General features: G+C 62.0%; 55 protein-coding genes (2 of these 55 only partly in view). 30 read left to right on the forward strand and 25 right to left on the reverse strand.

Features of this window, described 5'->3' with window-relative positions; all coding sequences use genetic code 11:
* Together AC4PTT_RS08150 and AC4PTT_RS08155 are read left to right on the forward strand one after the other, a co-directional pair.
* Positions 1–108 carry the 3' portion of a nitroreductase gene (locus AC4PTT_RS08150; RefSeq protein ID WP_206543844.1) on the forward strand. The gene continues 600 nt to the left of window position 1, outside the view, so only the last 108 of its 708 coding nucleotides appear in the window; the start codon falls outside the window, past its left edge; the stop codon is at positions 106–108.
* A gap of 150 nt (positions 109–258) precedes the next feature.
* Complete coding sequence (locus AC4PTT_RS08155; protein ID WP_492162463.1) at positions 259–864, forward strand: EF-hand domain-containing protein; 606 nt, start codon at positions 259–261, stop codon at positions 862–864.
* Between the two features lie 122 nt (positions 865–986).
* On the opposite strand, the gene AC4PTT_RS08160 is transcribed toward AC4PTT_RS08155, so the two are convergent.
* Genes AC4PTT_RS08160 through AC4PTT_RS08175 form a run of 4 tightly spaced genes read right to left on the reverse strand, consistent with a single transcriptional unit; the run spans position 987 to position 6,108 of the window.
* Positions 987–1,577 (reverse strand): sarcosine oxidase subunit gamma, encoded by a 591-nt coding sequence (locus AC4PTT_RS08160; protein WP_492162464.1) that lies wholly within the window; start codon positions 1,575–1,577, stop codon positions 987–989.
* Entirely contained in the window at positions 1,570–4,563 is a 2,994-nt protein-coding gene (locus AC4PTT_RS08165; RefSeq protein ID WP_492162465.1) for a sarcosine oxidase subunit alpha family protein, read from the reverse strand. Before AC4PTT_RS08165 ends, AC4PTT_RS08160 begins: the two co-directional genes overlap by 8 nt.
* The gene (locus tag AC4PTT_RS08170) at positions 4,560–4,838 is read right to left on the reverse strand and encodes a sarcosine oxidase subunit delta (RefSeq protein WP_206543840.1); all 279 of its coding nucleotides are present in this window, start codon (positions 4,836–4,838) and stop codon (positions 4,560–4,562) included. Before AC4PTT_RS08170 ends, AC4PTT_RS08165 begins: the two co-directional genes overlap by 4 nt.
* 10 nt (positions 4,839–4,848) lie before the next feature.
* Positions 4,849–6,108: a sarcosine oxidase subunit beta family protein gene (locus AC4PTT_RS08175; protein ID WP_113155574.1), complete on the reverse strand. Its 1,260-nt coding sequence runs from the start codon at positions 6,106–6,108 to the stop codon at positions 4,849–4,851.
* A 220-nt stretch (positions 6,109–6,328) separates the two neighbouring features.
* Between AC4PTT_RS08175 and AC4PTT_RS08180 the strand changes: the two genes are divergently transcribed.
* The 7 genes from AC4PTT_RS08180 (at position 6,329) to AC4PTT_RS08210 (ending at position 15,226) form a co-directional block, all read left to right on the forward strand.
* Positions 6,329–8,800 carry a mechanosensitive ion channel domain-containing protein gene (locus tag AC4PTT_RS08180; RefSeq protein ID WP_206548821.1) on the forward strand — a complete coding sequence of 824 codons (2,472 nt, stop codon included), beginning with the start codon at positions 6,329–6,331 and terminating at the stop codon, positions 8,798–8,800.
* A gap of 117 nt (positions 8,801–8,917) precedes the next feature.
* Positions 8,918–9,181: a hypothetical protein gene (locus tag AC4PTT_RS08185; RefSeq protein ID WP_162742385.1), complete on the forward strand. Its 264-nt coding sequence runs from the start codon at positions 8,918–8,920 to the stop codon at positions 9,179–9,181.
* Positions 9,182–9,402: 221 nt separating this feature from the next.
* Positions 9,403–10,836 (forward strand): UbiA family prenyltransferase, encoded by a 1,434-nt coding sequence (locus tag AC4PTT_RS08190; protein ID WP_113155571.1) that lies wholly within the window; start codon positions 9,403–9,405, stop codon positions 10,834–10,836.
* Between the two features lie 3 nt (positions 10,837–10,839).
* The gene (locus AC4PTT_RS08195; RefSeq protein ID WP_475084685.1) at positions 10,840–12,189 is read left to right on the forward strand and encodes an FAD-binding oxidoreductase; all 1,350 of its coding nucleotides are present in this window, start codon (positions 10,840–10,842) and stop codon (positions 12,187–12,189) included.
* A gap of 111 nt (positions 12,190–12,300) precedes the next feature.
* A complete protein-coding gene (locus AC4PTT_RS08200) occupies positions 12,301–12,738 on the forward strand; it encodes an EamA family transporter (RefSeq protein WP_090326855.1) in 438 nt (145 codons plus the stop codon).
* The gene (locus tag AC4PTT_RS08205) at positions 12,735–13,742 is read left to right on the forward strand and encodes an NAD-dependent epimerase/dehydratase family protein (RefSeq protein WP_206548824.1); all 1,008 of its coding nucleotides are present in this window, start codon (positions 12,735–12,737) and stop codon (positions 13,740–13,742) included. The genes AC4PTT_RS08200 and AC4PTT_RS08205 overlap by 4 nt, the downstream gene beginning before the upstream one ends.
* Before the next feature lie 56 nt (positions 13,743–13,798).
* The gene (locus AC4PTT_RS08210; protein WP_224924648.1) at positions 13,799–15,226 is read left to right on the forward strand and encodes an aspartate aminotransferase family protein; all 1,428 of its coding nucleotides are present in this window, start codon (positions 13,799–13,801) and stop codon (positions 15,224–15,226) included.
* A 771-nt stretch (positions 15,227–15,997) separates the two neighbouring features.
* Here AC4PTT_RS08210 and AC4PTT_RS08215 read toward each other — a convergent pair.
* Positions 15,998–17,725, reverse strand: a complete 1,728-nt coding sequence (locus tag AC4PTT_RS08215; RefSeq protein WP_492162466.1) for a hypothetical protein — start codon at positions 17,723–17,725, stop codon at positions 15,998–16,000.
* A 237-nt stretch (positions 17,726–17,962) separates the two neighbouring features.
* On the opposite strand from AC4PTT_RS08215, the gene AC4PTT_RS08220 reads away from it, so the two are divergent.
* Both AC4PTT_RS08220 and AC4PTT_RS08225 read left to right on the forward strand, forming a co-directional pair.
* Positions 17,963–20,482 (forward strand): GcvT family protein, encoded by a 2,520-nt coding sequence (locus tag AC4PTT_RS08220; RefSeq protein ID WP_492162467.1) that lies wholly within the window; start codon positions 17,963–17,965, stop codon positions 20,480–20,482.
* A gap of 225 nt (positions 20,483–20,707) precedes the next feature.
* Positions 20,708–21,550, forward strand: coding sequence for a DUF1194 domain-containing protein (locus AC4PTT_RS08225; RefSeq protein WP_492162468.1), 843 nt, complete (start codon positions 20,708–20,710; stop codon positions 21,548–21,550).
* A 6-nt stretch (positions 21,551–21,556) separates the two neighbouring features.
* On the opposite strand, the gene AC4PTT_RS08230 is transcribed toward AC4PTT_RS08225, so the two are convergent.
* From AC4PTT_RS08230 to AC4PTT_RS08245, 4 genes are all read right to left on the reverse strand, one after another.
* Complete coding sequence (locus AC4PTT_RS08230; protein WP_113155564.1) at positions 21,557–22,042, reverse strand: SRPBCC family protein; 486 nt, start codon at positions 22,040–22,042, stop codon at positions 21,557–21,559.
* A gap of 77 nt (positions 22,043–22,119) precedes the next feature.
* On the reverse strand, positions 22,120–23,118 hold the full coding sequence (locus AC4PTT_RS08235; protein WP_113155563.1) for a GlxA family transcriptional regulator: 999 nt from the start codon (positions 23,116–23,118) through the stop codon (positions 22,120–22,122).
* Between the two features lie 227 nt (positions 23,119–23,345).
* Entirely contained in the window at positions 23,346–23,486 is a 141-nt protein-coding gene (locus AC4PTT_RS08240) for a hypothetical protein (RefSeq protein ID WP_206543832.1), read from the reverse strand.
* A gap of 455 nt (positions 23,487–23,941) precedes the next feature.
* Positions 23,942–24,124, reverse strand: a complete 183-nt coding sequence (locus tag AC4PTT_RS08245) for a hypothetical protein (protein WP_206543831.1) — start codon at positions 24,122–24,124, stop codon at positions 23,942–23,944.
* 128 nt (positions 24,125–24,252) lie between these two features.
* On the opposite strand from AC4PTT_RS08245, the gene AC4PTT_RS08250 reads away from it, so the two are divergent.
* The gene (locus AC4PTT_RS08250) at positions 24,253–25,152 is read left to right on the forward strand and encodes a LysR substrate-binding domain-containing protein (RefSeq protein WP_206543830.1); all 900 of its coding nucleotides are present in this window, start codon (positions 24,253–24,255) and stop codon (positions 25,150–25,152) included.
* A gap of 20 nt (positions 25,153–25,172) precedes the next feature.
* Entirely contained in the window at positions 25,173–26,078 is a 906-nt protein-coding gene (gene ligD, locus AC4PTT_RS08255; RefSeq protein WP_492162469.1) for a non-homologous end-joining DNA ligase, read from the forward strand.
* Positions 26,079–26,081: 3 nt separating this feature from the next.
* Here the strand turns inward: ligD and AC4PTT_RS08260 are convergent, their stop codons facing one another.
* From AC4PTT_RS08260 to AC4PTT_RS08295, 8 genes are all read right to left on the reverse strand, one after another.
* On the reverse strand, positions 26,082–28,136 hold the full coding sequence (locus tag AC4PTT_RS08260) for an ASKHA domain-containing protein (protein WP_492162470.1): 2,055 nt from the start codon (positions 28,134–28,136) through the stop codon (positions 26,082–26,084).
* A gap of 72 nt (positions 28,137–28,208) precedes the next feature.
* Positions 28,209–29,162, reverse strand: coding sequence for a methyltetrahydrofolate cobalamin methyltransferase (locus AC4PTT_RS08265; RefSeq protein ID WP_492162471.1), 954 nt, complete (start codon positions 29,160–29,162; stop codon positions 28,209–28,211).
* A 53-nt stretch (positions 29,163–29,215) separates the two neighbouring features.
* The gene (locus AC4PTT_RS08270) at positions 29,216–30,334 is read right to left on the reverse strand and encodes a methylenetetrahydrofolate reductase (protein ID WP_206548833.1); all 1,119 of its coding nucleotides are present in this window, start codon (positions 30,332–30,334) and stop codon (positions 29,216–29,218) included.
* Positions 30,331–30,930: a methylenetetrahydrofolate reductase C-terminal domain-containing protein gene (locus tag AC4PTT_RS08275; protein ID WP_206548834.1), complete on the reverse strand. Its 600-nt coding sequence runs from the start codon at positions 30,928–30,930 to the stop codon at positions 30,331–30,333. The genes AC4PTT_RS08270 and AC4PTT_RS08275 overlap by 4 nt, the downstream gene beginning before the upstream one ends.
* Positions 30,917–31,219, reverse strand: a complete 303-nt coding sequence (locus tag AC4PTT_RS08280) for a virulence factor (RefSeq protein ID WP_206543824.1) — start codon at positions 31,217–31,219, stop codon at positions 30,917–30,919. The genes AC4PTT_RS08275 and AC4PTT_RS08280 overlap by 14 nt, the downstream gene beginning before the upstream one ends.
* Before the next feature lie 159 nt (positions 31,220–31,378).
* Positions 31,379–31,996: an exopolysaccharide biosynthesis protein gene (locus AC4PTT_RS08285; protein WP_224873593.1), complete on the reverse strand. Its 618-nt coding sequence runs from the start codon at positions 31,994–31,996 to the stop codon at positions 31,379–31,381.
* A 142-nt stretch (positions 31,997–32,138) separates the two neighbouring features.
* Entirely contained in the window at positions 32,139–32,768 is a 630-nt protein-coding gene (locus AC4PTT_RS08290) for a DUF4893 domain-containing protein (RefSeq protein WP_206994234.1), read from the reverse strand.
* A 68-nt stretch (positions 32,769–32,836) separates the two neighbouring features.
* Positions 32,837–33,487, reverse strand: a complete 651-nt coding sequence (locus tag AC4PTT_RS08295) for a DUF1638 domain-containing protein (RefSeq protein ID WP_492162472.1) — start codon at positions 33,485–33,487, stop codon at positions 32,837–32,839.
* 49 nt (positions 33,488–33,536) lie between these two features.
* Here AC4PTT_RS08295 and AC4PTT_RS08300 point away from each other — a divergent pair, with 49 nt between their 5' ends.
* Positions 33,537–33,695: an entericidin domain-containing protein gene (locus AC4PTT_RS08300; protein ID WP_113155552.1), complete on the forward strand. Its 159-nt coding sequence runs from the start codon at positions 33,537–33,539 to the stop codon at positions 33,693–33,695.
* A 58-nt stretch (positions 33,696–33,753) separates the two neighbouring features.
* Here the strand turns inward: AC4PTT_RS08300 and AC4PTT_RS08305 are convergent, their stop codons facing one another.
* On the reverse strand, positions 33,754–34,452 hold the full coding sequence (locus AC4PTT_RS08305) for a corrinoid protein (protein WP_113155551.1): 699 nt from the start codon (positions 34,450–34,452) through the stop codon (positions 33,754–33,756).
* Positions 34,453–34,787: 335 nt separating this feature from the next.
* On the opposite strand from AC4PTT_RS08305, the gene AC4PTT_RS08310 reads away from it, so the two are divergent.
* From AC4PTT_RS08310 to AC4PTT_RS08340, 7 genes are all read left to right on the forward strand, one after another.
* Entirely contained in the window at positions 34,788–35,261 is a 474-nt protein-coding gene (locus AC4PTT_RS08310; RefSeq protein ID WP_224873591.1) for a hypothetical protein, read from the forward strand.
* A gap of 9 nt (positions 35,262–35,270) precedes the next feature.
* Entirely contained in the window at positions 35,271–35,657 is a 387-nt protein-coding gene (locus tag AC4PTT_RS08315; protein ID WP_206543821.1) for a hypothetical protein, read from the forward strand.
* A gap of 20 nt (positions 35,658–35,677) precedes the next feature.
* Positions 35,678–36,076 (forward strand): hypothetical protein, encoded by a 399-nt coding sequence (locus AC4PTT_RS08320; RefSeq protein ID WP_492162473.1) that lies wholly within the window; start codon positions 35,678–35,680, stop codon positions 36,074–36,076.
* Positions 36,077–36,181: 105 nt separating this feature from the next.
* Positions 36,182–36,562 carry a hypothetical protein gene (locus AC4PTT_RS08325; protein ID WP_492162474.1) on the forward strand — a complete coding sequence of 127 codons (381 nt, stop codon included), beginning with the start codon at positions 36,182–36,184 and terminating at the stop codon, positions 36,560–36,562.
* Positions 36,563–36,647: 85 nt separating this feature from the next.
* Entirely contained in the window at positions 36,648–37,034 is a 387-nt protein-coding gene (locus AC4PTT_RS08330) for a hypothetical protein (RefSeq protein WP_113155548.1), read from the forward strand.
* A 17-nt stretch (positions 37,035–37,051) separates the two neighbouring features.
* Positions 37,052–37,477 (forward strand): hypothetical protein, encoded by a 426-nt coding sequence (locus AC4PTT_RS08335; protein ID WP_113156357.1) that lies wholly within the window; start codon positions 37,052–37,054, stop codon positions 37,475–37,477.
* A gap of 155 nt (positions 37,478–37,632) precedes the next feature.
* The gene (locus AC4PTT_RS08340; RefSeq protein ID WP_206554566.1) at positions 37,633–39,207 is read left to right on the forward strand and encodes a trimethylamine methyltransferase family protein; all 1,575 of its coding nucleotides are present in this window, start codon (positions 37,633–37,635) and stop codon (positions 39,205–39,207) included.
* Between the two features lie 19 nt (positions 39,208–39,226).
* On the opposite strand, the gene AC4PTT_RS08345 is transcribed toward AC4PTT_RS08340, so the two are convergent.
* Positions 39,227–40,006, reverse strand: coding sequence for an META domain-containing protein (locus AC4PTT_RS08345; protein WP_206548839.1), 780 nt, complete (start codon positions 40,004–40,006; stop codon positions 39,227–39,229).
* 210 nt (positions 40,007–40,216) lie between these two features.
* Here AC4PTT_RS08345 and AC4PTT_RS08350 point away from each other — a divergent pair, with 210 nt between their 5' ends.
* Complete coding sequence (locus AC4PTT_RS08350) at positions 40,217–41,266, forward strand: aldo/keto reductase (protein WP_113155546.1); 1,050 nt, start codon at positions 40,217–40,219, stop codon at positions 41,264–41,266.
* Between the two features lie 206 nt (positions 41,267–41,472).
* Here AC4PTT_RS08350 and AC4PTT_RS08355 read toward each other — a convergent pair whose 3' ends face one another.
* Entirely contained in the window at positions 41,473–42,186 is a 714-nt protein-coding gene (locus AC4PTT_RS08355) for a L,D-transpeptidase (protein ID WP_236042258.1), read from the reverse strand.
* 490 nt (positions 42,187–42,676) lie between these two features.
* Here AC4PTT_RS08355 and AC4PTT_RS08360 point away from each other — a divergent pair, with 490 nt between their 5' ends.
* A complete protein-coding gene (locus tag AC4PTT_RS08360; protein ID WP_113155545.1) occupies positions 42,677–43,141 on the forward strand; it encodes an aminoacyl-tRNA deacylase in 465 nt (154 codons plus the stop codon).
* A 483-nt stretch (positions 43,142–43,624) separates the two neighbouring features.
* On the opposite strand, the gene AC4PTT_RS08365 is transcribed toward AC4PTT_RS08360, so the two are convergent.
* Positions 43,625–44,851, reverse strand: a complete 1,227-nt coding sequence (locus tag AC4PTT_RS08365; RefSeq protein WP_492162475.1) for a GGDEF domain-containing protein — start codon at positions 44,849–44,851, stop codon at positions 43,625–43,627.
* 158 nt (positions 44,852–45,009) lie between these two features.
* On the opposite strand from AC4PTT_RS08365, the gene AC4PTT_RS08370 reads away from it, so the two are divergent.
* Positions 45,010–46,011, forward strand: coding sequence for a glycoside hydrolase family 25 protein (locus AC4PTT_RS08370; RefSeq protein ID WP_113155543.1), 1,002 nt, complete (start codon positions 45,010–45,012; stop codon positions 46,009–46,011).
* Between the two features lie 118 nt (positions 46,012–46,129).
* Here AC4PTT_RS08370 and AC4PTT_RS08375 read toward each other — a convergent pair whose 3' ends face one another.
* The 3 genes from AC4PTT_RS08375 to dsbD are packed head-to-tail and all read right to left on the reverse strand — an operon-like array spanning position 46,130 to position 49,373.
* Entirely contained in the window at positions 46,130–46,726 is a 597-nt protein-coding gene (locus tag AC4PTT_RS08375) for a DsbA family protein (RefSeq protein ID WP_113155542.1), read from the reverse strand.
* On the reverse strand, positions 46,723–47,550 hold the full coding sequence (locus AC4PTT_RS08380) for a prolipoprotein diacylglyceryl transferase family protein (RefSeq protein ID WP_492162476.1): 828 nt from the start codon (positions 47,548–47,550) through the stop codon (positions 46,723–46,725). The genes AC4PTT_RS08375 and AC4PTT_RS08380 overlap by 4 nt, the downstream gene beginning before the upstream one ends.
* Positions 47,551–47,552: 2 nt before the next feature.
* On the reverse strand, positions 47,553–49,373 hold the full coding sequence (gene dsbD / locus AC4PTT_RS08385; protein WP_492162477.1) for a protein-disulfide reductase DsbD: 1,821 nt from the start codon (positions 49,371–49,373) through the stop codon (positions 47,553–47,555).
* Between the two features lie 150 nt (positions 49,374–49,523).
* On the opposite strand from dsbD, the gene AC4PTT_RS08390 reads away from it, so the two are divergent.
* The 5 genes from AC4PTT_RS08390 (at position 49,524) to AC4PTT_RS08410 (ending at position 53,940) form a co-directional block, all read left to right on the forward strand.
* A complete protein-coding gene (locus AC4PTT_RS08390; protein ID WP_492162478.1) occupies positions 49,524–50,312 on the forward strand; it encodes a L,D-transpeptidase in 789 nt (262 codons plus the stop codon).
* Positions 50,313–50,357: 45 nt separating this feature from the next.
* Positions 50,358–51,023, forward strand: coding sequence for a response regulator (locus AC4PTT_RS08395; protein WP_492162479.1), 666 nt, complete (start codon positions 50,358–50,360; stop codon positions 51,021–51,023).
* Positions 51,020–52,387: an ATP-binding protein gene (locus tag AC4PTT_RS08400; RefSeq protein WP_492162480.1), complete on the forward strand. Its 1,368-nt coding sequence runs from the start codon at positions 51,020–51,022 to the stop codon at positions 52,385–52,387. Before AC4PTT_RS08395 ends, AC4PTT_RS08400 begins: the two co-directional genes overlap by 4 nt.
* A complete protein-coding gene (locus AC4PTT_RS08405; RefSeq protein WP_492162481.1) occupies positions 52,384–52,986 on the forward strand; it encodes a thioredoxin domain-containing protein in 603 nt (200 codons plus the stop codon). The genes AC4PTT_RS08400 and AC4PTT_RS08405 overlap by 4 nt, the downstream gene beginning before the upstream one ends.
* A gap of 225 nt (positions 52,987–53,211) precedes the next feature.
* The gene (locus AC4PTT_RS08410) at positions 53,212–53,940 is read left to right on the forward strand and encodes a class I SAM-dependent methyltransferase (protein ID WP_492162482.1); all 729 of its coding nucleotides are present in this window, start codon (positions 53,212–53,214) and stop codon (positions 53,938–53,940) included.
* Positions 53,941–54,168: 228 nt separating this feature from the next.
* Here the strand turns inward: AC4PTT_RS08410 and AC4PTT_RS08415 are convergent, their stop codons facing one another.
* Positions 54,169–55,293: an FAD-dependent monooxygenase gene (locus tag AC4PTT_RS08415; protein WP_492162483.1), complete on the reverse strand. Its 1,125-nt coding sequence runs from the start codon at positions 55,291–55,293 to the stop codon at positions 54,169–54,171.
* Positions 55,294–55,397: 104 nt separating this feature from the next.
* Here AC4PTT_RS08415 and AC4PTT_RS08420 point away from each other — a divergent pair, with 104 nt between their 5' ends.
* Positions 55,398–55,674: the 5' end (the start) of a LysR family transcriptional regulator gene (locus tag AC4PTT_RS08420; RefSeq protein ID WP_492162484.1), read on the forward strand. The gene runs 626 nt beyond the window's last position; 277 of the gene's 903 nt are visible here — the first part of the coding sequence; its start codon is at positions 55,398–55,400; the stop codon falls past the right edge of the window.

Raw genomic sequence — 55,674 nt, forward strand, 5'->3', positions numbered from 1 at the left:
ATCGTGGTTTGCGGCATGGCGCTTGGCTATGAAGACGCTTCTGCACCGGAAAACGGCCTGCGCAGCGAGCGCGAGCCGCTTGAGGAATTCGTTTCCTTCGTGCGCTAGGGGCCTGACTCTAGATCATGTTTTTCCACCTACGGCCCTTGCTTACGAATTTGTAATTCCCCGGCAAGGTTGCCGTAATGTGGGATCGGTCAATTTCACCTCGTTCCCTGCCGCGCCTCCCAAGCGGCGCCCCTTTACGAGGATGAAGACATGAAAAACAAGATCCTGTTGTCGGCTCTGGCTCTCAGCCTGGTTGCCGGTTCCGCCGCCATCGCCCAGGAAGCTGCGCAGAATGGTCAGGGCAACCCCCAGGCTGCCGGGCAGCAGATGAAGGGCGGCAAGCAGATGCGCGGTTTCGCCCGCTTTGATGCCGATGGCGATGGTGTCATCACCGCTGAAGAGTTCACCAGCATTCAGCTTGATCGCCTCAAGGCTGCCGATGCCAATGGCGACGGCACGCTCTCCGATGCCGAACTGCAGGATCTCGCAACCCAGCGCATGGCAGAGCGCCGCGCCAAGCGCGCCGCACAGCATCTCGATGCGGATGGCGACGGCAAGGTGACCATCGCCGAGATCGAAAGCCAGCACGCCAAGCGTTTTGCGCTGATGGACGCCAACAATGACGGTCAGCTCGACCAGCGCGAGATGCGCCGTGGCGGTCGTCAGATGGCGGCGGAGCATGGCAAGCGCGGTGGTGGTGAACGCGGCGAAGGTCGCGGGAAGATGGAGCGCAAGCACGACCACAGGGGTGGTGAGCACAAAGGCGGTGGCAAGGGCGAAATGCGCCGCGGCGCAGCTCCCTCTGACAATGGCTGACAATATGTAAGTAGCTACAAAGGCATCGGTGGGGAAGTGCTGGGTCACTTCCCCGGCGGTGGGGCCGGTTCGCTTCGCGTTTCTGCGAACCGGTGAATAGGTCCGGTGTCGCCGCGCCGGACCTATTTGATTGTGTAACCCACATCTTCTGCGGCCCGGCGCAGCGTGTTTGCGAAGGACCGTGCAAAAGAGCGCAAGACGTAGAGTTCGAAGCGTTTTTCGCCCCGGCGCTGGATCTGAACGGCGATCTCATGATGCGCCGTCGCGCATCCCGAATGGACGGGGAAGGCCGCACTTGCGAAATCGAGCGCGAACAGCTTGGCCAGTACCCATTCCGCTTTCGGCCCTTCAAGGCCAAGCACCGTTCTCCCATGCGAAAGGTCGGTCACCGTGCCGATCGTGTCCGGCACCGCGCTTTCCAGCTGTCCCGCAAGCGTCTCGCGCGGGCCGCTCACCAGAAACCGGCCGGGGCCGATGTTGAAGGCGCAAACGCCTTCGCGATTGGCCGCACCATTGCCCGAACCTGCCGATAGCCTGAGATTGCAGGCGCTTGCCAGCGCTTCGCAAAGCGCCTTCTCCTGGCCCGGCCAGGCTGTCGCCTCGACAATGCCCGCCCTGTCGATTTCAAGGATCGTGACTTCCGCCCCATTGGCGAAATCACCATAGGAGCCGGGGCGAAAATCGCTGCCCAGCGGTGATGCGCGCTCAACCATGCATGCGCTCCCCATCCGGATCGAAGAAATGGTGGCTGACGATTTCCACCTGTCCGAAGCGCTTGCGCAGCGGATCGGACAGGAAGGCCCGTGTGCCGTGTCGTGTCTTGCCGCCCTTGACCAGCGCCAGGCCGATGTATTTTTCGAGCGCCGGCGAATAGCAGTATCCGGTCACATGGCCGATGCTTTCGCCCGGTTCGTCGCGGTTCCCGCTTTCCACCAGATGCGCGCCGCCGCCAAGCGGCTGACCGTCGAGCGAGACGACGCCCACAAGCCGCAGCCTGTTCCTGTCGATCAGGGCAGGGCGGTCCATCAGGCCCGAACCGATGAAGGGCTTCTTCTTCGACAGCATCCCGTCGAGATAGAGATCGCGCGCCGTGGTGCGGCCGTCGATTTCCGCGCCCGTCACATGGCCCTTCTCGATGCGCAGCGCGCCGAGCGCTTCCATGCCATAGGGCGTGATGCCGAAGGGTTCGCCGGCTTCCAGCAGCGCTTCCCAGACATGAACGCCATGGCCGGCCCCGCAATAGACCTCATAGGCAAGCTCGCCGGAAAAGGAGAGGCGGCAGATCATGACGGGCGCGCCGTCGATCTCGCCATGCACGATGCCCATGAAGGGGAGCGTTTCATTGTCGACAGCCGTTCCCGTCACGCAGCGTTCGAGAACCGCGCGGGCCTTCGGACCGGCAATCGCAGCCCCCGCCCACTGGTCGGTGACGGAGGTGAGATGCACCTTCAGGTCCGGCCACAGAATGTCGAGGCAATATTCCAGATGCTGCATCACCGGGCCTGCATTGGCGGTGGTGGTGGTCATCAGGAAATCGGTTTCGCCAAGCCGCCAGGTGGTGCCGTCATCGAAGACCAGCCCGTCTTCGCGCAGCATCAGCCCATAGCGCGCTTTGCCCACTTTCAGCGTGGAGAAGGTGTTGGTGTAGACCCGGTCGAGGAATGTGGCGGCATCCGGTCCCTTCACGGCAATCTTGCCGAGCGTCGACACATCGACAAGGCCGACCGAACGGCGCACCGCCGACGCCTCGCGGATATAGGCCTGCTCCACCGTCTCGCCCGCACCGGCATAGGCGAGGGGGCGATGCCAAAGGCCCGCCTGCGTCATCTCTGCGCCATGCTCTTCATGCCAGTCGTGCAGGGGCGTTAGCCGCTCCGGCTTCAGATCGCCATAACGCTCTGCCGCCAGCGCGCCGATGGCGACCGGCGAAAAGGGCGGGCGGAACCGCGTTGTGCCAGCCTGCGGAATCTCGATGCCGCGCGCGGCGGCCATGATGGCCAGCCCCGGCACATTCGAGGTCTTGCCCTGATCGGTCGCCATGCCGAGCGTCGTATAGCGCTTCAGGTGCTCGACGCTGACGAAGCCCTCACGGTGCGCAAGCCGCACATCATCGGCGGTCACATCGTGCTGGAAGTCGACGAACGCCTTGCCCTTGCCCCGGATTTCCAGAACCGGGGCGGGGGTGAGATCAAGTGCTGACGGAGCCGTTTCCGGCAGTTTGGCCCGCGAAGGGCGCTTGTCGGCGCTTTTTAACCCCGCATTGCGGCCACTCGCCAAGGCTTCCGCCGACCCCGTTTCGCCGAGAAACGCGCCTGCGCCAATCCAGCGCTGCGTCGGTTCAGGCGGCAGAAACGCCTGTTTTTCGGCATCCCAGACAGGCTTCCCGCCAGCCTGGCTCGCCAGATGGATGACCGGCTGCCAGCCGCCGGAAACCGCGAGACTGTCGCAGTCTATCGGCCTTGCCTCGCCGGAGAGCCTGCCCGTAGCAGCGTCGAATGCCTGCACCACAGCGCCTGAAAGCGCCTTGCCACCCTTGGTTCCGACAATGGCGTGACCGGTCAGCGGTACCACGCCGGCCTCGGTCGCAAGCGCGGTCGCTTCATCGCCGATCTGCTTGCGCACATCCACGATGGCCGCCACATGCCCGCCGGCGCGTCTGATGGCGGCTGCTGCCTGATAGGCGCTGTCATTGTTGGTGAAAAGAACCGTCTTTTCGCCCGGCAAGACGCCGAACTCACCCGCATAGCGGCGCACCGCGCCCGCCAGCATCACGCCGGGACAGTCATTTCCGGGAAAGACGATGGGGCGCTCAAGCGCACCCGTCGCAAGCACGACCGTGCCGGCGCGGATCGTCCAGTGGCGCTGGCGGGGATGCCCCTTCGGCGTGCGCGCCACATGATCGTTGACGCGCTCGAGCGCTGCCAGCGTGTTGCCGTCATAATAGCCCCAGACCGCCGTGCGTGTGAGAAGGCGCACATTGTCGAGCCCGGCGAGCCGCGCGGTGATATCCGCTGCCCATGCATCAGCCGGTTTTGCGTCGATGGTTTCGCCCGACCAGCGTGCAAAGCCGCCGGTCTGCTTCTCCTGTTCGGCGAGGATCACGCGCTTGCCGGCCTTTGCGGCTGCCTCCGCCGCCATCAGGCCCGCAATGCCGCCGCCCACCACGAGCACGTCGCAAAAGGCGTTCATGTGCTCATAGCGCGAGGGATCAGCTTCGTAATCGGCGCGGCCGAGGCCGGCGGCCCGGCGAATGACATGCTCGCACATCATCCAGAAGCGCGTGCCCTTCAGTGGTCCGACCACCGGCCCCATGAAGGTCTTGTAGTAGAAGCCAGCGCCCAAAAGCCGGCCGCCGAGCTGGTTGAGCGCCCCGAAATCCCAGGCGAGTGAAGGGAAGCGGTTCTGGCTTTCCGCCCTGAGCCCGTCATGCAGTTCGATCTGCGTGGCGGGAATGTTCGGCTCGCGCACGCCTTCGCGCAGAATGGTCACGAGTGCGTTCGGCTCGTCCACCCCGGCGCTGAAGACGCCGCGCGGACGGTGATATTTGAACGAGCGGCCCACCAGTGAAACGCCGTTGGCGAGAAGCGCGGAGGCCAGCGTGTCGCCGGCATGGCCGGTATGGGCCTCGCCATCGAAGGTGAAGCGGATGGTGCGGGTGCGGTCGATCGATCCGCCGGCGGATGTGCGGCGCGGGCTCATGCGGCGTCTCCGCTTTTGGCGTTGCCGCGAACGGGAGCGACCGCGTGGATTTCATGGGTCAGCGTGTCCCGCTCCACCACCAGATGCGCGCGGCACCCTCCGGTATGCTGCCAGTATTCCCGATGGCGTCCGGCCGGATTGGGCCGGTTATAGACATAGTCGAGCCACGCCTGCGTGTCGGTCGAGGCGGGATCGGGCCGGGTGCGCGTCGCGTCGCCCTGATAGGAGAATTCGGCGAGGTCGCGGGGGCCGCAATGCGGGCAGTCGATCAGCATGGCGGTTCCCTCAATGCAGTTTCGGGGTCGGGCCCTGGCCCGCTTCGTTGATCACCGCGCCGCGCTCGAAGCGGCTCAGCGTGAACGGCGCGTTGATGGCGTGAGGCTCGTCCTTGGCGATGGTCCAGGCAAAGGAATAGCCCGAAGCCGGCGTCGCCTTGAAGCCGCCATAGCACCAGCCGCAATTCAGATAGAGGCCGGGCAGGGGCCCTTTCGTGATGATCGGCGAGCCATCCATCGACATGTCCATGATGCCGCCCCAGGAGCGCAGGAGGCGAAGCCGCGCGACCGATGGGAACATGGCGCAGATTTCGCTCATCACGTCTTCCGCAACGGGCAGGTTTCCGCGCTGGGCGTAGGAATTGTAGAAATCCAGACTGCCGCCGAACACCAGGCCGCCCTTGTCCGATTGCGAGACATAGAGATGGCCGGCCCCGAAGGTCACGACGCAGTTCACGAACGGCTTTATGGCTTCGGACACGAAAGCCTGTAGAACATGGCTTTCGATGGGAAACGTGTCGACGCCGGCGCGCTTCAGCACCTGGCCCGTGCTGCCGGCCACCGCCATCGCCACCTTCTTCGCGCGGATATCGCCGCGTGTGGTGGTGACACCGGTGATCCGGTCGCCGTCGCGCAGGAAACCCGTCACTTCGCAATTTTCGATCATGTCGACGCCGCGCCGGTCGGCGGCGCGCGCATACCCCCAGGCGACCGCATCATGACGAGCGGTGCCGGCGCGCGGCTGCAACAGGCCACCGGCGATGGGGAAGCGCGCCGAACCGGAAACGTCGAGCCCCGGCACCCTGCGCGAAATCTCCTGCGGCGTCAGCCATTCGGCGTCCACGCCGTCATGGCGCATGGCGTTGCCCCGGCGGATGTAATCATCCGCCTGGCCCGGGCTGTGGGCAAGGTTCAAAACGCCGCGCTGCGAGAACATCACATTGTAGTTGAGCTCGTGGGAGAGGTTCTCCCAGAGCTTCATCGAATGTTCGTAGAAGCGAATGGATTCGGGCAGCAGATAGTTGGAGCGCACGATGGTCGTGTTGCGGCCGATATTGCCCGAACCGAGCCAGCCCTTCTCCAGAACGGCCACATTCGTGATGCCATGCATGGCGGCGAGATAATAGGCCGTCGCCAGACCGTGCCCGCCACCACCGATGATGATGACATCATAATTCGGTTTGGGATCGGGCTTGCGCCAGGCCGGTTTCCAGTCACGATTGCCTGAAAGGGCATTCTTCAGAAGCGAAAGTGCTGAATATTCCGCCATGCGCCGCCATTCTTTTGCCAGAACGAAGTCTAGGTTCAGGACTAAACCTATAGGACACCCCGGCCGATGGTGGCAAATAAGGCGTATGTCTTTTCACAGGCTTGCCTTTCATTGCCATGCAGACGCTGGCAATGCTTGCTGCTGACGCATGCCTCGGGCAATGTCGGCGCACCAAAATCGCCCCCTGAACGATCCTGATTCTTTGAGAAGACTGACAGAAATGTTGTTGAAGCTCCGCACCCTGCCAGCTTTCCTGTGCCTTGTTTTCCTGCTCGCTTTCGGTTCGCTTGCCGCAGCGCAGGACACGGAGAGCTTTCTGGAAGGCCAGCGCGAGATGCTTTCGGGCATCGAAAACAGCGTCGCTGGGCTGGAGACGGAGATCGGCCACCAGTCGACCGACGATGCCGAGCTCGTCGACATTCGCGTCGAACTGGAGAGGCTGGGGCGTGAGGTGTTCGACGCCAGCCTGGCGTTCCGCCCCCGGCTTTCGGAAATCAACACGCGCCTCGAGCAACTGGGCGAGCCGCGCAAGGAAGGCGAGCCGCCCGAACCGGAAGAGGTAACGCGCGAGCGCACGCGCCTTCTTGATGAAAAGGCGAGCTTCAACGTCCTGATCGGCGATGCGGAGCGCCTTTCGGTGCGCATCAAGACGGTGATCGAAGAGATCGCGGAACTGCGCCGCGATCTGTTCACCCGCACCCTGTCGCGCCGCTACGACATTTCGGCGGCGGTCAGCACCGATGTTCTGGGCGAGTTCACGCAGGAACTGGGCCGCGTCTACACACGCGTGTCCGCCTGGCTCAGCTTCACGGTCAAATACCGCCTGAAGCCGCTGCTTCTGGCGACGGCGCTTGCCTCCATTGCTGCACTTGCCCTCTTGTTCGGTGGACGCCGCCTCTTTGACGACTTTGTCGAACCGGACCGCAGTGAGCAGAACCCCACCTATCTCAGCCGTCTGGCGACAGCGCTCTTCTCGACGCTGATCCCGTCGGTTTCCTATGGCACGTTCCTCGTGCTCAGCTATCTTTTTCTGGATTATTTCAACCTGCTGCGCAGTGACATCGCGCCGCTTCTCTGGTCGCTCTTCTCGGTCATCATACTGGTCTATTTTGTCTACCGGCTGGCGCGCGCAATCCTTGCGCCACGGCGTCCCAACTGGCGCCTTTTGCCGGTGCGGTCCCAGGCGGCGCAGTGGCTTCTCGTTCTTGCGGTTGTCACGGCGGTTGCGACCGGTTTCGACCATTTCATGGACCAGGTCTATTCGGTGCTCAGCTCGCAGCTTTCGCTGACCGTCGCCACAAGTCTGGTTGCCACGGTTGTCGTCGGGCTTCTCATCATGGCCATTGGCGCAGTCCGGCCGCTTGAAGACGAAGAGGGCAAGCCCCGGCAGTGGCCGCTCAAATTCCGCTACCTTCTGTTCTTCATCGGCGCTGCGATCATCATCGCCGCACTGCTTGGCTATATCGGTTTCGCCCGCTTCCTGTCGCAACAGGTGGTCGTGACCGGCGCGATCATTGCGACCATGTATATCGGTTTCCTGACGGCCGGTGCGATCACTTCGGAAGGCGCGTTCGCGCATTCGTGGTTCGCCCGGCGTCTGGAACGTCACACGGCCTTTGACGAAACCGCGCTCGATCAGCTCGGCCTGATCTCGGGCATGATCATCAATGTCATCGTCGTTCTGATCGGTGTGCCGCTCATTCTTCTGCAATGGGGCTTCCGCTGGGCCGATCTAACGGCCTGGAGCTACCGGATTGCCGGCAACATTCAGATCGGCTCGCTCTCCTTCTCCATCATGGGCATTGTGACAGGCATTGTCGTTTTCGTTGTCGGCTACTTTGTCACCCGCTGGTTCCAGGGCTGGCTCGACGGCAAGGTGATGGCGCGCAGCCGTATGGATTCAGGCGTGCGCAACTCCATTCGCACCGGTGTTGGCTATGTGGGCCTCGTGATCGCCGGCCTGATCGGCGTTTCGGCAGCGGGCATCAATCTTTCCAATCTGGCGCTCGTTGCCGGTGCGCTTTCCCTGGGCATTGGTTTTGGCCTGCAGAACATCGTGTCGAACTTCGTTTCGGGCCTGATCCTTCTGGCCGAGCGGCCCTTCAAGGCCGGCGACTGGATCGTGGCTGGCGCAGTGTCCGGCACGGTGAAGAAGATTTCCGTGCGCGCCACCGAGATCGAGACGTTCCAGCGTCAGTCTGTGATCCTGCCGAACTCCGAGCTGATCAACGCGGCGGTCGGCAACTGGACGCATCGCAACAAGCTGGGCCGGATGGAAATCGCCGTGGGCGTGGCCTATGGATCGGATGTGCGGCGTGTGCACGAGATCCTTCTGGAAATCGCCAAATCGCATCCGATGGTTCTGAAAAACCCGGAACCTTTCGTGCTCTTCGCCGGGTTCGGTGACTCGTCGCTCGATTTCGAAATCCGCGTCTATCTCTCCGACATCCTGACGCAGCTCGAAGTGCAGAACGGCATCCGCTTCGCCATCGTCGATGCGTTCGAGGCCGAGGGCATCGAGATTCCGTTCCCGCAGCGCGACATTCATGTGCGCTCCGGTTTTCTGAAACCGGAAGAGCCGGAGCTGCCTGAAGACGGGGAAACGGACGATCTTGAAGAGGAAACGCCTGCAGAGCCCGGCGCGGAGAAGGTGGTGCGTCGCCGTCGCCGCCGCAAAACTGATCCAGAGTAATGTGCGGCATGAATGTGGCGTTCAGTTGCCGTTCACGTTGGAAGCTATATAACCGAACACAAGAACGCAGCTGGAAGGCTCTGACATTCAAGGGGCAGAGACACACTGATGAAGACAATGAAGAAATTCGTTTATGCAGCCGCAGCGCTGCTCGTCACCGGTGGCGCGGCTTTCGCGGCGAGCGCCGTCAATCTCGACAGTGAGGCCCACACGCTTGTCGTGACCGAGGGCGGCTCCCAGACGGAGCTGGTTGTCGGCGCGGGCGAAACCATCGAGTTTTGCGCTGCCGGGTGCTTCGTGACCATGCCGAATGGCGACCGCGAGGTTCTGAGCGGCTCGGAAACCATCGAGATTTCCGGCGGCAAGGGCCGCGTGCGCTAGGGCCAGGACCCAAGAATAGATCTCGAAATCTGTTCCCCATTTCACGGGAAAGCAAAGAAAGGCTGCGCCATTGCGCGGCCTTTTGTTTGTTTTGTTATGAGCCTGTTAAGCCTGAACGGCATTTTCCATCGCTTGACTTGCCCCTGCGTTAGCAAGTTCAGAATTCAGAAGTTCCTTTCACGTAAGGCCGTCTCCAGTACGGGTTTTGTCTGGGGGCTTTTATGGACGCGCGATCTGAACGCAATGCGGTGCCGCTGGCCGTCGATCTCGACGGCACACTGATTGCGACCGATCTTTTATGGGAGAGTCTTTTTCTTCTCCTGCGTCGCAAGCCCCTGTGCGTCTTTCTTCTGCCGTTCTGGCTTCTGGGAGGGAAGGCGCGGCTGAAATGCGAAATCGCCTCGCGCGTCGAACTTGATGCAGGCGGTCTTCCGTATCGGCAGGATCTTCTCGCCCGGCTTCGCGAAGACAGGGCCGCTGGCCGCCACATCGTTCTTGCCACGGCTTCGCCCAAGAAGTTCGCCGATGCGATTGCCGAGCATCTGGGCGTTTTCGATGAGGTGATCTCCACCGAACCCGGACGCAACATGGCCTCGGGAATGAAGCGCGATGCGCTGGTTGCGGCATTTGGCGATGGCGGTTTCGATTATGCCGGCAACAGCCGCGCCGATGTCGCTGTCTTTGATGCCGCGCGCAATGGCATCGTCGTTGCGCCGGATCGCGCCGCAGCGCGCTGGCAGGCGGCAAATGACGCCGAGCTTCTGGAAGCGCCCAGGCCGACCATCAAGACCTATGTGAAGATGCTCAGGGTGCACCAATGGCTGAAGAATAGCCTGATTTTCGTGCCGCTCATCCTGAGCCATGAATATCTGAACATGCCCCTGCTGACGCTGTGCGTTCTGGCCTTCATCTCGTTCAGCACCGCCGCATCGGCCATCTACATCCTGAACGACTTCTTCGACCTCGGTCTGGACAGGCGTCATCCCACCAAGCGCAACAGGCCCTTTGCGAGCGGCATGCTCTCGATTCCGTTCGGGTTTGCGGCGATGATCGGTCTTCTGGCGATCAGCGGTTTCACGGCGCTGTTCCTGCCGCCGCTCTTCGGCATTGTGCTTGTCGGCTATCTGATCGCCACCACCGCTTATTCCCTGTCGCTCAAGCGAATGCTTCTGATCGACGTGCTGACACTTGCCGGTCTCTATACGATGCGCATTCTTGCCGGCAGCGCGGCCACGACCATCGGCGTTTCCTTCTGGCTTCTGGCGTTCTCGGTCTTCTTCTTCCTCTCGCTGGCGCTGGTGAAGCGCTATGTGGAGCTGCGCTCAACCGTTCTGCCCGCAGGCGAGCGGATTGCCGGGCGTGGCTATCGCACCGAGGATCAGGAAGTGATCGCCCAGGCAGGCATGGCCTCGGCCTTCTCCTCCGCCATGGTTCTGGCGCTCTACATCGAGAGCAGCGCCGTACGTGAGCTCTACGAGATGCCCTGGCTGATCTGGCCGCTTTGCCCGATCGTGCTCTACATCACCATTCGCATGTGGATCCTGGCGCGGCGCGACGAGATGCATGACGATCCCATCGTCTTCATCATTGGCGACTGGCGCAGCCAGCTTTTCGGTCTGCTCGGCGCTGTCCTCCTCTTCACGGCGGGGCTCTGAGGCATGGCCGATTACTCTGCTTTCGGGCTGGTGCGCCGTCGAGCGCCTGTGGCGATTGGCGCTGAAGACGCCATTGAGCGCCTGCGCGCGGGCAGGGGGCTTCCGTCCTCCGTTCTGCCCTATGGCAATGGCCGCTCCTATGGCGATACCTGTCTGAACGATGCCGGCGCGCTGATCGACATGCGCCCCATGAACCGCATCGTCGCTTTCGATGAACAGAGCGGGCTTTTGACGGCGCAGGCCGGTCTCATGCTCTCGGATGTCATCGCCCATGTGGGGCCGAAGGGCTGGTTTCCGGCCGTCGTGCCGGGCACCCGGTTTGTCACGCTGGGCGGGGCCATCGCCAATGACGTGCACGGCAAGAACCACCACCGGCGCGGCACGTTTGGCTGCCACGTGGTGTCCTTCACGCTTCTGCGGTCCGATGGAGAGGTCCGCCGTTGCAGCGCCGATGAGAATGCAGAGCTTTTCCGCGCCACCATCGGCGGCATGGGGCTGACGGGCCTGATCCTCGACGCCACCATTCGCCTGATGAAGGTCGCCTCCGTCGATGTGAACGAATGCGTGCGCGGCTTCTCCGGTCTGGATGAATATTTCGATCTGGCTGAAGACGCCGACGCCCGGAACGAATATGCCGTTGCCTGGCTCGACCAGCTTGCGTCGGGTGCAAAGGCGGGCAGGGGCTTTTTGCTCACGGCCAATCACGCCGAAGATGGCGCGGTGTTTCGCGCCGCGTCCCCGCGCCGTCTCACCGTTCCCTTCCGGCCGCCGCTCAATCTTTTGAACCGCTGGTCGCTGACCCTGTTCAACCGGGCCTTTGCCTGGAGCAAGGCGCGCGCCGAAGGCGTTCGGCGCTCCTCTTACGAAAGCTACTTCTTTCCGCTTGACGCCGTGCGCCACTGGAACCGGCTCTATGGCCCGCGCGGTCTCCTGCAACATCAAAGCGTGGTGCCGTTCGAGGCCGCACGCGAAACCATCCCGGCAATGCTGGCGGCTGCGCGCGAGGCCGGTCAGGCGTCGTTCCTCACCGTTTTGAAGCGGTTTGGCGATGTCGCCTCGCCGGGTGTGCTTTCCTTCCCGCGGCCGGGCTACACGCTGACGCTCGATTTCTCCAATGCGGGCGCTGCCACGGATGCGCTTTTCGCGCGGCTTGACCGGATGACGGTCGAGGCGGGCGGCGCGGTCAATCCCTACAAGGATGCGCGCATGGGACCGGCACTTTTCGACGCCTCGTTCCCGCACTGGCGCGATCTGGAGGCGCTGCGCGACCCGGCTTTCCTTTCCGATTTCTGGCGGCGCACGGCGCAGAAGCTGCCGGCCAGCGAGGCGGGAGGCCGGCATGCCGCCGAATGACTTCTTTCAACCCGGCCAGACACCGGACACTCACGCAAAAGATGCAATTTATATCCAGCGCTTCACGCTTTGTTTGCAAGAAGGCGCTATGACAGGGACGGGCGGGACAAGATGAAATACATACCCTTCATACTCTTCACAGTGATGACCAACGCGGCTGCGCAGCTCATGCTGAAACACGGCATGATGACGCTGGGCGATCTGAGCTTTGCGGGTGCGAACCCGATCCTGAAAATTCTTCAGATCGTCTTCAGTCCGTGGATTTTTGCCGGCCTGTGTGTCTTCGTCATCTCCATGGCGTCGCATCTCTACGTGCTTTCCAAGGTCGAGCTGTCCTTCGCCTATCCGTTTCTGAGCCTTGCCTATGTGGCGGTGGCGGTGTTCGCCTACTTCCTCTTCAAGGAAGACCTGAACGCCTACCGCATCGCCGGCATCGCGCTGATCTGCGTCGGCACCGTGCTGATCGCGCAGAGCGGCCGCGAAATGCCTGAAGAACAGGCGGCGCTCGCAAAAGACAAACTTCAGTCCGAAAGGTCGATGATCCAATGAGACATATCATTTTTGGCGGTGACGGCTTCGTCGGCCGGCACCTGGCCCCCAAGCTCGTGGCCGATGGCGAAGAGGTCATCGTTGCCGACATCGTGAAGAGCGACCTGCCACACTACCGCCAGGTGGAGTTCGTCCATTGCGACGTCACCGATCCGGCTGCTGTCGAGGCGCTGGGCATGAAGGCCGACGACATGGTCTACAACCTGTCGGCCAAGATGCTGTCGCCGATCCAGGTGCGCGCCAAGCGGCACGACTTCTTCTACCCGGTGAACTATCACGGCACGGTCAACATCATCGAGGCGATGGACAAGGCGGGGGCAAAAAACCTCGTTCACTTCACCACCGACATGATCTACGGCCACACCGTCACCTATCCGATGACGGAGGATCATCCCGTTTCGCCGCTTGGCGAATACGGCCAGTCCAAGCTCGACACGGAAGTGCTGGCAGCCGAGTGGCGCAAGCGCGGCATGAACATTTCGCTGTTCCGCCCGCGTCTCATCATCGGGCCGGGACGTCTGGGCATTCTCGAAAAGCTGTTCAAGCTGATCGACATGAACCTGCCGGTGCCGATGATTGGCGCAGGCAAAAACCCCTATCAGTTCATCTCCGTGTTCGACTGCGCGGAAGCCGCGCGTCTTGCGTGGAAGGCCGGCGTGCCGAACGAGGCCTACAATCTCGGCTCGATCAACCCGCCGCCGGTGCGCAAGCTGCTTGGCGATCTGGTGAAGCATGCGGGCTCGAAATCCCTGCTTCTGCCCACGCCGGGCTGGGCCGTGAAGCGCACGCTCGACATGCTCGACTGGATGAACATGCCGCTCATGGACCCGGAGCAGTATCTGATCGCCGACGAGATGTGCGTGCTCGACGTCTCCAAGGGCGAGCGCGACCTGAACTGGGTGCCGCAATACAATGACGGCGACATGCTGATCGCCGCCTATGACGAATATCGCGCCAAGAAATCTGGCCAGGCCGTTGGCGCCAGCCAGGTTCCGGCCGAATAGGGGAGGTCGCCATGACCGTCGTGACAAAGACCGATACGAAAGGGGCAAGGCCCGTGATGGACGCACCTGACCTTGCACCCAGGGCAATCGTGAAGCCCGATCTTCTCACCGTGGAGGACGCCAAGGCTCTGAGCGTCGAGCGGATGACCGATCTGTTCAAGGCGCATCTGAACCCCGGCCAGCTTCACTTCATGAAGCTTCTGGGCTTCCACAAGATCAAGATCGAGAGTGCGGAGGGGATGTATTACATCGACCAGAACGGTCGAAAAATCCTCGATTTCTTCGGCGGCTTCGGTTCGCTGGCCTTCGGCCACAACCATCCGCGCATTCTCGAAGCCCGCAAAAAATTTCAGGACGAGAAGCGCCACGAGATCGCCATCGCCTTCATGTCGCAGTATTCGACGGCGCTGGCTGCCAATCTCGCAGCCTGTTCGCCGGGCGACCTCGACATGGTGTTCCTCGGCTCCTCGGGTTCCGAGGCCATGGAATCGGCCGTGAAGCTTGCCGAGCGCGCCGCCGGTCCCAAGCGTCCGAAGGTCGTCTATGCGGAGAACTCCTTCCACGGCAAGACCAAGGGCGTTCTCACCATCACCGATGGCAATCTCTACCGCGCCGAGTTCCGCCTGACGGACAACACGGTGCGTGTGCCCTTTGGCGATATCGACGCCATCGAACACGCCTTCCGCACCGATCCCGAGATCGGCGCAATCGTGCTTGAAACCGTTCAGGGCGGCGGCGGTATCAACGAGGCCCCGCGCGAATTCTGGCAGAAGCTGCGCCAGCTCTGCGATCAGTATGGCGTCATCTGGGTGGCGGATGAGGTTCAGTGCGGCTACGGGCGCACCGGCCGTTTCTATGCCTTCGAGCATTACGACGTGGTGCCGGACATCACCGCGCTCGCCAAGTCGCTGGGTGCGGGCAAGGCCGCCATGGCCGCGATGATCGCCAAGCGCGACATCTACATGAAGGCCTATGGCTCTCCGAAAAATGCGATGATCCACGCCATGGCCACCTTTGGCGGCATCGGCGAGGCCTGCGCCACGGCCATCGAGGGCACCAATGTGCTTTATGACGAAGCGCTGATGGAGAACGCCGAAAGCACCGGCGCCTATCTGGTCGAGCGCCTCAACGCGCTGAAGGACAAATATCCGCGCATCATCAAGGACATTCGCGGCCGTGGCTGCATGGTCGGACTCGAGTTCCACGATTTCTCGCAGACCCTGCCGGCGGTTCTGCGCCCGGTGGTCGGCGTTTTGGACGAGAAGCTCAAGGGCTCGCTGTCGGGCTTTGTGGGCGCGCTTCTCCTGCGCGATTACGATGTTCTGGTCGCCTTCACCGAATACAACCGCAATGTCATCCGTCTCCTGCCGCCGCTCATCATGCGGAAGGAGCACGTGGACAAGCTGGTGGATTCGCTCGACGCGCTGCTCGGTCGCGGTGTCGTTTCCATCGTGAAGGATTTCGTCAAAAGCCAGGTGAAGTAAGGTCCGGCTTCTGACAGGATGATTCAGGGCTGCCTCTCAAGGCTCTGAAAAGTTTAGGAAACAGCGCCTCTCGCGCGACAACTGGCCGGGCTTGTCCCGGCCTTCTTTTTGTTTGCAATGCCGCAGGCCCCTCATCCGCCTGCCGGCACCTTCTCCCCGCCTGCGGGGAGAAGGTGCCGGCAGGCGGATGAGGGGCGTGCGCCAGCGCTCAAACCCGGCAGTGAGACGTTGCAGAAGCGCGGCGGTTGGGAGGGCAGCGCCAGGCGCCCCCGCCCTTCGACAAGTTCAGGATGAGGATTACCGGGCTTGCGGTGTGGTTCATTCCGAACCGTTTTATTTACGGGCGTCATCAACTCAACAGCCCTCATCCTGAGCTTGTCGAAGGGCGGGGGCGCTTGGCACTGAACAACAGCAACGCTTCCTTCTCCCCGCGAGCGGGGAGAAGGTGCCGGCAGGCGGATGAGGGGCGTGCGCCGGCGCTCAAACCCGGCAGTGAGACGTTGCAGAAGTGCGGCGGTTGGGAGGGCAGCGCCAGGCGCACCCGTCCTTCGACAAGCTCAGGATGAGGACTACCGGGCTTGTGGTGTGGTTCATTCCGAACTGTTTTATTTACGGGCGTCATCAACTCAACAGCCCTCATCCTGAGCTTGTCGAAGGACGGGGGCGCTTGGCACCGAACAACAGCAACGCTTCCTTCTCCCCGTGAACGGGGAGAAGGTGCCGGTAGGCGGATGAGGGGCGTGCACCCAGCCTCGAAGAAAACTGCCGAGCCTATTCGATCCGGTCCGCCATAAGCGGGTTCAGATAGGCGTCGAAGCACTCATTGAGCGTGATCTGCTCATGGTCCTCGATGGCGGGCGCGTAGAGCGCCAGAAGATCCGCATTCGCGGTCGTCAGCGGGCAGGTGGGGTGCAGAATGAGATCGGCCTCACGCACCGCCTCCAGCGCCTCGGCGTCCGGTGGGGGCACGGTTCGGGTCGGGTCCGCGCCGATGGAGACGTGCCGTGGCGCTTCCCTGTCCATCAGCCAGGGGAAGGGGTTCACGAAATTGAGGTTCATGACCGTGTCGAAGGTGACGCCCTGTTCCGCCTCCAGTTCGCGGATCGCGGTGATGGCCTCGTCGATGGCCATCAGATGCGCGATCTGGAAATCGAATTCGGAGTAGAACACATAGGAGGGCAGTTCCTGAATGCGGATGAAGTCCGCATAGGTCTCGCGATGCTTCGCGTAAAAGCCCATCATCTTCTCCGCCCGTGCGAGGATTTCCGGACGCATGTTGAGGCGGCCAAGCGTCTTCAGGTTTTCGCTTGGCATCGTCACGTTCTTGATCGCGCCGACATAGGTGCGTGCGGCCCGCTCGGCGGTGTTCACCAGCGGCGGAAGTGCTGCAGCGGCGGCAAGCAGGCCGGCGGCGATGAAGGCGCTGCGCGGTGCATCGCTCTGCCAGAGCCGCATCAGGACCGGCAGAAGCACCGGCCAGATGAAGATCAGCGCCTGGCTGCCGGTGTTCTGCGTCTCGAAGAAGATGCCAGCAAAAAGCACCACCATGATCCAGAAAGCGTCATGATCGAGGAAGCGCGCAATGGCCTGAAGGCGTGGCTTGCTGCGCAGGGTTTCTGTGAGTGTCGCGCGGTCCCGGTAGAGCATGAACAGCGCCAGAAGCCCCGCCGGCACCACGATGCCGAATGTGTGCGATGCCGCTTGCAGGAAGCGGGGCAGGAGGCTGCCCTCGTTCATCACCACGAGCGCCAGAATATCGTTGATATAGGCGAGGGTGATCCCGTTCCACAGTTGCAGAACGCCCAGAATGGCGAAGAAGATCAGCGCCGAGGCGATGGCCGTGCGTAGCTGCACGCGCCCTGCCGCAAAGGCGAAGGCGCACAGAATGCCGCCTGAGGCAAAGCCGGTGATCTTGGTCAGGAACAGCGCCGTCATGCCTGCCACGATGGAGATGAGCAGCAGGCGCTGGTCGCGCAGATAAACGAGCGCCACCGTCAGCACATAGAGAAGCTGGCAGATCTGCCGGTTGTAGACGGCGAATCCGTCCGAACCCGGAAACGGATAGAACTCGCGTGTGTTGAAGGGCAGAACGGCAAAGGCGAGGAAGGGCAGGAGCAGCGCCAGAGAAACACCGCGTGACGTCCTGTCGACCTGCCACAGCGCCAGCGCCATCAGCGGTGCGGTCACAACGAAGAGCGACCAGTGCACCAGAAGCAGAGGCTGGGCGTTCGAGAAGAGTTTTACACCGCCGGCGAACAGATAATAGCCGAGTGGTCCCACGGGGGCGAAGAAATCGGTTGCCGGAACCTGCCCGGAAAAGATCCGGTTGGCCGCATCGAAATAGATGAAGAGATCCCAGTACATCGGCCCGATGGGCACGTTGAGCGGCAGCATCAAAACGACTGCCATGGCGATGGCCGTCATGCCGAGGATGGCGATCGGACTTGTCAGGCGCATGCGCTGCCCTGCCGCCGTGCCGCGTTTCACTGCCGTTGCCATGTCGTGCCCCCGGGGTGCCTTCTGCCTGTCGTCGCGTCGTTTCTACAGAAGAGGTGGTCAGAAGAAGTTAATCAGGCAGTCTGATTGGCGCTTTTGCTTAATGGCGCGCGCCGTTTCGGCAATGTCGCATTCAGGCAAAGAGGCAAAGACTTTGGCGGACTAGGATCGGTCAGGGTCAAGGTGTCATCCAGCCTGCCTGCGCGGTTGGCCGGAGTGCGATCGAGGGAGTGAGAGACCATGAAGACGAAGGCGCGGGCGGTTGTCATCGGCGGTGGCGTGGTGGGCGTGTCCACGCTCTATCATCTTGCCAAAAAGGGCTGGTCGGATGTCGTTCTGGTCGAGCGCAAGGAGCTCACTTCCGGTTCCACCTGGCATGCCGCCGGCCTGCTTCCGCTGTTCAATATGAGCTATTCGGTCGGCCAGATTCACAAATACTCGGTGAAATTCTATCAGGAGCTTCAGGAGGAAACCGGCATGAATGTCGGTTTCACCCAATGCTCCAACATTCGTCTGGCGCGCACGAAGGATCGCTGGGACGAGTACATGTACTATGCCGGCATTGCCGAAACCATCGGCATTCCGGTCAACATCCTGACGCCCGAACAGGTGAAGGAGATCTGGCCGCTTTGTGAGACCGACGGGCTCCTTGGCGCGATCCAGCATCCCGACGATGGCTATATCCAGCCTGCCGATCTGACGCAGGCGCTCGCCAAGGGCGCGCGGGATCTCGGAGCAACCATCTATCGCAACACCGCCGTCACGGCGATTGCGCAGGGCGATGACGGGGCATGGACCGTGACCACCGACAAGGGCGAGATTGCCTGCGAACACGTTATCTCCTGCACCGGCAATTTTGCCCGCAGGACCGGGGCCATGGTCGGGCTCGACGTGCCGGTGATCCCGGTCGAGCACCAGTACATCGTCACCGAGCCGCATCCGGCCATTGTCGCGCGCAAGAAGGAAGGCCTGCCGGAAATGGGCGTCCTGCGCGAGAGTGATTCCTCCTGGTACATGCGCGAGGAGAATGGCGGCCTCCTGCTTGGGCCTTACGAGGTCGGCGCGCCCTGCTGCTATGTGGACGGCCCGACCGACGACAGCGAATACGAGCTGTTTCAGGAAGATCTGGAACGCCTCATGCCCTATGTGGAAACGGCGATCGAGCGTGTTCCCGCCTTCGGCGAGGTGGGCATCAAGAAGATCTACAATGGCGCCATCGCCTACACGCCCGACGGCTCCCCCATCATCGGCCCCGCGCCGGGGCTCAAGAATTTCTGGCTGAATGAGGGCCATTCCTTCGGCGTCACGGCGGCTGGCGGTGCAGGCTGGCAGCTTGCCGAATGGATCGTCGAGGGCGAACCCTCCATCGACATGATGGGCGTCGACCCGCGCCGTTTCGGCCCCTACGCCACCGAGGGCTATCTGCGCGAGAAAAACGAGGAGGCCTATGCCAATGTCTTCACCGTTCACTATCCCGACGAGGAGCGTTCGGCGGCGCGCCCGCTGAAGACCACGCCGAGCTATGACCGGATGAAGGCGCTGGGGGCCGTGTTCGGTTCCGTCTATGGCTGGGAGCGGCCCAACTGGTTCGCGCCCGAGGGCTATGAAGTGCCCGAAAACGACCTTGGCGTCGGTGCGGATGTGCTTCTCAAGCACAATCATGCGCCGGCGCTTGAAGATGGCCGCGTGGTGGAGAAATGGTCCTTCCGCCGCTCCAACTATTTCGAGCATGTCGGCAGTGAAGTGAAGAGTGTTCACGAGAATGTCGGCCTGCTCGATATGTCGGCCTTCGCCAAGATCGAGGTTTCGGGATCGGGCGCAAGGGCCTGGCTCGACAGTATTTTTGCCAATCGTATTCCAAAGAAGCGTGGCCGTGTGGCGCTCTGCCATCTCTTGACGAAGAATGGCGGCGTGCGGTCCGAGTTCACCGTTTATGAGTGGAAGCCCGGCCGTTTCTATCTGGTCTCCGCCGGCGCTTACGAGGCGCATGACCACGACGTGCTGTTCAAGCTTCTGCCTGACGATGGCTCGGTCGTCCTGCAACCCATCACGCAGCAATATGGCGTCTTCGTTCTTGCCGGTCCGAAAAGCCGCGATGTTCTGGCAAAGCTCACCCGCACCGGGCTTTCCAATGCGGACTTCCCGTGGCTTTCGGGAAAGCCGGTCTCCATTGGCCGGGCGAGCGCCCATGCGCTGCGCGTGAACTTCGTCGGCGAGCTGGGCTGGGAGCTGCACCATCCCATCGAGCAGCAGAACCTTATCTTCGATCTCATCATGGAGGCCGGTGCAGCGTTCGGCATTCGCCCCTTTGGCATCCGCGCCATGACCTCCATGGCCATCGAGAAGAGCTACCGGCTGATCCCGCGCGAACTCTCCATCGAATACACGGCGTGGGAAAGCGGGCTCGACCGTTTCGTCCACCCGGACAAGGGCGCATTCATTGGCCGTGAGGCTCTGCTCAAGCAGCGCGATGCGGGGCTTGGCTGGAACTATGTCACGCTGGAAATCGGCGGCGTGCGCGATGCCGATGCGCGCGGCAATGAGGCGATCTACAGGGCCGGTGAACTGGTGGGCCGCGCCACCCATGGCGGCTATGGCTGGCGTGTGGGAAAAAGCCTGGCGCTCGCCATGGTGCGCCCTGAGCATGCGGCCGAGGGCACGGAACTGGAGATCAAAATCCTCGGTGATCTGCATCCCGCCCGGGTGATCAGCGAAAGTCCGTTCGACCCGGAGAATGCAGCCTTGCGAACCGATGGTTGAATAAAGTCGGAAGAAAGCGCGCCTTGAGCGCGCTTTTTTTTATCCAGCGATCCGGAGCATTGGATGGAAAAGTGGAATCCGGTTTTCGGTTACACGGATGCTCCTTCAATGATGTAGATCATTCCTTGTGCGTCCAAATGGACGCACGGCGATCCAGCCGAGTTGTTAGGCGACTACGCCCAATTGCCTGATTTTTGATGCCCTGTGCATGGTTTAAACTGGGGCATGTCCATTTCGTCAAAGCCCCGGCGCTTCACGAATGGCGGTTTTCTGGCCGCTCTCCTGGCGCTCTCTTGTGCTCTTCTTGCGGGCAACCGGCCCGCAGATGCGCAGGAGGCCGTCGATGTCCAGCTCGTCCTCGCCGTGGATGTCTCCCTTTCCATGTCGGCGGGCGAGCTGGAGATCCAGCGGCGCGGCTATGCCGAGGCCATGACCCATGAAGACGTCATCAAGGCCATTTTGAGCGGCCTGCACGGCAAGATCGCGGTCACCTATTTCGAATGGGCGGGCAACTACTCGCAGCGGGTTGTCGTGCCCTGGACCCGCATCGCTTCCGTCGAAGACGCGGCCGGCTTCGCTGCCCGTCTCTCGTCCAATCCGCCGGGCAGCGCGCGGCGCACCTCGATTTCAGGTGCGCTCGATTTCGCCGGCGATCTTCTGGCCGAAAGCGGTTTTCGCAGCCTGCGGCGCGTGGTCGATATTTCCGGCGACGGCCCCAACAATCAGGGCGGCCCGGTCGTTCCGGCCCGCGACCGGCTGGTGGCGCTCGGCATAACCATCAATGGTCTGCCGCTCATGACCAATGGCGGGCTCACCACCCGTTTCGATGTCGAGGATCTGGACGCCTATTACCGCGAATGCGTGATTGGCGGGCCGGGTGCTTTTGTGGTGCCGGTCAATGAATGGGCGCAGTTTCCAGAGGCGATCAGGCGAAAGCTGGTTCTGGAGCTGGCCGGCGCGTCCGGCGAGCGCCCACCGGTGATCCGCGCCCGCTATCACGACATCTATGACTGCCTGATCGGCGAAAAGATGTGGCAGGACCGCTCCTGGATGTGGACCGATCCGTGAGTCGATTCAGAGTCTTGCGGCGACCTCTTCCAGCTGTTCTGCACATTGGCCCCAGCCTTCGTGAAACCCCATCTTCTCATGCGCTGCGACGTCTTCGGCAGACCAGTGGAGGGCGCGGGCAATGTAGCGGGTCTTTCCTTCGCCCGCATCTTCAAGCGTCAGGATCATGGTCATGAAGGGTTTGGCCGCAGGCGTCCACGCATCGGTGTAGGCGTCGGTGGTTACGATCTTCTCGTTCTCCACCACCTCAAGAAAGACGCCGGGATTGGGATATTCGTTTCCCTCCGGATCGCGCATCACGATCAGCGATTTGCCACCCGGACGCACATCGAGCTCGGCCCTGGCAATGGTCCATGGTTTCGGCACGAACCATTGTTTCAGGATTTCCGGATCGGTCCAGGCGCGGAAGATCTTTTCGCGCGGCGCTGCGATGATGCGCGCCAGCACCAGTTCATGTTCGGTTTCGGGCTTTACGTCGATTGTCTCGGTCATCGCTGTGTCTCCTGCTTCTGATGTTCGAGAAACGAATGAGAGCGGCCCGATCCGACACGCCCGGCGGATTTTTTCGCTCAGGCGACCAGAAGCTGCTTTCGGTCGGCGCGCTCCTGCTGCGGCGAGCGCGCGTAGAGTTCGCGGTAGCATTTGGAGAAATGCGATGCCGAGACGAAGCCGCAGGCGACCGCCACCTCCACCACCGGCAGGGAAGACTGGATGAGGAGATGCCGCGCGCGGTCGAGCCGGATTTCGAGATAATAGCGCGCCGGGGAGCGTCCCATCTCCTGCCGGAAAAGCCGCTCGATCTGGCGGCGGGAAAGCCCGACAGTCTCCGCCACCTGCACCAGCGATAGCGGCTCGGAGAGATTGGCCTCCATCAGTTCGATAATGGTCAGAACCTTCGAGTTCTGAACGCCGAGCCGGGCTCTCAGCGGCAGGCGCTGGCGGTCGGAGGGGCTGCGCACCCGGTCGGTAAGTAACTGCTCGCAGACGCGGTTGATCAGGTTCTCGTCAAAATCCTCGCCGATCAGCTTGAGCATCATGTCCATGGCGGCGGTGCCGCCGGCGCAGGTGTAGATGTTCGCTTCGGTCTCGAACAGATCCGCATAGACATTGGCGCGCGGGAACTTTTCTGCAAAGCCCGGCAGGTTTTCCCAATGGATTGCGCAGCGCCTGTCGGTCAGAAGGCCGGCGCTGGCGAGCACATGGGCGGCCGTGCAAAGCCCGCCCAGGGTCACACCGCGATTGTATTCCTCGCGCAGCCAGGCAAACACGGTCTTGTCGCTGTAATCCTCGACATTGAGGCCGCTGCACACGATCACCATCGAGGGGCGTTCATGGCCGGTCATCATCCGCCGTTCATCGGCCAATGATGAGCTGACGGCCACTTCAACACCGTTCGATGCGCGCACCGGCAGGCCATCTGCACTCGCCAGCCGCCATTGATAGGCCGCGTAGCCCGCCATGCGGTTGGCGGCGCGCAACGGCTCAAGCGCCGCGGCAAACGCCATCATGGTGAAGTCGGGGATCAGAAAGAAAACGATGGACCGCTTGCAGCTATGCTCTTCCGCCATATTGCCTCCCGATCGCGCATGATGCTCTCTCCTCATCATGCTGCTGTCGTCAAAGCGTCATCAGGAAAAGGGTTTTCTGTCAATGCGGCAGGCACGGGCAGTCCCAGCTTTATGTACGCCCAACCCAACTGTTTCGTGGCGAATTCTTAAACGGTAGAACGAAAAAGCCACCGTTCCGCGTGTCGGACGGTGGCTCTGAAACGGATGGTGTAACCGGGCCGGGGAACTCAGTTCACCAGAAATCCGAAACGCGCGCCGGCCAGCGCGCCGGTTTCGCCGGGCATGGTCCTGCCAAGCCGCTGGCGTGCGAAAACCGTGTTCGGATTGGAAACCCGCCTGCGGCGGAAAATGCGTGCGAAAAGCTTCATCCTGCGCTCCATGGAAACAGCAATATCGAAAGACAGTCGGCTCTCACCGGGCGCCTTCCATGCGTGATGGAATGGGGTCGCTCGTTCGATGGCGGGAAACTAACCGCTGCGCGGGCGCTGTTGCATGGGAAATGCGAAGCGCTCCGCCGGGAAAACGACATTTTCGGCGAAATCGTGGTGTTTTCAGCGCCACCGGAGACAAAAAAGACCCCGGTGGTTTGGCCGGGGTCTTTCAATGCAGGGATGGTCTGGCTGCGGGTGCAACTAAGCGCGTGGCGGATTTGGCCATCTCAGTCCGCGTGTCTGGTCGACGACGCGTTCTTCTTCTCCGTTGGACGGAGGCCGTATTTTGCATGATGCGTCATTGCGTCGAATTCAATCGCGAAATCACGCACCGCTTTAAGGGCTTTTCCCAGCGATATCATTGAACGCACTCCTGTTTGATGCCCCGTTGTTCAGAGCCGCGAGATGCCGCGGTTGTCCTGACCATCCGATTGAAGGCCCGTATACTGGCTGGGCCAGCCGATATCCTTGCGGATCTCTGCCGGCAATGTGCCGATCAGACGCTCGGTGCGGCGGCGGTTGAGGGCTGTGCGGTAGTGACGGACAAAATGATTGACGCGTGTGAAAACAGACATCGTCTTCTCCTTTGGTTGGCTTTCGCCTCTCGTCGTTGCCTGACGCTGTTGACTATGCCGCAAGGTTGATGTTCAATCAAACACAATCGAATGATGCTTTCGTTCAAAGTTATTGAATGGAGAACGCCATGAACGCTCCCGTCAATCATCCCGTTCCCTTATTGGAGCTGGACGTTCTGCGAACCTTCGTCGCGATTGCGGAAACGGGCAGTTTCACTGCGGCGTCCAACGCCGTCTTCCGCACGCCATCGGCGGTTTCGATGCAGATCAAGAAGCTTGAGGAAATGCTCGGGCGCTCGGTCTTCGTGCGTGACGCGCGTTCGGTATCGCTCACCTCCGACGGCGAGTTATTATTAAGCTACGCCAGAAGGCTCCTGGCGTTAAACCGTGAAGCCGTCTCGAAATTCGTCATGCCCGACATCAGCGGCATCGTACGATTAGGATCGCCGGACGATTACGGCGAGCGCATCCTGCCAAATGTCCTGAAGCGTTTTGCAGAAACCCACCCTGCCATTGCCGTCGACGTGGTCATCGACCAGAGCTTCAATCTGCGCAAGCGCATGGCCAACCGGCAACTTGATCTCACCCTTCTCACATGCACGGACGACTCCGCTGAAAACGGCGTGCAGATCGTCTACACCGAGCCCATCGTCTGGGCCGGCGCAAAGGGCGGAAGCGCCCATCTGCGCGAACCCTTGCCGCTCTCCATCTGGGAAGAGGGTTGCGCCTGGCGCGCCGGCGCGCTGAAGGCCATGGAAAAAGACGGCCGCGATTATCGCATCGCCTATATGAGCGCCCATACGGCAGGCCAGCGCGCCGCCATCCTTTCCGATCTCGCCATCGCGCCGCTTCCCAAATCCTTCCTGCACGGAGATCTGGTGGAACTGGGCGTCAAGGACGGGCTGCCGAAACTTGGCAATTATCACATCGGCATGGTCGTCGCACCCGACGCTTCCGCGCCGGTAAAGGCCGCAGCCGACCACATCCGCTCCACCTTCGATGCCTTCGTGGAGGACAATCGGGCCTGAACACGGGGAGGCCATATACGATGCGTTCGAATGATCGGCCGCAGCTTGCCGGCATTGCGCTCTCCAGCCCCGACAAGGCGCTGTTTGGCGAGGCCGGCATCAGCAAGCTGGATCTGGCGCGCCATTATGAGCGTGTCGCAGGACGCATGCTCCCGCATGTTGAAAAGCGCCTCGTCAGCCTCGTGCGCTGCCCGGACGGGCAGGGCAGTCCCTGCTTCTTCCAGCGCCATGGCGGCAAAGGCTTTCCCGAAGCGGTCGGGCGCCTGGAGATCACCGAGAAGAGCGGCGAGCGCGACGACTATCTCCATATTGACGATCTCGCCGGAATCATCGCCGCCGTGCAGATGAGCACGCTGGAGTTCCATGTCTGGGGATCGCGCATTGACCGTCTCGACGCGCCGGACCGGCTGGTTTTCGATCTCGATCCGGATGAAGAACTGGATTTCGCTGCCGTTCGCAGCGCCGCCTTCGCCGTGCGTGAGCGGCTTGCCAATCTCGGCCTTGAAAGTCAGCCGCTCCTGACCGGCGGCAAGGGCATTCATGTGGTCGCGCCGCTGGAGCGCCGGCGCGAATGGCCTGATGTGAAGCGTTTTGCACACGGCTTCGCGCGCAAACTGTCGGAGGACGAGCCGGATCGCTTTCTGGCGGAAGCCTCCAAAGAGAAACGGACAGGGCGGGTCTTTGTCGACTGGCTGCGCAATGAGCGCGCCGCAACCGCCATCGCACCCTATTCGACACGGGCCAGACCCGGCGCACCGGTGGCGACGCCCGTTTCATGGGCGGAACTGAAAAGCATCGAAGCCGCAAACGCCTTCACGCTTGCCGACATGGCGGCACGGCTCTCCAAGCCCGATCCATGGGCTGAAAGCGCCCGCTGGCGTCAGTCCATCACTGCGGACATGCTCAGCGCGGTTGACGCCGGCTGATACTCAGTCGCGCCGCCGCCGCGCCGCGCGTTCTTCGCGTGAGCGTCTGCGCGGGCGCGCTTCGCCATCGCCGTTTTGCGCATCCGCCAGCTGTCGTGGCGGCAGGGTCACCCGTTCGGCCAGCCTGGGAAAGGCGTCGATCTTGTTGGGCAGCGCCATGGCGTGCACGAAATGCTCCTGGAACTTCGGCTCCAGCGCCGTCTCGATCTTTTCGATGCGCTTCACCGTCTCCTCGATTTCGCGCCGGTGGTCGCGGTTCAAAAGCGCCATGCGCGCGCCGGTGCCCGCAGCATTGCCCACAGCTGAAACCCGGTCGGGGTCGCAATCGGGAATGAGCCCCAGCACCATGGCGTAAAGCGGATCGATGAAGGAGCCGAATGCACCGGCAAAGCGGATCGTGTCCACCGTCGCCACCGCCTGCTTTTCCATCAAAAGCCTGATGCCTGCATAGAGTGCGGCCTTGGCGAGCTGGATCGCCCGCACATCGTTCTGGGTCACGGTCAGCCGTGGTCCGCTTTCCTTCAGAACGTAGGAGAAGGTGCGTCCCTCGGCGATGATGCGCGGGTTCGTCTCTGCCAGTGCTCCGTTCACCACGCCATCTTCCGAGATGATGCCGCTCAGATACATCTCCGCAATCACCTCGATGATGCCCGAACCGCAAATGCCGGTTACGCCGGTTTCGCCCAGCGCTTCGGCAAAGCCGGGCTCGTCCGACCAGAGATCGCAGCCGATCACGCGATAGCGCGGAGCGAGTGTTTCGCGGTCGATGCGCACCCGCTCGATGGCGCCGGGGGCGGCGCGCTGGCCGGCGGAAATCTCGGCGCCCTCGAAGGCAGGGCCTGTCGGCGAGGAGGCAGCCACCACGCGCGCCCGGTTGCCAAGCACGATCTCCGCATTGGTGCCCACATCGACAATCAGCATCATCTCGTCCTGCCGGTGCGGACCTTCTGCCAGCGTCACGGCAGAAGCGTCCGCGCCCACATGGCCGGCGATGCAGGGCAGGAGATAGGTTCGCGCACCGGGGTTGAGCTTCAGCCTGAGATCGTCGGCCTTGAGCTTCACCGCGCCCGACACGGCCAGCGCGAAGGGCGCGCCGCCCAGCTCCGTCGGGTCGATCCCCAGAAACAGGTGGTGCATGATGGGGTTGGCGACGAACACCGCATCGAGAATGTCATGCCGTTCGATGTCGCCATCGTCCGCCACTTTCTGCACCAGTTTCGAGATTTCCTGCCGCACGGCGCGCGTCATGGCCTCGCGCCCGTCCGGGTTCATCATCACATAGGAAACCCGGCTCATCAGGTCTTCGCCAAACCGGATCTGCGGGTTTGACGCGCCGGCAGACGCCACCACGCGGCCCGAAAGAAGCGATACGAGATGCATGGCGATGGTCGTGGAGCCGATGTCGCAGGCAAGCCCATAGGCTTCGTTCTTCAGTCCCGGCCACAGCGCCACGAGCCTTGCAATGTCGTCTTCGGCATCCTGATGCACGGCTGCGGTGACCGCCCACTGGCCGGCGCGCAGGATGCCCTGAACCTGCGCCAGCAAGTGTGCATCCACCTCGATGCGCCCAAAGCCCCAGTCCTTCTGGAGCGCCGCCTTCAGCCGGTCGAGATCGCCGAGCGGCCGGTGCATGTCGGGTTCTTCCACCTCGACATAACAAAGGTGCATCGCCGGGCGACGCTCGATGATGCGGGTGTCGGCATCCTTGCGCACCACCTGCGCGTTGATGACGGCATCCTGCGGCACGTCGATGACGAGATCGCCCTCGACTGTTGCCGAACAGGAGAGGCGGCGTCCCGCCGGCATGGAGCGTTTCTCCGCATAGCGCGCCTCGCGCGGGCCAACCTTCGAGATGTGATCCTCGGAGGACGTGATCCTGTGCTTTGCGAATTGGCCTTCCTGAACCTCGATCTGGCATCGCCCGCAGGTCGCCCGCCCGCCGCATACGCTCTCCACATAGACGCCAAGCTGTCGCGCCGCGTCCAGAATTGTCGTGCCTTTGGGAAAGCGCCCGCGCTTGCCCGACGGCATGAAGAGCACGAGCGGGTCGTCGCTCATGGCCATCCCCGCATGCCGGGAGCCTGTGTCATGTCCGATGCCCTTATGCATGTCGGTATGTCCAAGGTTATCTCACTCCCGTGCGCGGCGCGCCTCGCGTCCGCCGCGCCGCCGCCCGCTGCCCGAGGCAGGTGCTGCAGCGGGGGCCGCTGCTCCAGCCGCAGCTGGCTGATGGTCGCGATAGGTCATGATCCAGCGGGAGCAGTTGGGGTCCGTGCCGTTCAGCACATTGGCCGCGCGCACCATCTCCATTTCCTGCGGGCGGCAGGGGTTCATGATGGCGCTCGTCATGCCGGCCCCGATCACCATCGGAATGAAACCGGCATTGATGCCGTGCCTGTGCGGCAGTCCGAACGAGATGTTGGAAAGCCCGCAGGTGGTGTTCACCTTCAATTCCTCGCGCAGCCGCCTGAGCAGCCGGAACACCTGCTGGCCGGCCGTGCCCATGGCGCCGATCGGCATCACCAGCGGATCGACCACGATGTCATGCGCGGGAATGCCGAAATCGGCGGCGCGCTGGACGATCTTCTTCGCCACTTCGAAGCGCACATCGGGATCTTCCGAAATGCCGGTTTCGTCATTGGAAATGGCGACCACCGGCACATCGTATTTCCTGATCAGCGGCAGGATGGCTTCCAGCTTCTCTTCTTCGCCCGTCACCGAATTCACCAGCGGACGCCCCCTGGCAGCCCTGAGCCCGGCCTCGATGGCAGCGGAAACGGAAGAGTCGATGGAGAGCGGCACGTCCACCAGCTCCTGCACGATCTCCAGCGTCTGCACCAGAAGGCCGGGTTCGGTGGCGTTGGGATCGACCGCCGTCACACCGGCATTCACGTCCAGCATGGTTGCACCGGCGGCCACCTGTGCCAGCGCATCATTCTTCACCGTCTCGAAATTGCCTGCGACCATCTCTGCGGCGAGCTTTTTGCGCCCGGTCGGGTTGATGCGCTCGCCGATCACGCAAAAGGGCTGGTCGAAGCCGATCACGACTTCCTTTGTGGCAGAGGCGACGATGGTTCGGGTCATTCACTGTCCTCCTGGGAGACATGAAACGCGCTTCATGTCGCTGATCGATGATCTCAATTCGTATCGACACTCGTTTCGCTGGCGTCTTTCACCATCTCCACGGGTCGTTCGCTTGGGTTGTCATGCAGAATATGGTCGAGCCTTTCGGCGACCAGCGCATCGTCCAGACCGGGTTCGCGCTTCCATGGCCTGCGGCCTTTCAGGACGCCTGAATCGTGCACGATCTCGGCCACGAACTCCTCCTGCCGGTAGGCCATGACATGAACGCCGGAAACGCCTTCGATCTCCTTCACCTCATTGATGATGTCGATGCACAGGCGCTTGCCTTCCTCTTTCTGGTTTTCGGCCCCTTCAAGCCGTGCGATCACGGCGTCGGGAATGTGCACACCCGGCACATTGGTGCGGATCCAGCGTGCCGTCTTTGCCGATGCGAGCGGGCCGACACCCACAAGGATGAAGCATTTTTCATCAAGCCCCATGTCGCGCACGCGCTTCATGTATTCCCTCAGCATCGGCACATCGTAGCAATACTGGCTCTGCACGAACTGTGCGCCGGCGGCGATCTTCTTGGCGAGCCGCTGCGGGCGAAAGTCACAGGGCGGGGCGAACGGATTGATCGCCGCGCCGAGAAACACCGCCGGCGGCGTGGTGAGCCTGCGGCCCGACAGGAATTTCTCCTCGTCGCGCATGGTCCGAACGGTTTCCAGAAGCGACATGCAGTCGAGGTCGAACACGGGTTTTGCGCCCGGCTGATCGCCGGCCTGCACGCCATCGCCCGTCAGGCACATGATGTTGCTCACGCCCATGGCGGCGGCCCCCAGCACGTCGCCCTGAATGGCGATGCGGTTCCGGTCGCGGCAGGCGATCTGCATGATGGTGGCGTAGCCCATGCGCGTCAGCAGCGCGCAGATGCCCATGGACGACATGTGGCAGTTCGCGCCCGACGCATCCACCGCGTTGATGCCGTCCACCCAGCCGTCGAAGATCGCCGCCCGCTCGTAGACATCCTGCGCATTGGCGCTGTCGGGCGGGTTCAGCTCCGCTGTCACTGCAAACTCTCCGCGCCGCAGAACGCGTTCCAGCCGCCCGCGTGAGGCGTGGCCGGGCAGGGGCTCCAGCGGCAGGTCGACGCCCTCGGGGTTCTCATCGATCTGCGGCGGGCGCGGGCTCATGCGGCACTGCTCCCGGCTGCATTTTCGCGTTCCTGTGCGGCCCGCGCCGTCACCCGCAGCCAGGCCGAGCTCTCCCGCAGTGACTGATCCACGGGCTTCTGCACGTCGAGGATCGCATCGCCATTCCGCATTGCCTGTGCGCCTTCCCAGGCCTTCACCCACACGCAGGGCATGTCCGGCTCCACCTCGCAGTGCCCATTGGCCCGCACGCCCCCGCAGGGGCCGTTGCGCAACTGTTTCGGGCAGTTCATCGGGCACGACATGCCGGTGGAGGAGAGGATGCACTGGCCGCACATGCGGCAGTCGAACATCAGGCCCTTCACCTGCCGTTCAACAAATTTCACCGGCTTTTCAGCCCGCGCATAGCCGACGGCGTTCCAGAACGGATGCAGCGCCAGAAACAGGCTGGAGAAGCGCGCATAGACCCATTCGAGAAACCGCGCATGCCGAACCGACCAGCGCCGCATCGTGTAGCGTCGTTGCACGCGCCGCAGCGGCGACACGTCAGCCGGCCGGTAGGCAAGCCGCTCGCGGGTTTTCTTCACCAGCGTCGCCTGGGTTACCGTGGTCGTTTTTGTGCTGTCATTTCCCGTCATGACCGCCTGCCTTGACGAGCGCCACGAGGCGCGCCCTGTCATAATCGCGCTCGATGGTTTCGAGTGCTCTGTCGGCTTCCGCCTCCAGATCGTCGCTGACGGAAACCGGATCGCCGCGCCGCCACTCGGCCAGATAGGCGTCGCTGTCGCGCGCGCCCACCCGCATGGCGCACATGTCTATCGCCTCGGTAAAGCGCAGCGGCAGTTCGCGCCTGGCGTTCTGCCGTCCTTTCCGGACGATCACCTGCGCGGGGATATCACGCCAGTATACCACGATCAGATTGGCCATAAGCGCTTGTTCCTTCCTCCGTTTTCAGCATTGCCGAATGCATTGCGCGCCCGCTTGCTGGCGGGCGACGCGCGCGCATTCAAATGCGACGTGGAAGAAGGTGGAACGGCAATAGTCCGGATCGTCCCTTGTGCGTCCTGTGGGGCGCACAAGGGCGATCTAGTGCATCACGGCGCCGGCCATCATGCTGGCGCCGACCACGACGCCGGCAATCACCAGAAGCGAAAGCACGCCGCATGTGATGGCGATGCTGAGAAGGATGCCGTCACGCTCCGAAAGCGCGAGGCCCACCAGCACGCAGGAAAAGGCCGGGAACCAGTTGCCGAGCGGGATCGGCAGCGTCACCGCAATCGAGAGAACCAGCGCAATGAGGCCGATGACCCGGTCTGCATGGTCCCGCGCAAACGGCCAGTAACGCGGCTTGATCAGCCGTTCAACGAGGATCAGCCGGGGAATGAAGCGCTCGCTCATATGGCGAAACTTGTCGGCCCCGATGGATTTGTTGAGCAGGAAATTGGGCAGCCAGACGGTGCGGTTGCCCATCACCATCTGAATTGCAATCAGCACCAGCGGCGGTCCCAGGATCACCGTGCTGCCGGGCGGGAAGGGCAGGAGATTTAGGCAGGCGAAGAACACGAAAAGCGTCGCAAAGCTGCGATCGCCGAGCGCCTGGCGGATTTCGCCGATGGAAACCTTGTCTTCTGCACGTTTTGCCAGGTCGCGGAAGATGCGCGACAGCCGGCGCGGCGGCAGCTCAGCGGGCGGTGCGCCCAACACCGTGTCCAAGTCCGTTCCCTCAGCTTTCATCGTACTCGTCGTGCCCGCCCTGCGAATCCCAAAGGGGACGTCAAACAGTCTTGTTCGAATGCCGTTAAGCCTTCATGACAATGGCTGCAAGCTTCCGCCCCCATCCGATATGTTATTGCGCCCGTCGAATTTCCATGATGTCGAGGATGGATTCTCGCTCCGGCGCTGGAAATTCAATGCGCCATTGCGCTTCGCCGTCGCGGAAAACATAGCCCACCTGATCGGTGTCGCGCCCTGCGCCATAGGCGGGCGGTTGATCGCCGCTCACCGAAAAGACGCCGAGATAGATCATGCGCGAATCGCCATCGTCGAAAAAATGTCCGTCCGTCAGCTGTGATCCGGTCAGCTTTTCAAAGAACCAGCCCGATCCGTCATCGCTGACCTCGCACCCGAACCAGCCATAGACGATGAGTGGCGCAAGCCCCCCGGTCTTGATGGTGCGGCATTGCCACGCGCCGGAGAGGTCGAGCCCCTGAAAGGAGCGCTTCTGCCGCCCGTCTATCTCGTCGAGTAGCGCGATGTCTTCTGCCGCGCCGCCGGCTCTGGCCTGTTTGAAAGCCTCGCCGCGCATCCGCTCATAGGCATCAAGCCGCGCCGCATCGCGATAGGTGATCTTCTGTACGACCGTGTCTTTCTCAAAACCGGCCCGCTCCATGTCGAGTTTTTCCTGAACCAGCGACTGGGCATTGGCCGCGCCGGCCATGAGGCCGAGCGCCAGTGAAATGGTGATGAGACGGTGCATGAGTTTCTCCGGAACGCAGGTCAGCAAAGCACCGCCAATGTAACCATTTCATGGCGGTTTCCGAAGCGTCAGTGCTTTTGCAGCGCCCCCGCAAGGGCTGCCGGCAGGTCGCCATACCCGGTTTGCCGCTTTTCATAGGCGAGGCCAAGGAGGCGCGCCGCCTTCTGCGCCACGGCCTCAAGCGCAGGATCTTCCGTTTGCGCCAGATAGACAAGCTTTTGATAATTGCCGAAAAAGTCCTGAATGAGCTCCGGGTGCCGGTCGAGCCCCATCGGCTTCATGAAAAACGCGTCGAACTGGCGGCAGAGAAAATCCGTCATGTAGAAGGAGAGCATGTCCGCCTCGGCAACCGCTTCAAAGCGGGAAAGCCCCTGATAGAAGGCGAAGCAGTGCGGGCCTTCTATGCGTTCCACCCCATGCTTTTCGCAAACCCGGTCGAGCCCGCCGCCCGTGCCGCAATCGGCATAGCCCGCGAAAATGTGGCGATAGCCCTGCGCACGCGCCTCCCGGATGGCTTTGTCCATGGCAGGCGCGATGCGCTCGGGGCGGTAGTGAAATTCCGCCGGCAGGCAGGTGAGTTCCAGATGGTCGAAGCCGTAGCGGTCGCGCACCGCAAGGATTTCGCGCGCAATCATTCCGCAGGCGATGACAAGAACGCGCTCCGGGACGGGAACTTTCGCGGGGCTGAGAACTTTTTCCGGTTTTGCGCGTTCATTCATCGTGGCGGCCCAGTCTGTTCGGGCGGTCTATCCGTGAGGGAGATAAACCATGAAACTTTCCACTCTTTCCCGTCTGGCGATCCTCGTTCTGGTCGCAGGCTCTGCAGCCGGCTGCGCCAACACGATCCGCGGCGTCGGTCAGGATACGGCGAATGCGGTCGATGCGACCCAGAATGCCGGTCGCAATGTCGTGCGCGCCGCCAACTGACATTTCGGGCAACACCCGGCCTTGAAGCATTTCGGGCACCGCCCGGCCTTGAAGAAGGTCAGGCGCCGGCCGTCAGATTGTGCTTGCGCCTGATCAGTTCCTTGGCGGTTTCCACCGTCACCGCCGCATCGCGGCAATAGGCGTCCGCGCCCACGGCCTGGCCAAATTCCTCGTTGAGCGGCGCTCCGCCCACCAGAACGATGTAATTGTCGCGGATGCCCTTTTCCTTCATCGTGTCGATCACGACCTTCATATAGGGCATGGTCGTCGTCAGCAGCGCCGACATGCCGACAATGTCGGGCTGGTGCTCTTCGATTGCCGCCAGATAGTTCTCGACCGGGTTGTTGATGCCGATGTCGATCACGTCGAAGCCCGCGCCCTCCATCATCATGCTGACGAGGTTCTTGCCGATGTCGTGAATGTCGCCCTTCACGGTGCCGATCACCATCTTGCCCTGTTTGGGTGCGCCGGTTTCGGCCAGAAGGGGCCTCAGGATCGCCATGCCAGCTTTCATGGCGTTGGCTGACAAAAGCACTTCGGGAACGAACAGAATGCCGTCGCGGAAATCCTCGCCGACGATCCGCATGCCTTCGACCAGTGCCTCGGTCAGAACCTCATAGGGCTTCCAGCCCCGGTCCAGAAGAATGCGCGTGCCTTCCTCGATCTCCTCCCTGAGCCCGTCATAGAGGTCGTCATGCATCTGCTGCACGAGTTCGTCGTCCGCAAGCTCGGACAGGATGATCTCGTCGTCGGACATTCTCTGGCTCCCGCTGCTCACATTGCGCGGGCAGGGCTTCCCGTTCCGCGCTCCGGATTGCTCGCAAACATGCGTCTCAAAGGAGAATAGGGCGCGATCTGCCGGTTCCCATGGCTGATTTGCGACCTGCAGCGCAGGGAAAGCGACGGGGGAGGGGCGGCTGGTATCTTTCCCCCGCTTCGGATGGCGCGCGTTCGCGGGTTCGGAAAGCGATAAAACTGTTAACCATGATTAGGAATAAATGCAACTTTAGATTACATTCTTCTTTTCTAAAATGCTTCCCATGGTAGTGTTTCTTCAAGGGGCGGCCCACGCGTATCAAGTAGGAGTCGCATATGCGTATGTCCCTTGTGGCGGGTGCCGTTCTCACGGTGCTTGCTTCACCATCCATCGCCTTTGCCGCCAGTGGCGTTATCCCGTTCCGTGGAGAGGTCAATTCCACCTGTGTCATTACGGTGGATTCTCCGGGAACCCTGGGTATCAGCGGTGATTTTACCGTCTTGAGTTCCGATTTGAGCGGCGGCATAGCCGGTCGCGCATCCGTTCTGGCGACGGGCGCGGGATACTCCTTATCGACCACGGCGCCGACCGCATTTTCCTCGGCGCCGCCGACCGGCAATGCTCATGTAACTTTTGCATCCAAGTATACGACGACGGGCGCGACCAGCGTGACGGATATTCCTGGTCCAACTTTGACCCCACTTTCAACGGGCCTCACGATGGCTAGCGTCGACCTCACGGCGACGAAGTCCACGGGGATCTTTGCCGTCGGCACCTACATCGCCGACGTCACGATCACCTGCGAGTAGGAGGCAGCCATGATGGCGAAGTTTGTCGCGGCGATCGTCGTTCTGGCGACGGTCACGCCTGCCGCAGCACAATCCATGACACCGATGCGCGGGGAGATCAGAAGCTTCTCCGACAGCTTCGCCGTGCGGGTTCGCCCGCACAATCCGTACCGCCATCGCATAGAGGTGGCGGTGCGGGTCTATGACGAGGATTTCCGACCGATTGCGGCGAAGGTCGTACCCTCGAAAATGATGCTGGGGAGCGATGTGTCGCGTCCTGTTCTGGTCTCCGTCGATTTCGGCGAGAGCAGAACCAGACGCGTGCGGATTTGCACGGAGAGCATTCCCTTTCCCGATCAGAAAACGAGGATTAGAGCCCAGATATGTGGACGCTTCATCGCTTACCGCGCCAATTGAGCGTGGCCCTGTGTTTCCTGTTGGCTGGTGCGGCTGCCAGCCAGGCAGAGGATCAGTACATCATCAATCAGAACCAGACAGGCGTGACCCTGCCGGGCGTCACGATGCCAAACGGGTTTGACGAAGTGCGTGCCGCAGATGGCACCACCTGTCGCGCTTCCATGTCCGGTTCCGGTGCGTATCTCGATTCCGGCGTCATTGGCGGCGCGAATGACAACGTATCGGCCTATGGCCGTCTCGTTGTGCCCTTGGGAGAAAGGCCGACGCGCCTTAACTGCGACCGGCTTTATCAGCTGGAGATCGAGCGGCTGGAGCTTGAGGTTCAGCTCATGCGGCAGGGGCTGGACCCGCGCATGAGTTCCCGGTCATCGGGCAGTTGGGCGAGCGACGCCTCCTGGACCAACAAGGGCAGGCGCTGAAAAGCGCCTGCCTACTTTAAAGCAGATATGCAATGTTCCTTTATTTCATTTGACGATCTCTTTGGTTTGAGGAATTCTATATTTATTTTTCAAATGAGGTTTAAAGTGAAGTATTTATTTTCATTATTGTTATTATTACCATATTCAACATCTGCCTCTGCATTGGAGGCCAATATTCCGTTCAAAGCAGTGATCGATGATACATGCAGCGTGGAGTTTCAGACCCCAGGCAAACTGGCGCGCGATGGCTTCTATGCGCTCGATTCTGCAGCGTCTGGCGGTCGCGCCGGTGTTGCCGCCATTTACACCACCTCGTCTGGTTTCAAGGTCAATCTGCGCAACCCGAAGAACTTCACCACCGCGCCCGCTGGTGATGCGTCTGCGACATTCACTTCCAGCTATAAAACCAGCGGTGGAACAACGACTTCCAGTGTTTCAGGGGCGACGAAGACCCCGCTGGAAATGGGCGTGAAAATGTCGTTGTAAACCTGCGCGCAGTCTCTCAGAAGTCGATCTTTCACAAGGGAAAATACGAAACCTTTGTCACGGTCGTTTGCGAGTAGGCACGGCCATGCTCCGGTTTGTCATGATGTTCGGTGCCGCTCTCGCCGCATCGACGCCACCTGCATTTTCGCAGTCAATGTCTCCCATGCGCGGTGTGGTCCGTAGCTATACGGACAGCTTTGCCGTCCGCGTTTATCCGCAAAACCCTTACAGCCACCGGATCGACGTCGCCGTGCGCGTTTACGATGCCGAATTCCGGCCCGTGAAAGCACGCGTGACGCCGCAGATTTTTACGCTCGGAGCAAAACAGTCGCGTCCGGTTGTTGTTGTGGTCAATTTCGAAGGCGAGCGCGAACGTCGCGTGCGGATATGCACGGAAAGCATCCCGTTTCCCGAAGCTCATCTTGGTATGAAGGCACAGATATGCGGAAAGTTCATTGCACACCGGCTGTGATCGGTTTGGCCGTCTGCATGGCCTCTCTAGCTGGTGGAGCCAGAGCAAGCGAGCAGGTCTATGCCGTCAGGCAGAACCACAGTGGTTTCGCCCTGCCGGGGGTCGTCTCACCCAATGGATATGACGAAGTTCGCGCGGCCGACGGCACGACGTGTCACTCATCGATATCCAGTGGCGGAAGCTATTTCGATACGGGCGTCATCAGCGATTCCCTGAACTCGCCCGACAAATCGCTGTCGGCTTATGGCCGGTTGGTCATTCCCCTGGGCGAACGGCCGAAGCGTCTCAATTGCGACCGGCTCTATCAACTCGAACTGCGGCGGTTGCAGCTTGAGGTCAAGCTTCTGGAACAGGGGCTTGATCCGCGGATGATCGGTCACCAGCCCGCAGACCGGGCAGACTGGTCGGAAAGCGGGGGCTGGACCGATGCCGGGCAAAGATGATGCGCCCTGACGTCCACAAGCCATGCCCTGCGACCGGCAGACCAGTTGCGACACCGCGTGCCGCTTGCGGAATGGAAGTCCATGCTGCAAACGCTAGGCTTGTGTTAGCACGATTGCTTGAGGACCCCTGACAGGGAGCTTGTGGGATGACGGTGATGGCTGGAGACGACGAAGCACAGGATCGGCCACGTCGTGGACGGGCAGGGCGTGGCGAGCGCGGTGGTGCGGCGGCCCGCAGGGCGGCAAGGGCCGGTGCAGGGCCCGGGCCGCAGCTGACCTATATTCGCCGCACGCTCAGGCCCTTCGAGGTTCTGGACGAAGAAGCGCTGGCCTTGATCGAGGCCAATGCCGATACGGTTCTCGAAGAGATCGGCATCGAGTTTCGCGACGATCCCGAGGCGCTCTCCATGTGGAAGGAGGCAGGTGCGGATGTGCAGGGCGACCGGGTGCATTTCCCAAAAGGGCTCTGCCGCGCGCTCCTGAAAACTGCGCCTTCCACCTTCACCCAGCATGCACGCAATCCCGAGCGCTCGGTCGAGATCGGCGGCAACACCACCGTATTCGCGCCGGTCTATGGCCCGCCCTTCGTGCGCGATCTCGATGGCGCGCGCCGTTATGCGACGATTGAGGATTTCCGCAATTTCGTGAAGCTCGCCTATATGGCGCCGTCCATTCATCATTCGGGCGGCACTGTCTGCGAACCGGTCGATGTGCCGGTCAACAAGCGGCATCTCGACATGGTGTTTGCGCATATGCGTTACTCCGACAAGCCCTTCATGGGCTCGGTAACAGCGCCGGATCGCGCCGAGGACACGGTGTCGATGGCCCGCATCCTGTTCGGCGAGAAGTTCGTCGATGAGAATGCGGTGGTGATCAATCTGATCAACGCCAATTCGCCCATGGTGTTTGACGAGACCATGCTGGGCGCGGCCAAGGTTTATGCGCGGGCCAATCAGGCCTGCATCGTCACGCCCTTCATTCTGGCCGGTGCCATGAGCCCGGTAACCGTGATCGGCACGCTGACGCAGGTTCTGGCCGAGGTCATGGCCGGCGCAGCCTTCACGCAGCTGGTGCGCCCCGGCGCGCCGGTTCTGTTCGGTACCTTCGCCTCGTCCATTTCCATGCAGTCGGGCGCGCCGACCTTTGGCACGCCGGAGCCCTCGCTGGTCTCCTACGGCGCAGCACAGCTCGCCCGCCGGCTGGGATTGCCGTTCCGTACGGGTGGTTCGCTGACGGGGTCCAAGATCCCCGACGCGCAGGCCGCCTATGAGAGCGCGAATACGCTGAACTCGACCGTTATGTCGGGCACCAATTTCGTGCTCCACGCCGCTGGCTGGCTGGAGGGCGGGCTGGTGTCGTCTTATGAGAAATTCATGATGGACATCGACCAGCTGGGCATGCAGCAGCGCTTTTGCGAACCGCTGGATGTTTCGGAAAACGGGCAGGCCATGGACGCCATCCGCGAAGTGGGGCCGGGCAGCCATTATCTTGGATGCGCCCATACCCAGGCCAATTTCCAGACCGCTTTCTACCGCTCTTCCATCGCCGACAACAATTCCTATGAACAGTGGGCGGCGGAAGGCGAGAAGGCGGCGCATCAGCGGGCGAACCAGCTCGCCCGCAACTGGCTGGAAGCCTATGAAGCGCCCCCGCTCGATGCAGGCATTGAGGAGGGGCTTCTGGACTTCATCGCCCGGCGCAAGGAATCGATGCCCGACGCCTTCACCTGAGCGCACCGGGCATCGGAAATCAGCCGGCCGGGAAGGCCTTGAGCGTGCGCCCGTCGACAGTCTGGAGGACGAGTGCGCCCTCAGGCGTCATGGTGAAGAAGGTGACGTCTGCGAGAATCTCCAGGAATTTCTGTTCCTGATTCATCAGCGCTTCCGCGCAGGCCATGCGGGTCGACGCGGCCTGGCTGATGGTCAGCCTGCCATTGTCTTCTTCCCATCCGGCCGTGTAGCGATTGCACGAGGCGTTGCCGGCGACCCGGCCATCTTCGCCGAAGGTCACCGTGACATTTGAGCTGTCGATGATGCCGCCGCCATCAATGTCTTCGACCACCCATTCGGTGCCCGTGATCTTGTCCATGCCGATAACGCCGAACGGGGCCGGGGCCTCGTAGGGCTTCATGATCAGCGTGCCCAGATCGATCTCGGTCTGGGCAATGTCGATGGTGACGGGCTCGGAGATCCAGCCGGGCTGGAGGCCATCAAGAATGCCGCCGCGCAGCTGATAGGTTCCGTCCTTGTCGAGCGTTTCCCGGTCGACCGAAAGCGCGAAGGGGATAGGCACCTGCCGGCCTTCCGTTGCAATGCGCGTCTCCGCTGCGACCGACTGCGAAGCGTCTGCATCAGCCTCGCGCAGCTCGACGATGGCGAGGGCGTCTTCCGGCAGCGCGATCCGCGCGAAATAGGTCAGCTCACCGGTGATTTTCAGCATGCTCTCCTCCTGTGCGAAGGACGGTGCGCTCCAGATCGTGGTGGACAGAAGAGCAAGGCCAAGAAGAACCGAACGGCGTTGAAAGGACATGGAAACCTCGAATTTGAACGTGTTGTCGACTCTATACTCTAGCCGACATTCCGGATGAGCAATTGTTTTGCACTGTATTGTGACGTGATTGCGTTGATAGCGGCGCGAATGCGTCCTGCTTTGCATGCGGATGCTTGCGCGCCCACTGAACGGCCTTATGATGCCGGCATTGGCGCGTTCGCGCCAGATTTCAGCATCCGGAGACTTTTGATGGAAAAGCGCCGTCTTGGACGCAGCGACCTCCTTGTTTCGCAGATTTGCCTGGGCACGATGACCTTTGGCGAACAGAACACCGAGGCAGAAGGCCACGAACAGATGGACCGCGCCGTCGAGCGTGGTGTGAATTTCCTCGACATGGCGGAACTCTATCCCATCCCGCCCAAAGCCGAGACGCAGGGGCGCACCGAGCGCTATGTGGGCACATGGATGAAAGAGCGGGGCAACCGCGATCAGCTCATCATCGCCTCCAAGGTGATCGGCCGCACCGACAATGAATGGTTTCGCGGCGACCGTCCGTCGAAGCTCGTTCGCGCCGACATCATGGACGCCATCGACAAGTCGCTGGCGCGGCTTCAGACGGACTATATCGACCTCTATCAGATCCACTGGCCGGACCGGGAAAACCCTTTCGGTTCCAACCCCACGCGGGTGACCGCGTTGAACGAGCCGCTGGCCGACGAGACGCCGATTGCAGAGACGCTGGCCGTGTTCGACGATCTGGTGAAGGCTGGCAAGATCCGCCATTTCGGTCTGTCGAACGAAAGCTCCTGGGGCGTGATGCGCTACGTCGCCGAAGCCGACAAGGGCGTTGGTCCGCGTGTGGTTTCGCTCCAGAACGCCTACAGCCTGGTCAACCGCACCTATGAGGTGAACCTTGCCGAAACCTGCCAGCGCGAAGAAGTGGGCCTGCTTGCCTATTCGCCGCTGGCGCAGGGCTATCTGACCGGGAAATACGACGATGGCGCGCTGCCGGAAGGGTCGCGCAAGGCGCTGTTTGACCGTCTCAAACGCTATGAGAAGCTTGGCGCACAGGATGCGGTCAAGGCTTACAACACCATGGCGCGCGCGTTCGGGTTGACGCCGGCCGCTTTTGCGCATGCCTTCGTCAATTCGCGCCCCTTCATGACGTCGAACATTATTGGCGCGACCAAGATGGAGCAGCTCGAAGAGGCGCTTGATGCGCTCGATGTGCGCTGGACCGAGGAAATGCAGACTGCCGTTGATGATCTGCATCAGAAAATCGGCAATCCCAGCCCCTAGAGCGTTTCCGCTTTTCGTTGAATCACGAAAACGCTCTAATGTACTGATTTTGCACAATTCCGGACGGAAAACCGGTTTCCACTTTTCCTGGAATTGCTTTAGATAATGTCGGTTGCGGTGTTGCCGTAGTTGATGTGAGACAACGAAAAACCCCTGCCGTGTGGCAACATGGCAGGGGTTTTTGTCTGTCTGTCGCGCCGTAAGGTTCAGACCGTGCCGGGTTGCGGCTGGCCTGCGCCCAGCACAACCATGCGGGCGCCGCGTGGAACGCGCTTGTAGAGATCCATGATGTCGTGGTTCAGCAGGCGGATACAGCCCGAGGAAACCGACTTGCCGATGGACCACGGCTCGGTGGTGCCGTGGATGCGGTAGAGCGTGTCCTTGCCATCCTTGTAGAGGTAGAGCGCACGCGAACCGAGCGGGTTGGTGAGGCCGCCCAGCATGCCGGCTGCCAGCGGACGATAGCGCTCCGGCTCGCGCTCGATCATGGCGAGGGTGGGGGCCCAGTTCGGCCATTCGGCCTTGCGGCCGATCACGCCATCGCCTTCGTATTCGAGGCCGGCCTTGGCAACGCCGATGCCGTAGCGCATGGCCTTGCCATTTTCCATGACCAGGTAGAGGAAGCGGTTGCCCGGATCGATGACAATCGTGCCCACGGGCTCGCTGGTCGGGTAGTCGACCATCTGGCGCAGATACTGGCGGTCGATCTTGGTCACGTCCACCGCAGGGATGACGATGCCGTTGTCTTCGATCTCGCCATACATGTCCTGATAATAGGAGAGCATCGGCCATGGGGCGTTTGCAGAGGTGCCGGGCCCGCTGCCGGTGGTGGTGCATGCCGCCGCGAAGGCGGGCAGAAGCAACAGCAGGAACACCCGCGCGCCGCGATTGGCTGCGCGTGCAACAGTGGTGTGGAACAAGGAAACTCTCCTTAAGTGTAAAATACCGGTCGGTTTTTGATGTCTTTCGCCCCGAAGGCGCGGTTGCGCGGAGGCGTTGCGGGGCACTTGCCACCCGGTTCTTGATAAATTGTGGCAAATCCCGGCGATCGTGCCCGAATGTCGCGTGAATCGTAGTGGGACTGGCCATTCTGATTGCGGGGTGAGGCATTTTTCCCACAGTGACGCTGCGTAAGGTTGCGCCCGCCCGAAAAGCGGTGTGCCGGGCCATGGCGCTTTTCCAACGGGCATGACGGGTGTATTCTTGAAGCATGAGAGACCAGCAGGCGACCGGACGACGGTTTGGCGCGGCGCTGGCTTTCGCAAGCGGCGGTATGACGCCGCCCTTGTCCGCATATCCAGAACCGCGCCCGACGCGCCGGCTGACCGATGGGTCAGAAACCGGGCAGGGCCGATGCGCAATCCATGTCTGCATCCGCTGCCGGCCCGAAGGCAGGAAAGGAACGGGACCATGGGTATCGCCATGACGATGCATGAATTTCTGGAAGACAGCCACGTGCCCTATGACGTGGCCAGACACAACCGCACGGCAAGCTCTGCCATGACGGCGCGGGTGAGCCACATTCCGGGCCGCGAAATGGCCAAGGGCGTGGTGCTCAAATGGGATGACAGCTATCTGCTGGCCGTGGTGCCGGCCTCCAGGCAGGTCGATCTCGGCAAGGTGGCCGACATTCTGGGTGAGAAGGTCGTGCTCGCAAGCGAGGAGGAAACGGCGGCGCTGTTTCCCGATTGCGATGAGGGTGCGGTTCCCGTGTTCGGTGCGCCATACCGCATCGCATGCATGATTGATGAAGCGCTTGATGCCGATGACGACGTCTATTTCGAGGGCGGCGATCATCGCACGCTGGTGCATGTGACGCGGCAGGGGTTCGAGCAGTTGATGTATGGAATGCCAAGGGCGCATATCAGCAGCTAGAACCTTTGCCGGTTGCCAGTTTCCAGGTGGAGTGCAGGCGTGCGGAGACGCTCCCGCGCCTGCGCCGGGTTCTGGCTGGAGTGTGGGAAGACGGGCGGCTGAAGCGACGCTCATCTTTATTGTAAAACGTGCGACCCTTCAGCCACCCGCCCGGCTCTTGACAACTTCCGACAGGGATCGCCCTGGAACCGGGTGTTCAGGCTTCGCCCTGGGGCGGGCCATCGCACCAGACCGCGTCTGAATGCGGTCCTTCGCCGGACCAGCCGCCCGCTAGCAGCGGCAGCACACGTTATGCCGCCGGCCCGGGCACCGTCCCATCTCCGCGAGATCACCGTCGCGACCTGCTTTCCCACGAGATGGGCAAGGAGGAGGATAAGCCTGTTTGAACGGGAGGGGAGAAAACGCGCCCCGAAACGGGAAGCGATGACCGGTCTTTATGGGATGTGCGGGGACGATGCGCGGGATCTATCCCCGTTCTGTGGGTCAGGCGGCAGCGTTTACGATCTGCTTCACCCGGTTTCGCCCGCTTTTCTTGGCTGCATACAGGCCCGAATCCGCATGGGAAAGAAGATGCTCGAGATCGCGTGAGCCGCAGTCGCTATGGCAGATGCCAGCACTGAGGGAGGGGTGGATCACGGTGTTGTCAGCGGGGACAGCGAGCCTGGAGATTTTGGCCCGCAACGTCTCAACCGCATGAGCGGCCTCGGCGCTGGACAGTCCAGACAGAAGGGCGACGAATTCCTCGCCGCCCCAGCGGGCGACAATTGCGTTGTCGTCGAACGTCTCGTCAAAAGCCTGAGCGCAGGCGACAAGCGTACGGTCGCCTGCTGCATGACCGTGCAGGTCGTTTATGCGTTTGAAATGATCAAGGTCGAAGATGGCGAGCGCGAAGGGCTGCTCGGGATTGGCCCTGATGAACGCCATGGCTCTTGTTTCGAAGGCGCTGCGGTTCAGGAGTCCGGTGAGCCCGTCGCGGGAGGCAAGGCGGCGCAGTTCGGTCGCGTCGCGTTCGTAAGCGAGGGCCAGCGCGAAGGCACCGGAAGCCGTGACATGAAACAGGGCGACCGAAAGGTGGATCGTCAGTATGGTGTCGTCGGGAATGTGGCGCGCCATGTCGTTCGTGGCCAGAAGCCCTTGGAGGGTTCTGGCGGCAAACATGCCGGTTAGAACGCCATAGGCGATGATCATGCCGGTTCTGGATAGCTTCCGGTCGCTTCGATTGCGCCAGAACTCGAATGTGCAGCCTGCCGCCAGAACTGTCAGCACAATGTTGACCGTCGAATAGACGCTTGCATAGGAGCTGTATATTGGTGGCACTGCACAGAAGGCGACGAAAACAACTGCTGGTAACAGCATGACGTAACGCGGAGCGCTGCGCTTCTCAAACTGACGGGCGGCCTGCCAACGCAGGCTGAATCCGAGAACAAGCAGTGAGTTGGGCAACAGCGTTGTCAGAACGTCGGGCAAGAATCTTTCGAACATGAAGGTCAGAAGGGCGAACCCGATCACCACATTCGCGAGCCCCCATGAGTCCCAGTAGACTTCGTTCCTTGCTCGTCCTGCGATGAAGAACACCATCGCCATGACGAGAACGACAATCGCGTTCGCTGCAAATAAGGTGAAATTGTCCAAAACCGAATGCCCACAGTTGCCCCAGGGGAAGTTTCGCAAAAGGGGGCCTAACGTCTGGTTTCGGTGTTTGGTTTCCATTCCATTAAGCCCAGGTAAACCGGGATGCAGGGCCGACATCCTTGCGGCGTGGTTAACGGCTTGATTCAAACTTTATTGGTAAGTTGAAGCTAATACTGGCTATTCCCCCGGCGAAAGACGTCGGGGAACCAGATCCCTCGAACCCATGCAGATCGTATATGCGTCTTCCCGCGTTCCTTCGACCTGTCGTTCTGACCCTTGGCCTTGCCGGTTGCACCGGTGGCCCCAGTATCGATACAGCGCTCAAGATTGACCCGCCCTCGAACGAGGTGACGAGCTCCATTGTGCGGCCCGGCGTCGGTGTCCCCGGGGCGGGGAGCGCCGATGTGATGGCCGAGCCTGCGAGCGAAGCGGGCATGATGGCGATTGCCGAGCCGGACCGGGTTTCCGCGCCTGCACTGCAGCAGGTGGCGATGATCACGCCGATGCCGGCGCCCTCCGTGCGGCCCAAAAGCTCTTCTTCCGGCAAGGTGTATCGCAGTCGGTTCGGGGATGCGCATCCGATCAATTTCGGCAAGGTGACGCCCAAGCATCATGCGGTGCATGGCGTCGATGTTTCGCGCTGGCAGGGCGACATCGACTGGGTGAAGCTGCGCTCGCGTGGCGCGAATTTCGCTTACATCAAGGCGACCGACGGCATCGATCATATCGACCCAATGTTCAAGACGAACTGGAACGGGGCCGCGAAGGCGGGCATTCGCCGGGGCGCCTATCACTTCTTCTTCTGGTGCCGGAAGGCGTCTGACCAGGCCGAGTGGTTCATTCGCAATGTGCCCAAGGTGAAGGGCGCGCTGCCGCCGGTTCTGGATGTGGAGTGGAACCACCAGTCGAGCTGCAAATGGAAGCCCTCGCGTGCCGAAGTTCTGGAGAAGATGAAGGTCTTCCTCGACCGGCTGGAGCGCCATTACGGCCAGCGGCCTGTCATCTACACCGCACCGGATTTCTATGAGGACAATCTGAAGGGCGCGTTCCCGAACCATCCGTTCTGGCTGCGCGCCGTGGCCGAACATCCCTCGAAGGTCTATCCGGGCCGTGACTGGGTGTTCTGGCAGTATTCGGGATCGGGCCTGAGCCAGGGCGTTGACGGCAAGATCGACCTGAACGTCTTCCACGGCAATGAAAGCGCCTGGTGGCGCTGGGTCGGGAAGGTGGCGGGCTGACCGCCTGTACGGAAATGACCGCTTGTTCGGGGGGCTTTACGCCCCCCTTTCTTTTGCGGTGTTTTTGTTTTGCGCAATTTTGGACGCAAAACCGGTTCCCGTTTTTGCCGGAATTGCTTTAGCCACGGGCCTCGGCAATGGCGGCAACAATGTCGTTGCGGCGCATCGCGCCATACTGGATCTTGGTGTTGAAGAGGAATGCCGGCGTTCCGTTGAAGCCGAACGCATTGGCCTGCTCCATGTTGCGGGAGAGAATCCCTTCAATGCGTTGGCGGTCCTTCTTGAAGTTCGACAGGAGTTTTTCCGGGTCATGGCCGGCGGCGGCAAGCGTCTCGTCGACCTCGTCCTGCGTCAGTCGTCCGGGCGTGGCCATCAGCGCGTTGTGGACGGCTTCATAATCCGGGCCGGCGGCGAGAACGAGGCTCGCCGCATGGACGGACGGGCCGCCGAAGATGGGCCAGTCCTTCATCACCAGCCGGACATTGCCGTCTTCACGCACCACGTCGAGCAGATCCGGGTGGCCGCGTTTGCAATAGGGGCACTGGTAATCGAAGAACTCGGCGATGGTGACGTCGCCATCCGGATTGCCGATGACCGGGATTTCGGGGTCGAACAGAACCTCTTCGACGGTCGGGTAAAGCTGGGCGCGGGCCGGTCCGGCGGCGGTGACGAGCGTCGCTGCGCCGGCGACGAGCAGGGTACGGCGGTTCATCATGGCCTTGTGTCTCCTGATGGGCTGATGCTGGTTTTGAGGTTCTCGATCTTTTCGATGAGCACCTCGCGTGAGATTTCGCCCAGATGTGCGTGTTGCAGGACGCCATCAGCGTCGATGAACAGCGTGGCGGGCAATCCGGGTGCGCTGTAGAAGCGCGACAGATCGCTGAACTGGTCGACAAGTATCGTGTCGAGCGAGAGGCCGGAGGCGGCGAGATAGCGCTGGATGGCGGTGCGGCCTTCGCCCTGATTGGCGAAGACGAAGGTGACGTCGTCCGTCGAGGCGGCGATGTCGGCCATCATGGGCATTTCACGCCGGCAGGGCGGGCACCACGTCGCCCACAGATTGACCACCTGCGGCGTGCCCTTGTGCTCTTCGAGGCGGTAGCCATTGCCCTCCAGCGTTTCAAAGGCCTGATCCGGGACGGCGAGCGGGTCGGTGCCGCCGGTGAGCTGCCATGTCGTGTTCCAGACGATGAGGGAGAGGGCGAGCGGCAGGACCGCCCAGAGGCGCTGGCGGCCTGTGGGCAGCATGACGAGCAGGCTGACGATTACGGCGGCTGCACCGGTTGGCCAGTAGAAGCCGCCCTGCCAAACCGCAAAAATGCGCAGCGGATCGGCCACAAAACTTTCCATATTGATGAGCACATGGCCGAGGCGCGCGCCGATGATGCCGCCGAGAAACGCCCACCAGGACCAGGCGTTGAAGCGTTCGTCCACCTTGCGGGCCATGATGCCGGTGACGATGAGGAAGACGAAGATGGCGAGTACAACCGCGAAGCGGTCTGCCGCAAGGACGAGCGGCCCGAGAGAAACGGCATTCATGATCAGAGCGCCTCTGCGGTTCTGGCCGAGCCGGTCAGGTTTTCCACCGTGACGGAGCCGACGAGGCGGGTGCCGGCGACCTCGCGGCCTGCGGGATCGAAGAAGAGCATGGTGGGCGGGCCTGCCACTTCAAGGGCTTTCATGAGAGCTGCGTTCTCGTCGTTGAAGTCAGACAGGTCGGCCTTGATGAGCTGGAAACCGTCGAGACCGTCGATCACGCCGGCATCCGGCAGGACCGAGCGCTCGATGACGCGGCAGGTGACGCACCAGTCGGCGGTGAAATAGACGAGGGTGGGCGCATCGCCGGCGCTGGCGAGCTGCGCCTTGAGCTCGGGGATCGAGCCGGTTTGTCGAAAGGCGAGTTCGCGGGCGGGGGCGGATGCCTCGCTGCGCTGGGCGATCTGGGCCAGCGGCTTGAACGGATCGGTGCCGCCGGACGCCGCGCCCAGCATCAGGATGATGCCGTAGATGAGCGACAGCGCGCCAACCGAGCGGACGGCGGCGAGCGGCGTCGTTTCGGCGATCTTTGCGCTGAAGGCGAAGCTTGCGATGGCGATGAGAAGGGCTGACCAGAGCGCGAGATCAAGGCCGGCGGGCAGGAGGGGTGTCGCCGTCCAGATGGCGGTGGCCAGGAAACCGAAGCCGAACACGCGCTTGACGCTTTCCATCCATGCGCCGGCGCGCGGCAGGGCCTTGCCGCCGAGCGTGCCCATGATGATGAGCGGGATGCCCTTGCCGATGCCAAGGCCGAAAAGGGCTGCCGCCCCCAGCGCCACATCGGCGGTCTGGGCGATGTAGAGGAGTGCGCCGGCAAGCGGAACGGTGACGCAGGGACCGACGATGAGGGCGGACGAGAAGCCGAGAATGGCCGCCGAGCGGCGTGAGCCGCCGACGCCGCCCGTGCGGTTTGCCACCCAGCTTGTCCATGCGGTGGGCAATTGCAGCTCAAACAGGCCGAACATGGAAAGCGCCAGAACCGCGAAGAGCGCGGACAGAATGCCGATCGTGACGGGCGACTGCAGAACGAGCTGCAGGTTCTGCCCGGACCAGCCGGCGGCAGCGCCCAGAAGCGCGAAGGCGGAGGCGAGTGCGATCACATAGATCGAGGAAAGCTCGAAGCCGCGCCAGGCGGTGAGCCGGTCGCCCTCGCGCGCCAGTGCGCCGGCCATGATGGGATACATGGGGAAGACGCAAGGGGTGAAGGCGAGAAGCAGGCCAAAGAGCGGGAAGCTGACCAGAACGAGCAGAACGCCGCCGCGACCGAGCAGCGACTGGATGAGCCCGTCATCTTCGGCAAGCGCGAAGCCGTTGTCTTCACTGGTTGCGGGGGCGGCGGGTGATGCGGAGGCCGGCGCTTCTTCTGTGACCCATTCCACGGGCGCTGCGGCCTGCGGGGCCGCCGGCGTGGTGACGGCAAGCGACAGGGCGTTTACCTGCCGGTTTTCCGGTGCATAGCAGATGCCGCCGTCCTGACAGCCCTGAAACGTGACGTCGAATGTGCCGAAGACCTGTTCGGCTAAGTGTGCGCTCGCCGCATCGTAATAGACTTCGGAGAGGCCGAATGTGGGATCGTCCTTGCGGATGCCGGGGCTGGTTTCCAGTGGCAGTTCCGCGCCGTTTTGCGAAGCGCCGATGTGATCGCGATAAAGATAATAGCCTTCGGCGATCTGCCAGTTGAGGGCAAGCGTGCCGTCTTGCGTGCGGGTCACCTCAAGGGTGAAGGCGTCTTCGACCGGCAGCGGTTTGGCGGTCTGGGCCGAGGCGGGGGCGGGCGCAAGGCTGACGGACAGGAAAGCCACAAGCGCGATCAGGATCGTCTTCATTCTGTCACTTCAAATTGTGTGGACCGCCGGGATAGTACCTTCATGGCGGGATGCTGGAGAGCGAATTGAACGCCTCAACTTAAGGCAGCCTTAAGGTGGGTGTTGTTTGGGCAGACGGCAAACAGCTCAATGCAGCAAGGAGTTTTCAGCATGGCGCATTTTCGCACGGGCGTGAGCGCCCGGATGCGGGCGTCCGACCGACCGGACGAGGAACATATCGGCGATGGACATTCTGTCGGTACAGGACGGTTGGGGCGGCGTGGCTTTCTGGCCGGTTTAAGCGCGCTGGCGGTTTCGGGCTGCGTTGCGACGCCAAGGCCCGAGGCTCCCAAAGTGGTTGAGCCGCCCAAGCCCAGGCGCGTCGTTCCGCCGATGTATTACGCCATGCCGAATGAGCGTTTTCCCATTCCCGAAGTGGATGTCAGCCATCTGGAAGAGCGCTGGTGGCGCAAGGATGTGGATTATCCCACCAGCGAGCGCAAGGGCACGCTGATCGTGGATACGCCGAACAGGTATCTCTACCACGTGACGGGACCGAACCGCGCGACGCGCTATGGCATTGGCGTCGGACGCGACGGCTTCTCCTGGGCGGGGCGTGCGATCATGGCGTATCGCCGTGAATGGCCGCGCTGGACGCCGCCGAACGAAATGGTGGCGCGGCGGCCGGAACTGGAGCCCTACAGCATCGCCAATGGCGGCATGCCTCCGGGCCTGCGCAATCCTCTTGGCGCACGCTCGCACTATATCCATCTGAACGGCAAGGACACGCTTTACCGCATTCACGGCACGCCGGAGCCGTGGAGCATCGGCAAGGCGGTTTCGTCCGGCTGTATCCGCCTGATCAACCAGGATGTGATTCACCTGCACGATAATGTAAGGGACGGCAGCCCGATTGTTGTCATTCCCGATCCGAAGATGGAACATCTTCTGGTGACCTGATGCGGGCCTTCGGGTCTGAATGCTTGATCGAATGAGACGCGTGCGATGCGACTTTTGGTGGTTGAAGACGATCCGCTGCTTCTGGACGGGCTGACCGTGGGGCTGGGGCTTGCCGGCTTTGCGGTCGATGCCGTGGCCACCTGCGAGGACGCTTTCGCCGCGCTCAGCGCGCAGGCCTATGAAGGGGTCGTGCTCGATCTGATGCTGCCGGATGGCTCTGGCCTCGACGTGCTTTCGGATCTGCGCCGGCGGGGTGACGCCACGCCGGTGGTTCTTCTGACGGCGCGCGATCAGGTTCCCGACCGGATTGCCGGGCTGGATGCCGGTGCAGACGACTATGTGGGAAAGCCCTTTGATCTCGACGAATTGTCGGCGCGCGTGCGCGCGGCGGTGCGCCGGGGCAAGGGGCGCTCCAGCGCAACGCTTGCATGGGGCGGGGTGACGCTCGATCCGGCAAACCAGTCGGTGAGCCGCGACGGTGATCCGGTGATCCTGACGCGGCGCGAATTCGCGCTTCTGGCGGCGCTGATGGAGCGGCCGGAAAGCATCCTTTCCAAGCCGGCGCTGGAAGAAACGATCTATGGCTGGCAGGAAGAGGTGGAGAGCAACGCCGTGGAGGTGCACATCCACAAGCTGCGCTCGAAGCTTGGCTCCGATTTCATCAAAACCGTGCGCGGGGTTGGCTATCGGCTCCGGGAGACGGGCGCATGAGATCCATCCGCGCACGGCTGATCCTGATCCTCATGGGCTCGACCGGGCTGGTGTGGCTGCTCGCGGTCGGCTGGATCTATCTCAGCACGCAGGCCGAGGTGGAGCGGGTGCTGGATGCGCGGCTGATGGAAGCGGCGCGGATGGTCAATTCGCTCCTTTCCGACCACCGCATCGAGGTGGGGCTGGAGGAAAATGCCGCCCGCAAGGCGATGGGGGAGTTCGAACTCAGCAATCGCCCCTATGAACGCCAGCTCTCCTGCCAGATCTGGACGCTGGAAGGCAGCCTTGTGGGGCGCTCGGAAAATGCGCCGGAAGCCCAGCTGACGGAAATTCAGGACGGGTTTTCAGAGACCGAAGTGGGTGGCGAGCGCTGGCGCGTGTTTACCGTGGAAAACGAGGTTCTGGGCGTGCGGGTGATGGTGGGCGACAGCCTCCAGATCCGCGACAGCCTGGTGAGCGATGTGATCAAGGGGCTGGTGGTGCCGGCGCTTCTGATCCTGCCGTTTCTGGCCGGGGTCATTCTCGTTTCGGTGCGCCGCGGCCTTTCGCCCCTGAGCGACATGGCCGAAACGCTTTCGACGCGCGCGGCCAATGATCTGCGCCCGCTGGAGGCGGCCAGTCTGCCGAAGGAGATTGCGCCGGCGGTGAACGCGCTGAACGGACTTTTCAAGCGGGTGGAAGATGCGCGCGACCGCGAACGCAGCTTTACCGCTTTTGCCGCTCATGAACTGAAAACGCCGCTGGCCGGCGTGAAAACGCAGGCGCAGATTGCGCTGGCGAGCGATGACCCGACCGTGCACGCCAATGCGTTGCGGCAGATCACCATGGGCGTGGATCGAACGAGCCGGCTTGTGAAGCAGCTTCTCGACCTGACCGCACTTGAGGCGAATGACAGTGAGCCGACCCTGCAACCCGTGAGCGCGCGGGCGCTGATGCGCAGTGTGGCGGCGGAGCTGCCGCTGCCGCAGGGCGCGGCGCGGCTGAGCGTGGAGGCGGATGGCGAAGGCGCGGACAGGGTGCTTGTCGAGCCGCATTTCCTCTCGCTGGCGCTGCGCAACCTGATCGAGAACGCGCTGAACCATGCGCCGGAGAGCACGGGCGTGGTGTGCCGGGTAGACGAGGCGAATGATGGCGTACGCCTTGTGGTGGAAGATCGCGGTCCGGGCATTCCCGAGGCAGAGCTTTCGCAGGTGGTGGAGAAATTCGTGCGCGGGCGAAACCGCTCGGCAACCGGCAGCGGGCTGGGGCTTGCCATTGCACAGGCGGCGATGGCGCGCATGGGCGGAACGCTGGCGCTCGAAAACCGCGACGGTGGTGGTCTGCGCGCCATTCTGACCGTGCGAAAGGCGGAGGCGGCTGCATGATTTCCCGACGTTTCTTTCTGGCTGGAGCCTCCGGCGCGCTGGCGGTTGCGCCGCTGGCGGCACGCGCCGCGCCCAGCCTGAACGACATGGTGCGCGACCCGGCGCTTCAGGCGCTGGGCAATCCGGCGGGCGATGTGACCATTGCGGAGTTCTTCGATTATCTCTGCCCCTCCTGCAAGGCGATCCACCCGGCGCTGAAGGAGATCGTGCGCTCTGACGGCAATCTGCGGCTGGTGATGAAAGACTGGCCGATCAATGGCGATGCGGCGTGGTATGCCTCGCGCATGGTGCATGCATCGGCGGCGCTGGGCGTCTATGAGGCGGCGCATAATGAAGTGATCGCCATTGAGGGCGGGCTGACGCATGGCAAGGTGGACGATGCGCTGCGCAGCGTGGGGGCGGACGCCGGCGCGGTGCGTGACATGCTGGATGTGCATCTGAAGGCAATCGATGCGCTGATTGGCCGAAACGAGGCCCATGCAAAGGCGCTCAAGCTTGCCGGAACGCCGAGTTTCCTGATCGGTAACCGGCTCTATCGCCGGCCGATGAGCGCGGACGAGATCGTGGAAGCGGTGGCGCTGGCGCGCTCCGGGCGCTGAGGCCGCAGCTTGACAGATCCGCCATGGCGGAGAATATGGCGTCATGATCGAACAGGACACCCACATCGTTTCCCGGATGGCCGGCATCTCTTCAGGCGAGATGCCGGGGGTTAAGACACGCTGACAACCAGACGCGGTCCATGATCCTGCAACCTCGCCGCAGTGCGGACGGGGTTTTGTGCGTGAAGCTGCGCCCCGTTCTTTTTCAAGGAATGGAGACTTTCAATGGCACAGAACATCTACGACAACCCGGAGTTCTTCGAAGGCTACAGCCAGCTGCCCAGGCAGGTGCATGGTCTGGCGGGCGCGCCGGAATGGCCGGCCATCAAGGCCATGCTGCCGGATATGACGGATCGGCGGGTGGTTGATCTGGGATGCGGGTTTGGCTGGGCTTCCCGCTATCTGCGCGAGGCCGGGGCGCGGAGCGTTCTTGGCCTCGATGTCTCGCAGAACATGATCGAGCGCGCGCGCGCCGACACGAATGATGCGGCCATCGAATACCGCATTGCCGATCTGGAAACGCTGGAACTGCCGCAGGGTGCGTTCGATTTCGCCTTCAGCGCGCTGACCTTCCACTATATCCGGGATTTTGACCGGCTGGTGCGGATGATCCATGCGGCGCTGACGCCGGGTGCGCAATTCGTGTTCACCATCGAGCATCCGATCTTCATGGCCGCCACACAGCCGCGCTGGCTGCCGGAAGAGGACGGGCACAAGACCTGGCCGGTCAATTGCTACGCGCTGGAGGGGGAGCGGCGAACGAACTGGTTCGCAAGCGGCGTGCTCAAATATCACCGCACCATGGCGACGACGCTGAACACGCTTGTCGGCACAGGGTTTGCGCTGCGTGAGATCAGGGAATTCGCACCGACCAGGGCGCAGATCGCGGAGATGCCGGATCTGGCCGAGGAGTTGGAGCGGCCGATGATGCTGCTGGTTTCGGCCGGGCGGTGAGGGCGGGCAGGTCGCCCGTTTCAAGCTGAATGAGGCGGGGTTTCTCGCCTGTTTTCTCTGGGGCGCGGGCGCGGTGCCCTGTGTCCATGGACAGCAAACGCCATGGCGAAAGCCGCGCCCAGAAGATAAGCCGACACATGGCCGGGCTTTGGGTAGCCTGCGAGTATGCAATCGAGCAGAAGCCCCGGAATTACGATCAGGGCGATGAGGCTGATTGCCCATTTGCGATTACCCTGATCCTTTTTCGAGACCCTGCATCCAGAGACGGCTCAACTGCCCGGCGGAGAACCCGGGGGCAGGGGGACTGGACTTCGACTGGTCTCCAAAAATTCGCTGTGCGACCTGTCGCCCCGCAGACTGCGCCGCGGACGTCTTCACGATGCGCGTCTCATAAAAACGCGAAAGCGCGGTCTCCAGACGATCATGTTCTTCCAGCATTCTGGAAAGATGCCACGCGTCTTCCAACGCCTGACAGGCGCCCTGGCCGGAGGTGGGCAGGGGAGCGTGGGCTGCATCCCCGATGATCAGCACATTGTCCCGATGCCAATGGGGCAGGGGATCGAGGTCATGGACGAAAATGCGATTGAGCGATGTTTCGTCGCGCGATTGCAGCACATTCCGGACCGGGCCGGGCCAGTCCCGAAAACGCTGGTCCATCTCATCGTACCAGACGGGCAATGGGCGCGTCCTGTCGATCGGGGTGCGCCACGCGGCTGCCCAGAAACACAGACCATCACCAACAGGGACGATGCCGAAACGTTCTCCCGCCCCGCAGAAATCGTGAATGGCGGCATCGATGACGCCACGCTCCGGCTGGCTGATGCCGATAATGTTGATGAAACCCTGATAACGGGGGAGCGCGTCTTCTGCATGGATCGCCTGACGCACCGCCGAGTTCATGCGGCCATCTGCGCCGACGACGAGATCATTCTGCGTCCTGAGCCCCTCGATATCCTGCGCGGCAATTGTGCGATTGAACTTGATGTCGACGCCCAGTGCATGCAACGCCTTGGCCAGAATGCGCATGAGATCGCGACGCAATATGGTCACGCTCGGGAAGCCGCACAGCCTGTTCACTTCCAGAATATCGAATTCGGCCTTCTGGATGCCGTGCTGATCGAACTGGCATATGAAGCGGGGTGCGCCGCCCTTGCGTTTGATGGCGTCTGCCAGCTCCATCTGCTCCATAACGAAGACGGCATTCGGCCACAGGGTGACCCCGGCTCCCATCGAGGAAACCGCACTGCCACGCTCAAACAGGCTTACCTGATGGCCTTGTCTGGTGGCGAAAATGGCGAGCGCCATACCGGCGACACCGGCGCCCACGATGGCAATTCGCTTTGCACTGGTCATCCGCTCTCTCCTGCTCAAGAAATCTGATGCAGCTTGTATCGAGCTCCTGATTGGCGATAAATTTGGCTTTGTTGCTTTGTTAATCCCGTTATTTGGGCGAATGGATGCTGGAAAAAATCGAACTTCAGTGGTTGCTCTGCTTCCAGGCGGTCTATGACAAGCTGAGCTTCAAGCTGGCGGCGGAGCAGCTTCAGTTGCCGACATCCAATGTCAGCCGGCATGTCGCCTTGCTGGAGCGGCAGCTCAATGTTCGTTTGCTGGAACGCACGACGCGGAAGATGATCCCGACGGCGGCAGGCAAGCAGCTTTACCGGTCCATGACACCGCTGACGCGAGCGATGGATGATGCTCTGGAAGAGGTGTCCCTGTTCGGAGATACCC

This window comes from Nitratireductor sp. WH36-1 (assembly GCF_058725515.1).

Bases quoted from the DNA above. Each gene is read 5' to 3' on its own strand.
- AC4PTT_RS08155 (WP_492162463.1), top strand. From the start codon at position 259: ATGAAAAACAAGATCCTGTTGTCGGCTCTGGCTCTCAGCCTGGTTGCC.
- AC4PTT_RS08160 (WP_492162464.1), bottom strand. From the start codon at position 1,577: ATGGTTGAGCGCGCATCACCGCTGGGCAGCGATTTTCGCCCCGGCTCC.
- AC4PTT_RS08165 (WP_492162465.1), bottom strand. From the start codon at position 4,563: ATGAGCCCGCGCCGCACATCCGCCGGCGGATCGATCGACCGCACCCGC.
- AC4PTT_RS08170 (WP_206543840.1), bottom strand. From the start codon at position 4,838: ATGCTGATCGACTGCCCGCATTGCGGCCCCCGCGACCTCGCCGAATTC.
- AC4PTT_RS08175 (WP_113155574.1), bottom strand. From the start codon at position 6,108: ATGGCGGAATATTCAGCACTTTCGCTTCTGAAGAATGCCCTTTCAGGC.
- AC4PTT_RS08180 (WP_206548821.1), top strand. From the start codon at position 6,329: ATGTTGTTGAAGCTCCGCACCCTGCCAGCTTTCCTGTGCCTTGTTTTC.
- AC4PTT_RS08185 (WP_162742385.1), top strand. From the start codon at position 8,918: ATGAAGAAATTCGTTTATGCAGCCGCAGCGCTGCTCGTCACCGGTGGC.
- AC4PTT_RS08190 (WP_113155571.1), top strand. From the start codon at position 9,403: ATGGACGCGCGATCTGAACGCAATGCGGTGCCGCTGGCCGTCGATCTC.
- AC4PTT_RS08195 (WP_475084685.1), top strand. From the start codon at position 10,840: ATGGCCGATTACTCTGCTTTCGGGCTGGTGCGCCGTCGAGCGCCTGTG.
- AC4PTT_RS08200 (WP_090326855.1), top strand. From the start codon at position 12,301: ATGAAATACATACCCTTCATACTCTTCACAGTGATGACCAACGCGGCT.
- AC4PTT_RS08205 (WP_206548824.1), top strand. From the start codon at position 12,735: ATGAGACATATCATTTTTGGCGGTGACGGCTTCGTCGGCCGGCACCTG.
- AC4PTT_RS08210 (WP_224924648.1), top strand. From the start codon at position 13,799: ATGGACGCACCTGACCTTGCACCCAGGGCAATCGTGAAGCCCGATCTT.
- AC4PTT_RS08215 (WP_492162466.1), bottom strand. From the start codon at position 17,725: ATGGCAACGGCAGTGAAACGCGGCACGGCGGCAGGGCAGCGCATGCGC.
- AC4PTT_RS08220 (WP_492162467.1), top strand. From the start codon at position 17,963: ATGAAGACGAAGGCGCGGGCGGTTGTCATCGGCGGTGGCGTGGTGGGC.
- AC4PTT_RS08225 (WP_492162468.1), top strand. From the start codon at position 20,708: ATGTCCATTTCGTCAAAGCCCCGGCGCTTCACGAATGGCGGTTTTCTG.
- AC4PTT_RS08230 (WP_113155564.1), bottom strand. From the start codon at position 22,042: ATGACCGAGACAATCGACGTAAAGCCCGAAACCGAACATGAACTGGTG.
- AC4PTT_RS08235 (WP_113155563.1), bottom strand. From the start codon at position 23,118: ATGGCGGAAGAGCATAGCTGCAAGCGGTCCATCGTTTTCTTTCTGATC.
- AC4PTT_RS08240 (WP_206543832.1), bottom strand. From the start codon at position 23,486: ATGAAGCTTTTCGCACGCATTTTCCGCCGCAGGCGGGTTTCCAATCCG.
- AC4PTT_RS08245 (WP_206543831.1), bottom strand. From the start codon at position 24,124: ATGTCTGTTTTCACACGCGTCAATCATTTTGTCCGTCACTACCGCACA.
- AC4PTT_RS08250 (WP_206543830.1), top strand. From the start codon at position 24,253: ATGAACGCTCCCGTCAATCATCCCGTTCCCTTATTGGAGCTGGACGTT.
- ligD (WP_492162469.1), top strand. From the start codon at position 25,173: ATGCGTTCGAATGATCGGCCGCAGCTTGCCGGCATTGCGCTCTCCAGC.
- AC4PTT_RS08260 (WP_492162470.1), bottom strand. From the start codon at position 28,136: ATGAGCGACGACCCGCTCGTGCTCTTCATGCCGTCGGGCAAGCGCGGG.
- AC4PTT_RS08265 (WP_492162471.1), bottom strand. From the start codon at position 29,162: ATGACCCGAACCATCGTCGCCTCTGCCACAAAGGAAGTCGTGATCGGC.
- AC4PTT_RS08270 (WP_206548833.1), bottom strand. From the start codon at position 30,334: ATGAGCCCGCGCCCGCCGCAGATCGATGAGAACCCCGAGGGCGTCGAC.
- AC4PTT_RS08275 (WP_206548834.1), bottom strand. From the start codon at position 30,930: ATGACGGGAAATGACAGCACAAAAACGACCACGGTAACCCAGGCGACG.
- AC4PTT_RS08280 (WP_206543824.1), bottom strand. From the start codon at position 31,219: ATGGCCAATCTGATCGTGGTATACTGGCGTGATATCCCCGCGCAGGTG.
- AC4PTT_RS08290 (WP_206994234.1), bottom strand. From the start codon at position 32,768: ATGCACCGTCTCATCACCATTTCACTGGCGCTCGGCCTCATGGCCGGC.
- AC4PTT_RS08295 (WP_492162472.1), bottom strand. From the start codon at position 33,487: ATGAATGAACGCGCAAAACCGGAAAAAGTTCTCAGCCCCGCGAAAGTT.
- AC4PTT_RS08300 (WP_113155552.1), top strand. From the start codon at position 33,537: ATGAAACTTTCCACTCTTTCCCGTCTGGCGATCCTCGTTCTGGTCGCA.
- AC4PTT_RS08305 (WP_113155551.1), bottom strand. From the start codon at position 34,452: ATGTCCGACGACGAGATCATCCTGTCCGAGCTTGCGGACGACGAACTC.
- AC4PTT_RS08310 (WP_224873591.1), top strand. From the start codon at position 34,788: ATGCGTATGTCCCTTGTGGCGGGTGCCGTTCTCACGGTGCTTGCTTCA.
- AC4PTT_RS08315 (WP_206543821.1), top strand. From the start codon at position 35,271: ATGATGGCGAAGTTTGTCGCGGCGATCGTCGTTCTGGCGACGGTCACG.
- AC4PTT_RS08330 (WP_113155548.1), top strand. From the start codon at position 36,648: ATGCTCCGGTTTGTCATGATGTTCGGTGCCGCTCTCGCCGCATCGACG.
- AC4PTT_RS08335 (WP_113156357.1), top strand. From the start codon at position 37,052: ATGGCCTCTCTAGCTGGTGGAGCCAGAGCAAGCGAGCAGGTCTATGCC.
- AC4PTT_RS08340 (WP_206554566.1), top strand. From the start codon at position 37,633: ATGGCTGGAGACGACGAAGCACAGGATCGGCCACGTCGTGGACGGGCA.
- AC4PTT_RS08345 (WP_206548839.1), bottom strand. From the start codon at position 40,006: ATGTCCTTTCAACGCCGTTCGGTTCTTCTTGGCCTTGCTCTTCTGTCC.
- AC4PTT_RS08350 (WP_113155546.1), top strand. From the start codon at position 40,217: ATGGAAAAGCGCCGTCTTGGACGCAGCGACCTCCTTGTTTCGCAGATT.
- AC4PTT_RS08360 (WP_113155545.1), top strand. From the start codon at position 42,677: ATGGGTATCGCCATGACGATGCATGAATTTCTGGAAGACAGCCACGTG.
- AC4PTT_RS08365 (WP_492162475.1), bottom strand. From the start codon at position 44,851: ATGGAAACCAAACACCGAAACCAGACGTTAGGCCCCCTTTTGCGAAAC.
- AC4PTT_RS08370 (WP_113155543.1), top strand. From the start codon at position 45,010: ATGCGTCTTCCCGCGTTCCTTCGACCTGTCGTTCTGACCCTTGGCCTT.
- AC4PTT_RS08375 (WP_113155542.1), bottom strand. From the start codon at position 46,726: ATGATGAACCGCCGTACCCTGCTCGTCGCCGGCGCAGCGACGCTCGTC.
- AC4PTT_RS08380 (WP_492162476.1), bottom strand. From the start codon at position 47,550: ATGAATGCCGTTTCTCTCGGGCCGCTCGTCCTTGCGGCAGACCGCTTC.
- dsbD (WP_492162477.1), bottom strand. From the start codon at position 49,373: ATGAAGACGATCCTGATCGCGCTTGTGGCTTTCCTGTCCGTCAGCCTT.
- AC4PTT_RS08390 (WP_492162478.1), top strand. From the start codon at position 49,524: ATGGCGCATTTTCGCACGGGCGTGAGCGCCCGGATGCGGGCGTCCGAC.
- AC4PTT_RS08395 (WP_492162479.1), top strand. From the start codon at position 50,358: ATGCGACTTTTGGTGGTTGAAGACGATCCGCTGCTTCTGGACGGGCTG.
- AC4PTT_RS08400 (WP_492162480.1), top strand. From the start codon at position 51,020: ATGAGATCCATCCGCGCACGGCTGATCCTGATCCTCATGGGCTCGACC.
- AC4PTT_RS08405 (WP_492162481.1), top strand. From the start codon at position 52,384: ATGATTTCCCGACGTTTCTTTCTGGCTGGAGCCTCCGGCGCGCTGGCG.
- AC4PTT_RS08410 (WP_492162482.1), top strand. From the start codon at position 53,212: ATGGCACAGAACATCTACGACAACCCGGAGTTCTTCGAAGGCTACAGC.
- AC4PTT_RS08415 (WP_492162483.1), bottom strand. From the start codon at position 55,293: ATGACCAGTGCAAAGCGAATTGCCATCGTGGGCGCCGGTGTCGCCGGT.